Origin of the sequence: Arthrobacter sp. AK01 (assembly GCF_021109375.1) — a bacterium.
Lineage (GTDB): Bacteria > Actinomycetota > Actinomycetes > Actinomycetales > Micrococcaceae > Arthrobacter.
Window position 1 is genome coordinate 1 of sequence record NZ_JAJOHP010000032.1, and the last position, 57,671, is coordinate 57,671.

Below are 57,671 nucleotides of genomic sequence, written 5' to 3' on the forward strand. Positions count from 1 at the left end.
ATCCTGCGGCGGTTGCACACGGTTCCCCCGCGGATGGCGCGCTCGTGCGCTAATCATCCCCGCTATTCCCCCTCTGGCCCCCCCAAACCCCACTACGGCCCTAAAAACGGGGCGTTTGCTGCGACTTACTTGGGTGCGGTTAGCGCTGGAGCAACCGCACGTGGTCCGGGTTGAGGTCCGCCACCTTGCTGACCCCGAGGAGCGCCATGGTCCGGGTCATGTCCTTCTCAAGGATCTGGATGGTCCGGTCCACGCCTTCACGTCCGCCGGCCATGAGGCCATAGAGGTAAGCGCGGCCGATCAGGGCAAAGTCGGCGCCCAAGGCCAGGGCTGCCACGATGTCCGCGCCGCTCATGATGCCCGTGTCCAGCATGACCGCGGCCTTGCTGTTGTCCGCCTTCAGTGCCGTCGTGACCTCCGGAAGCAGGTGGAACGGGATGGGTGCGCGGTCCAGCTGGCGGCCGCCGTGGTTGGAGAGGATGATGCCGTCCGCACCGTGGTCAACAACGCGCCGGGCGTCTTCCACGGTCTGGATGCCCTTGACCACTAGCTTGCCCTTCCAGGTTTCCCGCAGCCAGTCCAGGTCTTCGTAGGTCAGCGTGGGGTCGAACATCGAGTTGATGAGGTCAGCCACGGTGCCCGTGTAGCGCGAGAGGGAAGCGAACGTCAGGGGTTCGTGGGTGAGGAAGTTGAACCACCAGGCCGGGCGATAGGAGGCATCGAGCACGGTCTTCAGGGTCAGTGCCGGCGGGATGGTCATGCCATTGCGTACATCGCGCAGGCGGGCGCCGGCTACGGCTGTGTCCACGGTGACCATAAGGGTGTCGTTGCCGGCCTTGGCAGCCCGCTCGATCAGCTCCAGCGAGCGGTCGCGGTCCGTCCACAGGTAGAGCTGGAACCAGTTGCGCCCGTTCGGGGCAGCAGTGGCCACGTCCTCGATGGATGCAGTGCCCATGGTGGACAGGGTGTACGGAATGCCTGCCGCCTCAGCTGCCTGGGAGCCGGCGTACTCGCCCTCGGACTGCATCATCCGGGTGAATCCTGTGGGTGCAATGCCGAACGGCAGTCGTGATTCCTTGCCCAGGATGTCCGTGCGGAGATCGATCGTGGAGACATCGCGCAGAATGCCGGGACGGAACTCGATGTCCTGGAAGGCCTGGCGTGCGCGGCGCAGCGTGATCTCTTCTTCGGCGGCACCGTCCGTGTAGTCGAAGGGAGCCTGCGGGGTCCGGCGCTTGGCGATCTCGCGCAGTTCCCAGATGGTGCTGGCGCGCTTGAGCCGTGCGGTCTTGCTGAATTCCGGCTTCTTGAACTGCATCAGTGGCGCCAGGTCGGAGACTTTGGGGACGCGGCGTTTCAGCGCGGGCGGCTGCACGACGGCGGGGCGCGGCTGGGCGGGGCGTGTAACGTTTTCGTCGCTGCCGGCATTGGCAGGGGCGGCGGTGATCTTGGGATCGAGGGTCTCGGTCATACGGTTCTCCCTTGAATTCTGTGGTCTTACCACTGTGGTCTAACCACACTGTAATCCATGTGGTTGGACCACATCAACTAGTATTCCGTTATGCGTACCCACGAGTTGGTCCTGCAATGGATCGAGAAGCAGTTGTCCGACGGAGACCTTGCCCTTGGCGGCCGGCTGCCGGGTGAACGCGCCATGGCCGAACAATTGCAGGTGTCACGGACTTCCGTGCGCGAGGCGGTCCGGATTCTGGAAGCGATGGGCGTGGTCCGCGCCGGCGTGGGTTCGGGCAAGGACGCCGGGACAGTGGTCATCGCCGAGCCGGGCTCCGCGCTGGGTTCAACCCTTCGGCTGCACGTGGCCACCCGGCACCTTCCGGTGGCGGACATTGTGGAGACCCGCGTCCTGCTTGAATCCTGGGCGGCGGAGCGGGCTAAGGTGGGCGTGCCGGAGCTGGAGGAAGCTGCTGCGCTCCTGGATCAGATGGATGCGGCGCCTGACATCGACACTTTCCTGGCCCTTGATGCCCGCTTCCATGTGGCACTGGCGCAGGCTGCCGGCAACTCGGTGGTCAGCGCCATGATGGCCTCGCTGAGGGGTGCGATCGAGAACTACGCCGGTGAGCTCACCGGAAACCTGCCCGATTGGGACACTACGTCAACCCGGCTGCGCGCCGAACATCGCGCCATCCTCACTGCTGTGAACAATAACGACGGCGGCAAGGCCGCTGAGCTGGTGGCCGCGCACATCCAAGGCTTCTATAAAGAGGCCGGCGTGGGGGCAAACCCCTCCCCGAAGTGACACTTAATGCCAATGTTCTCGCCGAACATTGGCATTAAGTGTCAACTGGCGGGAGTGAGTGCGGGGGCTGCCGTGCTCTTGCGGATCTCCACCCTGGGGGCGAATTCGTCCTGCGCCTGGGTGGTGGCTTCGCCGGCCTGCTGGATCTGCTCCCGCATCCTCCGCCAAGCCAGGCTTCCGAGCTCGTTGATGGGCACGGCCGCGGTGGTCAGCGGGGGAGTTGTGTATTTGGCGAACGGGATGTCGTCGAAGCCCGTCACGGAGATGTCTTCCGGGACGCGTATTCCGCGCTCATGCAGGCCGCTGAGCAACCCCATGGCAACGAGGTCGTTGAAGGCCAGGATTCCGGTGGCGCCGCTGGCAATGATGGCCTCGGTGGACTCATGGCCGGAGTCGAAGTTGGAGCCGCCATGGAGCATCTGCAGTTCGATCTCCGGGTGTTCGGCGCGGAACTGGTCCAGCCCGACCAGGCGTTGGCGGTTGGATGCACTGTGCTCGGGTCCGGAGAGGAATGCCAGCCGGCGGTGGCCCAACGTCACCAAGTGCTGCGCCAACTCCTGGATGCCCTGCCCGTAGTCGACGCTCAGGCTGGGCGTGTTGGTGGCAATGGTGGTGCGATTGATGAGCACCAGCGGGTGCAGGGTGGGCGCAAGTTCTTCCAACTCGGCATCAGCCATGCGGGGGGCGCAGAGCACCACGCCGTCACAGCGGCGCCTGGCCTCGCCTGCAAGGATGGCTTCCTCGCTGGTGACCTCGGAGGAGTCGGCGATCAGGACGCGGTACCCGTCCTGGGCTGCCGCGATGCTGAGTCCGCGGAGGATGGCCTGGAAGGTGGGGTTGGCAAGATCCGGTACGACGATGCCGATGGTGTCTGTCTTGCCCAGGGCGAGGCTGCGCCCCACGGGGTTGGGCTGGTACTTCAATTCTGCAGCGGCTGCCCGGACGCGCGCAGCGATGCCAGGGTCCACGGCGGCATTACCGTTCATGACGCGCGACACGGTGGCGTGCGAGACGCCCGCCTTCTCCGCGACATCGGCAATGCCAACGCGCCTGTTGGTGTTCCTGCGTGCCATGTGGCCCCTTCCCATTGGTCGCCTCCCGCATGCTCCGTCGTTGGAGCAATGGTTGACGTGACCGCCAGAGTCTTGATACAAAGCTTATAACGCTCTGAGAAAACGCTTTCTCATGATTCTTCCCACTTGAAGCCGGGCCGTCAAGCGGTTCACTCCTGCCTTTCGAAAGGGGCATCCACATGGTCAACGTCGACTCAGCCGAGACCCAGACCGCATCTGCCGCAACGACAACCCAGGCCGGTGGCCGCAAGCGGACCCGCATTGCCCTCATCGGCACGGGCGGCCGCTCGGAGATGTACATCCGGGCCATCTATGGGCAGCACGCGGACGTCGCAGAACTCATTGCGCTTTCCGACGTCAACCAGGGCCGGGTGGACTTCTACCAGGACCTCATCAAGGAACTCGGCGGAGCAGAGCCGGTGGCTTCCTTCGAGCCCGGCGAGCTCACAAGTTTCATCCAGTCCAACGGCATCGAGCGCGTTATCGTCACGACGCCCGACTACACCCACGCGGACTACATCGTTGAGGCACTCGAGGCGGGTGCCGACGTCGTGGTTGAAAAGCCGCTGACGATTGACGTTGACGGCTGCCGCCGAATCACCGACGCCGTGGCGAAGACCGGCCGCAACGTAGTGGTGACGTTCAACTACCGCTACTCGCCACGCAACAGCGCGCTCAAGGAAGTCATCCAGAACGGCGTGATCGGAAAAGTCACGTCCATCGACTTCAGCTGGGTGCTGGACACTGTGCACGGCGCCGACTACTTCCGCCGCTGGCACCGCGAAAAGAAGAACTCCGGTGGCCTGCTCATCCACAAGGCTTCCCACCACTTCGACCTGGTGAACTGGTGGATCAACGATGTTCCGGAGCGCGTGTTTGCCTCCGGTGGCCTGCGCTTCTACGGCGACAAGAACGCCGCCGAGCGCGGCCTGGGAGCCCGCCCCGAGCGCGGCACCGTTGACGGCCTGGAGCACGATCCCTTCCGCCTGGACATGCGCGACGACGAGCGCTTGAAGGCCCTGTACTACGACAACGAAAAGTTTGACGGCTACATCCGTGACCAAGACGTGTTCACCGAGGGCATCACCATCGAGGACAACCTGGCCCTCGTGGTGGATTACCAGGGCGGGCCGACGCTGAGCTACTCGCTGAACGCCCACAGCCCGTGGGAAGGCTACCGTGTCACCGTCAACGGCACCGAAGGCCGTGCGGAACTCGAAGTGGTGGAGCGCGCCGCCGTCGAGTCCAGCACGGACAAGAAGACCGTGGTGGACCCGAGCGCTACTCCCATCGAGGAGGAAGACGCGGTACGCCGCAACGGTGAACGCCTGGTGGTCCAGCGCCACTGGGAAGCTGCCTACGAAGTCCCGATCATCAACGGCGAAGGCGGCCACGGGGGCGGCGACAACCTGCTGCTCTCGGACCTCTTCAACGGTCCCGGCGCTGACCCGCTGGGCCGCCCGTCCGGCTACATCGACGGACTCCGGTCCGTATCGGTGGGCATCGCCGGCAACCAATCCCTTGAGACCGACCTTCCCGTCCGCATCAGCGAACTTGGCCTCGGCGTTGATCTCAGCCGCAGCCAGGCCTGACCGGTTCACTACCCAAGCAAGGAAACGACCATGAGCAGGATATTCGTCACCGGCGGTTCCGGCCGGCTCGGACGCAGTGTGGTGGCCGGTCTCGCCGATGCGGGCCACAAGGTCATCTCGGTGGACCGGGACGCCATCCCCGCGGAGCAGCTGCCCGCCGGAGCCGAGCAGTACACCGCGGATCTTTTGGCACCGGGGGAAGCGGAGCGGCTCATCCGCGAAACAGCGCCCGACGCCGTGATCCACCTCGCTGCTATTGCCGTACCTTTCAGCGCACCCGAGGACGTCATTTTCAGCACGAACACCCGGCTCGCCTACGCGGTGGTCAGTGCGGCGACCGACGCGGGCGTCCCGAAGATCGTGACGGCGTCCAGCCCCACCGCCCTGGGCTATGGCTCACCGGCCGGGTGGCTGCCGCCGTCGTTCCCGCTGGACGAGCGGACGCCGCCCAAGCCGTGGAACGCGTATGCGTTGTCCAAACTGATCGCCGAGCAGACCGTGCAGATGTTCGCGGCCGCGCAGGGGGACAAGATCCGGTACGCGGCTTTCCGCCCCTGCTACGTGATCTCCCCGGAAGAATGGGAAGGCGCGTTGACGCAGCAGGGACACACGGTCCGCGAGCGGTTGCAGGACCCAGCGCTTTCAGCACCGGCACTGTTCAACTACGTGGATGCCCGGGACGTGGCCGACTTCCTGGACGTGCTCCTGGACAAGATGGACTCAATTCCCAACGGCCAGGTCTTCTTCGTTGGCGCCAGGGATGCCCTGGCTACAGCGCCCCTGGCGGAATTGTTCCCGCGCTTCCTTCCCGGCAGCGGCCCACTCACTGAACAGCTGACCGGAACCAGCCCGGCATTCTCCATCGACAAAGCCCGCGAACTCCTCGGCTGGGCGCCCAAGCGCACCTGGCGCACCGAGCTTAGGCCGGCTTTCGAGGGCGAAGACAGAGCAGCAACCGAACAAGCAGAACTCAACGACGAGAACCACGCCGGCCTGGTCCCGGCGGGAGCAACCAAGGAGACCCCATGAACTTCGACGGCGTATTGTTCTTCCCCGTCACGCCCTTTGCCGAGGACGGCTCGGTAGATGTAGCCCTGCTGAAGGAGCACATCACCTCCCGTCTTCCGTTCGGCCCCGGCGGTGTCTTCCCCGCCTGCGGCACCGGCGAATTCCACGCACTCTCGCTCGATGAGATCCGCACTGTGGTGACTGCCGCCGTCGAGGCCGTTGCAGGAGCTGTTCCCGTGGTCTCCGGTGCCGGTGGACCCCTGGGCCACGCCATCGCCGCAGCCAAGGTGGCTGAGGAAGCAGGCGCAGACGCCCTCCTGGTGCTCCCGCCGTACCTGGTCACCGGGCCCACGGACGGCGTGGTGGCCTACGTCGAAGCCATCGCCGCCGCGAGCAGCCTGCCGGTGATCGTGTACCACCGCGGTACGGCCAAGTTCACCGCAGAGGCGATCACGCGCCTCACTGCCAACCCGAAGGTTGTTGGCTTCAAGGACGGAATCGGCGACGTCGGACTGGCCCAGGAAATCGTCTCCGCGATCAACGCCAGCGGCCGCACCGACTTCGCCCTGTTCAACGGCCTGCTGACCGCTGAGCTGACGCAGGGTGCCTACCGTGGCCTCGGCATCCCCTTGTACTCCTCCGCGGCGTTCGCCATGGCCCCGGAAATCGCTAAGGCCTATTACGACGCCTACGTCTCCGGTGACGAAGAGCGCCGCCACGCCCTGCTGGAAGGTTTCTACGCGCCGCTGGTCCGGCTCCGCGACCAGACTCCGGGCTTTGGCGTTTCCCTCATCAAGGCAGGCCTGCGCCTCGCCGGGCTGCCCGTTGGCCCGGTCCGTCCGCCGCTGGTTGACCCCAGCGAAGAACAACTGCTGGAGCTCAAGTCCATCCTGGCCAAGGGCCACGAGCTGGCCGGCAGCTGATGCCGGCCCGCATTACGGGCCTCGCCACCCGGCTGATCACGGTCCCGCTGCTGCGCAGCTGGGGTGCTGAGGCGCCCGAGAACCATGTGATCGTCACCGAACTGACCACGGACGACGGCGGTACGGGCCACGGTTTCTCGTGGACACCTACCATTGGTCCCCAGGCGGTGAAGGCTCTGCTGGATCACGACATCGCACCGTTCATCGTGGGTTTGGAAGCCAACCCGGAGATCGTGTGGGACCAACTGTGGAAGCGGCTGCACGAAGCAGGCGGGGGAGGCCTCACCACCATCGCGATGGCAGGTGTGGACCTTGCCCTGTGGGACCTGAAGGCACAGCAGGCGGGCACATCCGTCACCGGGCTTTTGGGCCAGCGCCAGGAATCCGTGGAGGTCTACGGTTCCGGCGTGAACCTGCACTACACCTTGGATCAGCTGGTGGAGCAAGCCCAGCGGTGGGTTGCCGCGGGGCACAACGCCGTAAAGATCAAGGTGGGCAAGCCCGAACTCCGCGAAGACGCCGAACGCGTCGCCGCCGTGCGGGCTGTGATCGGCCCTGACCGGCTGCTCATGATCGACGCCAACCAGCGTTGGGACCTCGCCCACACCTTCCGTGCCTTGGATGTTTTGGGGGAGCACGGACTGGAGTGGCTGGAAGAACCGATCCGCGCCGACGACCTCTGGGCCTACCGCCGCTTGCGCAAGCACTCGCCCGTGCCCATTGCCCTGGGCGAGAACGTCCACACGATCTACCGTTTCCGCGATTTCATCGAAGCTGAAGCCGTGGACATCATCCAGCCCAACATCGTCCGGGTGGGCGGTATTACGCCCTTCCGCAGGATCGTTGAGCTTGCCCGTGCCAACAGCATCCGGGTGGCGCCGCACCTGCTCCCGGAGCTGTCCGGGCAGCTGGCACTCACCTTGGCCGAGGCCGTGAGCGTGGAGGACGTTGAGGACGCCTCATTCGGTCAGCTTGGCATCCTGTCCGGGCCTTCCCCGGTTCGCATCCGCAACAGCCGGCTCACGTCTTCAGGCCTTCACGGGCTCGGCTTCGACTTCGGCGGGAAGCCGCACACACCTGAGGTGGCTGCCCCTGACAGCTCCGCCCCCGAGAGTAAAGGAAACCGCATTGAGTACAGCAACTCTTGACCTGACCGCCATCACGGCGGCAGCTACCGAGGCCGCAAAAGTGACCGCAGCAGCCTCTGACGCCGAGCGTGCAGCCTGGCTGACCGCCGTCGCTGACGCCTTGGACGCCAACGTCACCGAACTGGTGGCCATCGCCGATTCCGAGACGAGCCTGGGTTCTGTCCGGCTCACGGGCGAGGTAGCCAGGACCAGTGGCCAGTTGCGACTGTTCGCGCACGTGATGACCGAGGGCTCGTACCTGGAAGCCGTCATTGACCACGCCGACCCTACGGCCACTCCGCCCAAGCCCGACTTGCGCCGCATCCTGCGTCCGATTGGCCCGGTGGCCGTGTTCTCGGCGTCGAACTTCCCGTTCGCGTTCTCCGTGGCCGGCGGCGATACTGCTTCCGCGTTGGCTGTTGGCTGTCCGGTGATCGTCAAGGCGCACTCGGGACATCTCCGCCTCTCCGAGCGGACCGCCGAGATTGTCAGCGACGCCCTGGCCAAGGCCGGAGCTCCCGCCGGGGTTTTTGCCTTGGTCAGCGGGCGCGAGGCCGGCACAGCGTTGGTCCAGGACCCCGCCATCAAGGCCGTCGGCTTCACTGGTTCCATCCCCGGCGGCCGCGCGTTGTTCGACCTCGCGTCGTCCCGCCCGGAGCCCATCCCCTTCTACGGCGAGCTGGGCAGCCTGAACCCTGTAGTCATCACGGCGGACGCGCTGGCCGAGCGAGGCCAACAGCTGGCTGCTGGCCTGGCAGGCTCCTTCACGATGGGTGCGGGCCAGTTCTGCACCAAGCCCGGCTTGGTCTTCATCCCGGCCGGCACGGACTTTGCGTCACACCTGGCTGAGGCAAGCAAGGACAAGCCGACAGCCGCCATGCTCACCGAGCGCATCGCCGAGGCGTACCCGGACGGGCTCCGGAACGTCGCAGACCAGCCGGGTGTTGCCGTCGTCAGTGGCACCGTCCAGCAGGACAGCCTGGCCGACGGCGCCGCACCCGTGGTGTTCTCCACCAGTGCGGCCAACGTGCTGGAGCGCCCCGATGAGCTGTTGGAGGAGTGCTTCGGCCCCACCACGCTGCTCATCGAGTACGCCAACCAGGAGGAACTGTCCGCGGCACTGGCGAAGGTTCCGGGTAGCCTCACGGGCACCGTTCACGCCGAACCGGGTGAAGACGTCTCCGCACTCGTGGAGCAGCTCAGCGGTTTGGCTGGCAGGGTCCTGTTCGACGGCTGGCCCACGGGTGTTGCCGTGAACTGGGCCCAGCAGCACGGCGGCCCGTACCCGGCCACTACCTCGCTGTTCACCTCAGTTGGCGCCACTGCGGTCCGCCGCTTCCAGCGTCCAGTGGCCTACCAGGACGCCCCCGAGTCTGTCCTGCACCCGGCGCTGCACGACGCCAACCCGCTGGGAATCCCGCGGCGAGTGGACGGCGTGCTGACACTCAGCTAACCCACCCAACTGCGACCTACTTGGGTAAGCGCACACGATAAAGGGGCGGGGGGGCCGGGGTGGTGTGCCCCCCCCCGGTTGGGGGGGGGGGGGGGGGGGTTGGGGGGGGGGGGGGGGGGGGGGGGGGGGGGGGGGGGGGGGGGGGGGGGGACCGTGTTGGGGCCCCCCCCGCCCCTTTTCGTGGTTGGGTGCGGGAGTGTTGGGTGCAGGAGTCAGGGGCGGAGCGTCAGCGGACGACGGCGGCCGTCCACTTCGGTGGTCGGCCAGCGATCGTCCGTGGTCAGGACCCGCAGGCCGGAATCCGTGAGCAGCACCGTGTCCTCGATCTTCACGGCAGGACCGGACGGGTTCCACGTGAAGGGCTGGTTGAGGACGATGGTGTCCGTCACGTCTGCGGTGACCCGGGGATCGCGGCCTGCATATCCTGCTGGGCCGCCCTGGTGGTGCAGCGTCCACTGATCGTCGCCGAATCCATGCCGGGCATAGGCCTGCTGGATCTGGGTGAAGACCTCGTTGAGCCTGGCGCCGGGGACCGTGGCCCGGAAGATGTCGGCCTCTACAGCTGCGATGCGGGCCTCGGCGTCCAGCTCCCGGGGAGTCCCGGCGTCGAACGCCACCCAACGGGTCACGTTGGCCACCAAACCGTTCCTGCGTGCACAAACTACTGCCATGGCGCGCCTGCCGATGGGGGAGTGCGTGGCCAGCGGGTGCCGGAAGTCGCTGCGGGACGTGCCGTTGCAGAGCAGGACCAGCGGCTCGGCACCTGCTGCAACGATCCTGGCGGCCAGCTCTGAAACCAGCTGGAACTCAGTGGTTTCCGGTGTCGCAGTTGTGAGGACATCGGTCATGGCTGCCGCGGCGTCGGCGGACAGCGAGGCGTACCGGGCTGCCTCGGCGGGCAGGAGTTGCTGGCGGGCCGCCCGGAGTTCCGAGGTGACTGCAGCCTCCACCAGTGGGTCTCCGTCGATCGCCAGGCCCGCGGCCGCAGCATGCAGCTGGCCGTGCCATGGGACCGTGTCCAGGCTGACGCCTTCCGGCAATTCCTCGGCGGCGATCCTCCCGGCCTCGTTGTTGAACGTGACCAGATGGTCGCCGGAGCGGTCCACCAGGAGGGCCGCGATGGGGTCGCCGGCCAGGCTGATGTGGACGCGGCTGCCGTCCAGGTACCAGGTGAGCGCCGTGTTGGAAGTGAGCAGGAGCGAGTCGCGTCCTGCGGCGTCCAGGATGTCCAGCACGCGGCGGCGTTTCACGGCGCGGTCGGCTGCGTTGCCGGGAGCCGTGAGTGCAGCCAGGGCTGGAGTGGATTGAGTGGGCGTGGTCATGCCGATTCCCCCAAGGTAGTGATGAGCAGTTCAATGTCTTGTGTTGCCAGGAAGCCATCCGTGACGAGCACGGTGACCGACCTGTGGACAGGGCGTTCGGGCTCGGCGGATACCGGGGCATCCCAGGCCAGCGATAGCCCGACGCCGGGGTAACCCGAGTGCCGGACGAACCAAGGGTCCGGGGCCTGAGGCGAAGCAAGGAATACGAGCGTTGCCGGGTGGCCCAGCCCGGGGTAGCCCGTGACGTGCGCCGCGTCGGACGTTCCGGCGTCGAACGTTCCCGACCACGCCAGCCATGGCGCCACGGTGCCGTGCACAGCGTCCTCGCCACGCGCGTCCGGAGTCCAGATGGTGGCGTCGCCAACGTTGGGCAGCCGCCAGAAGAAGCCGCCGTAACCGCCCTGCGGCCGCCCGTTGGAACCAGGGCTGCCCAGCAGTACGGTACGACCGGTGGCGGACTCCAGCGTGAAGTCCAGGGTCAGTTTCCACGCTGAATTCCCGACGGCGGCCCAGCGCCACTCGCGCTGCTCGCGCAGCACCGGTGTGCCGTCGGGCCCCAGCCAGCTCAGGTGTTCGCGCCGATGCCCATCACTGTGCTCCGCGGATTCGGTGACGATGCGGCCGTGGTCCTTGCGCCAGACGTACGCCCCTGCGTCGCGGGTGTAAGTCCGGCCGCCCCAGAAGTTGATGCCATCCACATCCTGGAGTGCCACACCTACACCCAGGTGCCACACGTGGTCTTCGGGGACGTGATCGGTGACCACCGTTCCGCCAAGGGTCCGCACGGGGTGGAGATAGGGGCGCGGGGAGGAGGTCCCACGGATGTGGGTGCCGTCCTGGAGGGTCGCGACCGGGGTGCCGTTGATGGTGAGGGAGGTCCCGGCCAAGTCAGTCCACGGTGCTCCGAGCTCCGCGAAAGTGGCTTGGCCCAAGGCTGCCCGGCGGATCAAGGATTCGATGCCGTGCACCACGGGGTGGGCGTCGTCGTCCTGGCCCTCCCAGCTGATGAAGTCCGGATGGATCGGCAAGGGTGAGTCTGCCGTGCGGATGGCCTCCAGCACGGAGATGTAGGCGCCGGCGCCACTGAGCGGGCTGAGTAGATCCTTCTCACTGCGGGCGGCCAGCAGGTTCTCCAGCAGATCCTTCCGCCCAAAACTCTGCGTCCGGACACCCTCGGGCGTGGTGATCTCCACTCGGTCCTCCGTGTATGAGAGGGCGAGCTGTCCCAACGTCCCGTAGATGGTGACCGCCGGTGCGGACTGCACGGGTGCGCAGAGCGTCAGGGCGCAGGTCAGGACTGTGCCGTCCGTGGTCCGTACCCTCACCACTGAGGTGTCGTCACTCTCGGTGTCGTTGGCCCGGTAGAGATCGGTGTCTACGGATTCGACATCCGCTACTGTCCTGGCACCAGCCAGCCGCAGCCCGGTAGCAACGGCGTGCGCCAGGGCGTTGGTGGCCACCCCGTCCACCACGTCGGTTCCGTTCAGGCTGCGCTTCCCGGCCCACCGGGAGCGCTTGAAATACCCCTTGGTGCGCAGCCACATGCCAGTGGCACTGATGCCCCGGACCTCACCAATGCCGCCGGATGCCACGAGTGCTTCGATCGCGGGCAGAGCCTCGGAACCCAGGCTCTGGAACCCCACTTGAACCAGTCGTCCGGCGCTCGCCGCCGCTGCCATGACTTCCTCGTATTGCTCCATGGACGCTACTGGTGGCTTTTCCAGATACACATTGGCGCCGGCTTTGAGGGCAGCGAGGGCCAAAGGCGCGTGGGTCTGGATGGGCGTGGAGACGATCACCACGTCCGGCGCGGTTCCAGCAGCGAGGAGCTCATCAAGGGACGTGAAGACGTCAACCCCGTGGCTGAGTTTCCCCTCCGCCGGGGGTAGGGGATCGGCCACGGCAACCAGTTCGACGCGGCCGGCAGCGCTCAGGCGATCAAGCTTGTCCAAGTGCCGTTCGCCGAATCCGTGCACGCCCACCAGTGCGATGCGGGGGAGCCGGGCTTGGGCATCCGCAGTTGAGGTGGTCAAAGGCTGGGTCATGAGTCCGTCCTAGCGGGATCAGGTGCGGTGGAACTGGCGGGGTGTGTGGGCTGCAGGGCTGCGGTGAGGAAGGCCGCGGCCTCGTCCTGCATGGCCGGGGTGAAAACGTGGGGTTCCTGCCAGAAGCTGCCCGTGTAGCGGGTGGGCATGCGTGACGACAAACGGGCATGGGCGTCGCGCATGCCCTGTTCGGGGAAGAGGTGGTCGGCCAGTCCGTATTGGACCAGGACGTGGGCGTTGGAGCGCACAGCCAGGTCCGGCCAGTCTCCAAGCCTGGCCAGGCCAGGGGAATGCAGCAGCCAGGAGTGTGCGTCGAGGTAGGAAGGCAGGAGCGACTCAAAAGTGGTCATCATGCAGGTCACCACGTAGCAACGGATCCGGGGAGTGAGGGCGGCCAGCACCAAAGCCCGGCCACCTCCGCCGGAGAAGCCCAGGCAACCGAGCCGATCCCGGTCCACTCCCGGCAGCGATGCCAGGATACCCAGTGCCGCGAGGTCGTCATGCGCCACGGTTCCGGCAACACTGCTTCCGAGCAGCGTGGCAGCTTTCGCCACTGTTTCCTCGTGGGCAGCCGCCGCTGAGTCGTACTGTTCCGCCGCGGAGGGTTCGACGCCGGCCTCCCGCCAGAGTGCCTGCTGGCCGTCGACCGCTTTGGCAGTCCGCCAAGGCAGGGGATCCAGCTCAAAACGACGGCTGCCCCACATGAAAGCGTCGTGCGCCAGAACGGCAAAGCCCTGTTGTGCCAACCACGTGGCGGGTGCCCGCCCGCCGTAAAGCTTTCGACTCAATCCGCGAGGCAGGCGGCCGAAGCCGCCAGCAGTGGAGGTACCGCCGTCGTGGTCTTCGGCGCCTGCAGGAAGGGACACGAGCCGCTCGGCGCCGTAAGCCTTGATGCCACCATGGCAGTGCAGGGCGAGCAGGCCGGGCAGTGGTCCCGTGGCGCCGGCCGGCCGCACGAACCATGCGGAGGTTCTTGGCCCGAAGCCCAACTGCCAGGAAAGGGACGAGGTGATGACGCCGTCGTGCTCCGCTTCCGAGTGCACCGTGTACCCAAGGTCCGGTGTTACGGCAGGAACCCCAAGTGTGTCGGCCAGTTGCCCCGCTTCAGGCGAGCCGGCCACGTGCTGATGGCGCGCCGCATACCCGGGCCAATCTTCGTAGCCGGCCAGCGCGCTGGGGCGGTTGGGCGATTCTGCCATGTCAGCGGTGGTCATGGCAGGCGGAGTCGGTGGGAAACAATTATGTCCAGCCTTGTCGGTGCGGGGTGGTGTGCGGAAGTGCACGCCGTGCTTCTTCAGCGTGGGGAAATCGATGGGGGCGGCTTCGCAAGAAAACGCTTTCTCAAAAATTAGCAAAAGGCTGTACATGGGTCAAGAAAACGTTTACTTTGGTACGGAGCCGCTGAAAGCCGGGACCCGAATCCTGGCTTCCCATGGGGGAGCGCCGGAAGTATGGCGGCGCCCCCGCAAGGCAAGTACCACCCAGACTCGAACTCCGTGGATGGCCACGATGACCAAAGGAGACCACATGGCCGCTGTAACAAACACGGGGACGCCGCAAGGCGTTCGCGCTCCGGCGAGGGGGAAACAATGAGCGCCATTGGCGAACTCTCCACGATGACCCGTCGCAAGGGCCCCATGACCAAAGAAGAGAAGAAGGCGAACGGCCGCGACAATAAGGCCGCCTACGTGTTCCTTCTTCCCTGGCTGCTCGGCCTGGCTGCGATCACCGTGGGCCCCATGCTGATGTCCTTGTACCTGTCCTTCACGGACTACAATCTCCTGCAGCCACCGGAATGGGTCGGCCTGGACAACTTTGTCCGGATGTTCGGCGATGCCCGCCTGCACAACTCGCTGCGCGTCACCTTCACCTACGTCCTGGTGGGTGTTCCGCTTCAGTTGGCTGTTGCGCTGGTGATTGCCTTGGTCCTGGACAAGGGTCTTCGCGGCCTTCCGTTCTACCGCTCCATCTTCTACTTGCCCTCCCTGTTGGGCGGTTCCGTTGCTGTTGCCATCCTCTGGAAGCAGATCTTCGGCACCACCGGCCTGGTGAACCAGGTCCTTGCGATGGTGGGCATTGAAGGGCCGGGGTGGATCTCTGACCCCAACACCGCACTGGGCTCCATCATCCTGCTGCACGTCTGGACCTTTGGTAGCCCCATGATCATCTTCCTGGCCGGCCTGCGCCAGATCCCGGTGATGTACTACGAGGCAGCCAAGGTGGACGGCGCAACCACGCTGCAGCAGTTCTGGCGGATCACGCTCCCCATGCTGAGCCCCATCATCTTCTTCAACCTGGTGCTGCAGATCATCGGTTCATTCCAGTCGTTCACGCAGGCGTTCATCGTCTCCGGAGGCAACGGCGGCCCGTCCGACTCCACCATGTTCTTCACCCTGTACCTGTACCAAAAGGGCTTCGGCCAGTTCGATATGGGTTACGCCTCAGCGATGGCCTGGTTCCTGCTGGTCATCATCGGTGCCTTCACTGCCATCAACTTCATCGCTTCAAAGTATTGGGTGTTCTACGATGACTAAACTCCAGACCCTCCCCGCCGCTTCCTCCTCTGACGCCACGTCCGGTAAGAGCCCGCGCCGCCGTGAATCCCGGGGAAACCTGGCCTATAGCCGCAGCGCCCGCATCAAGGGCCTGATCAAGCACGCCATCCTGATCCTTGTTGGCGGCGTCATGATCTACCCGCTGTTGTGGATGGTGGTTTCCTCCCTGCGCCCCAATGACCTCATCTTCCGCGAGCCGGGTCTCTGGCTGGAGAACCTGGAGATGAGCAACTACACCGACGGCTGGTCCGCGCTGACGCACCCGTTCGGGCATTACATGATCAACTCCGCGATCGTGGTCCTGGGCTCGATCGTTGGCAACCTAGTCTCCTGCTCCATGGCCGCCTACGCCTTCGCCCGCCTGCAGTTCAGTGGCAAGAAGATCTTCTTCGGCATCATGCTGTTGACCATCATGCTGCCCTTCCACGTGGTGATCGTGCCCCAGTACATCCTGTTCTCGCAGATCGGCTGGGTGAATACGTTCTGGCCGCTGATTGTGCCCAAGCTCCTGGCCACGGATGCGTTCTTCGTGTTCCTCATGGTCCAGTTCATCCGCGGCATCCCGAAGGACCTCGATGAGGCAGCGCGCATTGACGGCGCCGGCCACCCCCGGATCTTCCTTCGCGTCATCCTGCCCCTGATGGTCCCGGCCCTGGCCACCACCACCATTTTCACGTTCATCTGGACCTGGAACGACTTCTTCGGCGCCCTCATCTACCTGACGGACCCGGATATGTTCACCGTGCCGGTGGCTTTGCGGGCCTTCGTTGACTCGCAGTCCGCCACCAGCTGGGGATCACTCTTCGCAATGTCCATCGTGTCCTTGCTCCCCGTATTCCTGGTCTTCCTGTTCGGCCAGCGCTTCCTTATCAAGGGCATCGCCACCACAGGCATCAAGTAGACCGATCGTTCCACCAGAAGGGGGCGCATGCCGCCCCCTTTTGGTGAGTGCCGCCGTCGGACGCCACCAACAAGTAGTACAAGTCAACGTCTTGTCATACAAGACTGTGACTTGTACCATAATCAACAGTAAGAAAACGCTTTCTCATATCGCATCAGGATCAATGAAGATCGGAGACAACAGTGCCGGTAAATTCAAAGGGTGAAGCAATCGCCCCCGCAACCCGTGCTGAAGCACCCAAGGCCAAGCGCAGGCTCCGCGCCTCTGCCCTCATCGCAGCAACAGCCGCCGCGGTACTCGCCCTCACCGCCTGTGGCGGGGGATCCGAGGCGAAAAGCGCTGACGGAAAAGTCGAGCTTCGCTTTTCGTGGTGGGGCGGCGACAAGCGTGCGCAGCTGACACAGGAAGCCATCGCGGCGTTCGAGGCCGAGAACCCCAACATCAAGGTCAAGGCTGAATACGGCGACTGGAGCGGTTACTGGGACAAGCTGGCCACGCAGGTTGCGGCCAACGATGCTCCTGACATCATCCAGATGGACGAAAAGTACATCACCGAATACTCCACCCGCGGTGCCCTGCTTGACCTTTCCAAGTACGACATTGACACGTCCAAACTCGACGAAGCCGCACTCAACGCCGGTAAGGGCGAGAAGGGCCTTACGGGTATTGCCGCGGGCATCAATGCCGCCACCATCCTGGCCAACCCGGCGGTCTTCGAGGCTGCAGGCGTAGCGCTTCCGGATGACAAAACCTGGACCTGGGAAGACTTCGAGCGCATTGCAGCCGAGGTGACAGCCAAGTCTCCCAAGGGGACCTACGGTGCTGCGGCCTACGGGACGGACGAAGCCTCCCTCGGGGTGTGGCTGCGCCAGAACGGTAAGTCGCTCTACACCCAGGACGGAAAGCTCGGCTTCGAGCCCTCGGACATCAAGGGCTACTGGGAATTCCTGAAGCAGATGAGCGAGAACAAGGCAGTGCCCACGGCATCGGAGATTGTCGAAGCCGAAGCCGCACCGCTGGACCAGAGCGGCCTGGCGACCGGTAAGAACGGCATGGCATTCTGGTGGTCCAACCAGCTTCCCGCCCTCGAGAAGGCTTCCGGCGGCGAACTGCAGATCCTTCGGTTCCCGTCCAAGACCGGCAAGGCTGAGGACGCCGGCCTTTGGTACAAGGCGTCGCAGTTCTGGTCGGCATCATCGCGGACCAAGCACCCTGAAGAAACAGCGAAGTTCATCAACTTCCTGACCAACAACGCCAAGGCCGGAGAGATCCTGCTGGCCGACCGCGGCGTCTACCCCAACTCCGAGGTCCGCGACGCAATCGCCCCGAAGCTCGCGAAGGCGGACGTCAAGGTGGTCGACTTCATCGGCGCCATCAAGGAAGAGCTCGGCGAAGCCCCGGCCGCTCCGCCGAAGGGTGCAGGTGCCATCCAGGAAATCATCAAGCGCTACACGTCGGAGGTCATGTTCAACAGGCTCTCGCCGGAAGAAGCCGGGAAGAAAGCCGTGGATGAGATGAAATCCGCCATCAGCTAGCTTTTCTGCAACGGGAACCGCGTCCCGGGCGATCATTCGTGATCAGCCCGGGGCGCGGTTCTTGCGTGTTGTGTCAGTCTTCCGCGATGACGGCCACGGCTCCGGCGGGTACAACGCCACCGAAGCGACCACCGCCGAGGAGTTCCTCGCCGTCGGACTTCACGGTGGCGTCCTCCCGGCTGTGGTTAATGGCGAACAGGAAGCTGCGGCCGTCTGCGGCGCGCCTGCGGGAAAGTTCGACGCCGGCAGCCGCCTCGGCCACGGCCGTCACCCCGGCTTCCTCCACCAGTCGCGCGGTCAAGGAGTCGATGCTTCCGGCGTCGGGAAGCGTTGCGAGATACCAGGCGGAACCGGTTCCGACAACGCGGCGCGTCAGTGCCGGGACGCCGTCGAGCGGGTAGTCGGTGAAGGTGGCAACAACCTCCGTCGAGGCGTCCGCGTGCACGTGTTCGCTCCATACGGAGCCCGTGGATCCGTCGCTCAACGTGACGGAGGTTCCGGGGAAAAGCGGGTGGAATTCCTCGCTGCGAATGCCCAGGAGTTCGCGGAAGGCGCCGGGGTATCCGCCCAAGCGGACGTGGTCCCGTTCGTCGACGATCCCGCTGAAGTAGCTGACCAGCACCGTGGCCCCACCCTCGGCGGCGGCGGCTATTGAAGCAGCCGCAGCGTCCGTCACAGCGTAGAGGGTGCAGGCCAGGATGAGGTCGTAACCGGCGAGGTTGGCGGAGGGGTGGACGAAGTCCGCGGTGATCCCGCGCAGATACAAAGCCCGGTGGAAGGCGCGCATCGTGTCGAGGTATTTCAGCGAATTGTTCGGGTGCGAATCCAGTTCCGACGCCCACCAGGCCTCGTAGTCGAAGATGATCGCCACCCGTGATTCCACCTGGGAGCCCCTGACGGGTTGCAGCTTGGCCAAAGCGTCTCCGAGGTCCACCACATTGCGCCACACCTGCGTGTCGCGGCCGCCGTGCGGAACCATGGCTGAGTGGAATTTCTCCGAGCCGGCCTTGCTCTGCCGCCACTGGAAGAACATCACGGCATCGGCTCCGCGGGCCACGTGCGTCAGCGAGTTGCGGAGCATTTCGCCGGGCATCTTGGGCTGGTTGTGCGGCTGCCAGTTGACCGCGGACGTCGAGTGTTCCATGAGGATCCAGGGCTGGCCGCCCGCTACGCCGCGGGTGAGATCGGCGCTGAAGGCCAACTCGATTTCGCGCTCCGGGTCCGCCGCCACCAGGTAATGGTCGTTGGCAATGACGTCCATGTCCTTGGACCAGTCGAAGTAGTCCAGGGTCTTGGTGGCGCTGGAGACCATGAAGTTGGTGGTGGCCGGAATTTGCGGGGTGACCTCGCGGATCACGGCCAGCAGCTCACGGTAGTAATCGATGAACACCCAGGAGTTGAACCGTGCGAAGTCCAACTGCTGGCCTGGGTTGAGGGTGGTGGGGGCCGCGCCGGGTGGGATGATTTCCTCGAATGAGGCGTAGTGCTGGGACCAGAAGGCCGTTCCCCAGGCTTCGTTGAGGGCCTCGATGGAACCGTATCGGCGTTCCAGCCAGGCGCGGAATGCGGCGGCGTCTTCTTCGCCGTGGAACTCGCCAACGTGGCAGCCGAGTTCGTTGTCAACGTGCCAGAGCGCCAGGGCCGGGTGGTCTTTGTACCGTTCGGCGATCATGCGTGTCATGGCGGTGGCGTAGCGGCGGTAGACAGAGGATGACGGCGTGTAGTGGCGCCGCGAGCCACGCTCCAGCGTGACTCCTTCCGCGGTGACGGGGAGGATTTCGGGGTACTTGCGGGCCAGCCATGCCGGCGGTGACGCGGTGGCCGTCGCCAGCGCCACCTTGATGCCGGCGCCATGGAGGTTGTCCATCACGTCATCCAGCCAGCCAAAGTCGTAGGTGCCTTCGGCGGGTTCCAGGAGTCCCCAGGAGAAGATACCGACGCTGAGGAAGTTTACGCCGGCTTCCTTCATGAGCTCGATGTCCTCGAGCCGGATGTCTTCTGGCCACTGCTCCGGGTTGTAGTCGCCCCCGTAGGCGAGGCCGTCGACGCTGTGCCAGACAGATCGACTGCGGGGGATTTCGGGGGAGGTCAAGGGGGACTCCTTCGTCAAGTTGGCCGGGCTGGTGCGGGTGGTGCAGGAGGTATGAGTGCAGCGTATCCGGGAAAACGTACTCTTTGGAAAACGCTTGCCCAGATCCCGGTTTAGGGATATTGTATCGATTCAGAACGAGTGTAAGCGAGATCACTGCCACGTTGTAGATAACTCGACAAACTTGCACCAACTGAGCAAGGAGGCTCTCATGATTGATAGAAGGAAGTTCCTGGGCACGGTGGCTTTGGGCACTGCATCTGCTGCATTCCTGGCCGCGTGTGGCCAGTCCTCGACCGCTGGGCAGGCTGGTTCGGCGGAGAATCCCGTGACCATTACGTACACGTGGTGGGGCAACGACGACCGCGCTGAGCGTACCCGCAAGGCTATTGCGTTGTTCGAGTCGAAGAACCCGGATGTCAAGGTCAACGGCAACTTCTCCGACTTCGCGGGGTATTGGCAGAAGCGCGCCACCGAGGCTGCCGGTGGTGGCTTGCCGGACGTGATGCAGTGGGATTTGTCCTACCTGCGTGACTACGGCCAGCGGAACCAGCTCCTTGACCTGGGCACGGTGAAGGTCAACACGGACGCTTTCGAGAAGTCTTTGTTGCCGTCGGGCCAGATCCGTGGCAAGACGTACGGCATCCCGACCAGCACGAATGCTTTTGCTGTTTATTATGATCCTGCCAAGCTTGCTTCCTTGGGGATCGCGGAGCCGGATGGGTCCTGGACCTACAAGGAGTTCAACGCGTTCCTGGCCGAGGTTGGCGCCAAGGGCAACGGGACGTTGTTCGGCGGCACCGACTACACCGGCATCTGGTGGAACTTCAACATCTGGCTGCGGCAGAACAACATCAAGGCCTTCACGGACGAAGGCAAGCTTGGGTTCTCCAAGGATGATCTGAAGAAGTGGTTCAACCTGACCGCGGATCTGCGCGGCACCGGGGCCATTGTAGGAGAGGACAAGGCCACGCAGTTGCTGCCCAAGTCCCCGTTCGGCTCCAACGTGACCGCCACGGAAGTGACATGGGATAACTTCATGGCCGGTTACCTCGCGGACTCCGGTGCGAAGGAACTCAAGCTGGTACCTGTTCCCTCGGATGATCCGGAGAACCTGGGCCTGTTCCTGAAGCCGTCCATGCTGATGGTGGCCAGCGCGAAGACCAAGTACAAGGACGCTGCTGCCCGGTTCATTGACTTCATGGTCAACGATCCCGAGGTGGGCCAGATCTTCAAGACCTCCCGCGGTGTTCCGGCGTCGAAGACCCAGCGCGACGGGACCACGTTCGAAGGCACCGACAAACTTGTGGTCGATTACGAGAAGTCCATCGAGAAGTACCTCAAGGACGCCCCGGAGCCGCCCATTGTTGGGTTCGGCACGCTGGAGTCCACGTTCAAGCGGGTCGCCCAGGACCTGAACTACGGCAAGCTCACAGTGGACGGCGCAGCGGATGCGTGGTTCAAGGAAGCCGAAGACCTCATCAAGCAGAACGCCTAAGCAGACCTTCTGTGTCTGAACCGGCCTTCCCAACTGACGGACTGATCTTGTGACTCAAAGCCCAACCCTGAGCAGGCGCACCGCGTCCGTTCCCTCGCAGCCGCGTAAATCGCGGCGGCGCGGGGCGGACGCCCGCGCCGGCTACACGTTCCTGTTGCCCTGGCTGCTGGGATTCATCGCCCTGACCGTGGGCCCGATGATTTCCTCGCTGTACCTGTCCTTCACCAACTACAACCTCTTCGATGCCCCCAAGTGGATCGGCCTGGACAATTACACCTCGCTGTTCCAGGACGAACGGTTCCTGCAGTCCGTGGGCGTGACCATGCAGTATGTGGTCTTCGGTACCCCGCTCAAACTCGCGGCGGCGTTGGCGATCGCGATGCTGCTCAACAGCAAACGCAAGGGCCAGGGTTTCTACCGCTCCGCGTTCTACGCACCGTCCCTGATCGGAGCGTCGGTCTCCATCGCGATCGTGTGGAAGGCCATGTTCGGCGATTCCGGTCCCGTGGACCAGGGCTTGTCCTTCTTCGGGATCAACCTTGGCGGCTGGGTGGGCAACCCGGACATGACGATGGGCATGATGATCCTGCTGACCGTGTGGCAGTTCGGCGCCCCGATGGTGATTTTCCTGGCCGGCCTGAAGCAGATCCCCGCCGACCTGTACGAGGCAGCGTCGATGGACGGCGCCGGTCCGGTCCGGAAGTTCATCAACATCACCTGGCCCATGCTTTCCCCGGTGATTTTCTTCAACCTGCTGATGGAAACCATCCATGCGTTCCAGATTTTCGCCTCGGCCTACATCATCTCCAACGGTGAGGGCGGCCCGGCAGGCTCCACCCTCTTCTACACCCTCTACCTGTACTTGCGCGGTTTCTCCGATTTCCGGATGGGTTACGCCTCGGCCATGGCCTGGCTCCTGGTGATCGTGGTCGGCATCATCACGCTGATCTTCTTCAAGACATCCAAGTCCTGGGTCCACTACAGCGGTGATTCGAAATGACAACCATGGCAACACCCACCCAAAACCAACCCACAACGCCCGCGACTCCGGCGCCGGTCTACAACCCGAAGTCCGAGTCCGGCACGGTCAAACGCATCAAGAGCACCATCTTCCACATCATTGCCCTGGCCCTGGTGGCGATGGTCCTCTACCCGGCCCTATGGATGATCGCCTCATCCTTCAAGCCGAACTCCGAGATCGGCGGCGCCAACAATGCGTTGTGGTCGGATAACTTCAGCTTCGATAACTTCGCCACCGCCATGGAAGGCATCGGCGGGGTCTCCACCCTGACGTTCTTCACCAACTCGTTGATCCTGGCCGTCGGCGCCGTGGTGGGAACGGTCCTCTCGGCGTCCATCTCGGCCTACGCGTTCGCGAGGATCAACTTTCCCGGCCGTGGACTGTTCTTCGGCATGATGATCGCCACCTTGCTCCTGCCCTTCCACGTGGTGATCATCCCGCAGTACATCGTGTTCCAACAGCTCGGCCTCGTGGACACCTACGTGCCGTTGCTGATCGGCAAGTTCCTCGCCGCGGACGCGTTCTTCGTGTTCCTCATGGTCCAGTTCATGCGTGGCCTCCCGGCCGAACTGGACGAGGCAGCCCGCATCGACGGCGCAGGGCACGTGAGGATCTTCGGGTCCATCATGCTCCCGCTCATGAAACCGGCCCTGATTTCCACCTCGATCTTCTCCTTCATTTGGAGCTGGAACGATTTCCTGGGCCCGCTGCTCTACCTCAACACTCCGGAAAAATACCCGCTGCCCCTGGCCTTGCGGCTCTTCGTGGACCAGACCCAATCCTCGGACTACGGCGCCATGATCGCCATGTCCGTACTGGCGCTCCTGCCCGTCCTGGTCTTCTTCCTCGTCTTCCAGCGCTACATCGTCGAAGGCGTTTCAACACAGGGCCTCAAAGGCTGACGGACACGGAAACGAGTACTGAAAGATGAGCACCATGAACGCCACCGGCAAGTCGTCGGGGAAGCCCGGCATCCCGGTCAACCGCTTTGCCCTCTTCGCCGAGACCATCCTTGCGGGGGTCATCGTGCTCCTCTTGTCCGTCCCCTTGGTGACGGCGCCGGCTGCCTATGCGGCCGGCGTCGCGCACCTGGAGAGGCACCTCAGCGGCAGGGACGATTCCCTCCGCAGCTTGTGGGGGAACTTCCGCCGCGCGCTTCCAGGCAGTTGGAAGATGGGAATCACGACGGCGGCAGCCGCCGTCGTGATTGTCTTGAACCTGTTGCTCGCTCTGGTGGGTCAACTGCCCGGCCGGGCAGCCATCCTGCCCGCCACCCTGATTCTCGCCGCGGCAGGGGCGGTCCTCTTCCTGCGGATCGCCGCCAACTGGAGCGGCGGGGTGAACTGGGACGGCGATGCAGGCCAGCAGCCTGTTGAGGTACCGGGCCAGCAACGCTGGGCTGCCGCCTACGCCAGCGCCAAAGCTGATTCGCTGCGCGACTGGAGTGGTTCGCTCCTCCTGCTCGCGGCCGTCTTCATGACCGTTGTCTTCGTCTGGATGCTGCAGGCCCTGTTCGTGATCGTGCCCGGGACCCTGGTCCTGGCCGCGGCAGCCATCAAGATCCGCTCCCATCGCTGAGTTTTTGTACAGCTAATGCCCTTTAGGAGCCTCCTTAAGGGCATTAGCTGTACAAAAACTCCATAAGAATCCGCCCCCAACCCGCTGAATCGAGCAGACCGCCCCGTGTCGCCGCGCCCGTTCCCACTGCGCCCCAAATCCACCAAAGCTCCAGCAGCGCGTGCCCGCTCCATGGAGTCCTGGCACTACCCGCTGCGGCACCACAATTACCGGGTCTTCGTCGCGCTGTCCCTGGTGGGGAGCGGTGGCGTGTGGATGCAGCGGTTGGCGCAGGATTGGCTGGTGCTGCAGTTGACAGGAAGCCCGGCCGCAGTGGGCCTCGCCGTCGCGCTCCAGTTCCTTCCCATGCTGGTAGTGGGCCCCATCAGTGGCGTTCTGGTGGACCTTTTCCCAAAACGCCGCATCCTCCTGGTATGCCAGTCCGTCGCCGCATTGCTGGCCGCCGGCCTGGCTGTATGGAACGCGATGGGCGGCAGCGACGTTTGGGTGGTTTACGCCTCCTGCATCGCGTTGGGGATCACCAGTGCCATTGATGGACCGGCACGCCAGGTGTTCGTCAATGAGGTGGTGGGCGATGCCGGGCTGCCAGCAGCAATTGGCCTGAACAGCGCCGTTGGCCAACTGGGTGCCATGGCCGGACCTGCCCTGGCCGGCGTCGTCATTGCCCAGGCTGGACCAGCGGCGGCGTTCGCTGCCAACGCCTGTCTTGGGGTGGCGGTCCTGGTGATGATTGCATCCATCAGGCCCGACGAGCTGCACCATTCTCCCGAATCTCCTGATCCCACGGCGCGCAAAGGTCAGATCCTGGCCGGGTTCCGCTTTGTCCGGGCACGACCTCCCCTCCTGCTGACGATGCTCCTGGCGGGCTTGCTGGGCGCATTTGGAATGAACGGCCCCGTGGTCCTCGCCGCTTTTGCGGACGGTGTGTGGCATAGCGGTCCTGCCGGTTTCGGTCTCTTCAATACGGTCAGTGCGTTGGGCGCCCTGGCTGGTGCGCTGGTGGCTACACGGATCAAGCGGTTTGGCCGTAAGGGGATCGTTGCCAGTGCTGGACTCTTCGGGCTGACGCAGTTGCTCGCTGCCCTGATGCCCACGCAGGAGTGGTTCGTGGTGATGTTGATTGTGGTTGGCTTCATGACGCTGGTGTTCCTCACCAGTGCAGCCACCGCAGTGCAGCTTGAAGCGGGTGCAAGCGTACGCGGCCGGGTTCTTGCCCTCTACTTTCCGCTGCTTTTGGGCGGTCACGCTTTGGGTGGGCTGCTTGCCGGCTGGCTGACGGAGGACTTCGGCGTACGAGCCGGGCTGGTGGTCACAGGGGCGTTGGGCATGGCGTCTGCAGTGGTGATTGGGCTCCTGCTGTGGAGGTATTCAGCCCGGCGCACCCGCACGGCAGTCTGAGCGCTTTTGTTAAAAGTGATAGCTCAAACAAACAAAAACTCCCTTGACGAGTGATGTAGCGCACACCTAGGCTGAGAAAGCGTTTTCTCCCCGTAGCGCACGACTCAGATAAGGACGTTTGATGTCTCCTCGAGCACGCAGAAAATTAGCCGCGAAAGTAGCAGCGGCCGCAGCCGCCGTCGCCATCACGTTGACCGGTTGTGGAGGCGGCTCCCAGCAAGCCTCCTCCGATGGAACCGTCACCCTTCGCTTCAGCTGGTGGGGTTCGGATGTTCGCCACAAGATGACCCAAAAACTCATTGACGCTTTCGAAGCGGAAAATCCCACCATCAAGGTCAAAGGTGAGTACGGCGACTGGTCCGGCTATTGGGACAAGCTGGCCACCCAGGTCGCATCGCAGGACGCCCCGGACATCATCCAAATGGACGCCGCTTACCTGGGTGAGTACGCCGAACGCGGGGCACTCCTCGAACTGAAGGATGTGGACCTCGGCAAGTTCGACCCTGCCGTGGCAGATGCCGGGAAGGTTGAAGGCAAGCAGTACGCCGTCACTGCAGGCGTGAACGCCCAGGTAGTCTTGGCGAACCCTTCGCTCCTCACAGCCAGCGGTGTCACCTTGCCCGATGACAAGACGTGGACCTGGGATGAGTACAACAAGACGGCTGCCTCCATCACCGAAGGCAGCAAGAGCGGTGTTTATGGCTCGGGTGCCGTCAGCGGCGACGCTCCCATGAACCTATGGTTCCGCCAGCACGGCAAATCGCTGTTTACCTCCGACGGCAAGTTCGGCTTTGACGAGGGCGACCTCACGGGCTGGTACGAATACCAGGCCGAACTCCGCGATTCCAAGGCGGTGCCTCCCGCTTCAGTGATGACCGAGGACGCCACAGCGTCGGTGGATCAGCAGGGCCTGGCCACCAACAGGTTTGGACTTGCCTGGTACTGGTCCAACCAGCTGAGCGCCCTCACCAAAGCCTCGGGCCAGCCGCTTGAGATCCACCGCCCGCCGAGCACGGACGGCAATGCCGCCAGCGCAAAGCAGTTCTACAAGTCATCCCAGTTCTGGTCCGCGAGTTCCCGGACCAAGCACCCGGCTGAGGTGCAGAAGTTCATCGACTTCCTCGCCAACAATGTGGAGGCCGGCGAAATTGCCTTGGCAGACCGGGGTATTCCGGGCAACTCGGAGGTCCGTGCCGCTGTCCTTCCCAAGCTGACGCCGGAGGACGCCGCCACTGCCAAGTTCATCGACGAAATCTCCTCCGAACTGGGAGACTCAGTGCCCGTGCCGCCGGCAGGTTCCAGTTCCGCCGTCGAGGCCTTTGGCCGTTACGGCGTGGAAGTGCACTTCAACCGGATGTCACCCGCAGAAGCTGCCAAGAAGGCCATGGACGAAGCGAAGAGCGCGCTGGGCTAGTCCCTGATCGGGCACGCGGGGTGGCACGTGATGACAGTTCCGAGAAGGAACATTGGCATTAAGTGTCACCTCGCGGCGTGAAATGCCACGTTCCCGGGGTGACGTCGATGGTCTGCTCCGGGAGGACCACCTGGGCAGTAACGCCAGCGGGGATGGTGCACTCCAACTCCATGCCAGCGGCCGTTCGACGCCAGGAGACAGCAATGAATCCGCGCTGGGTGGGCACGCTTCCCCCGGCAGCTTCCAGTCGGCATACCGGCGGCTGAATCACGACGGCGGACGCCCCCGGTGCGGTGACGCGGACACCGAGGAGGTACTCAAGGATCTCCCGGACCACGGAGGCTGACCACGCGTGGGATTGGCTGTAATCCGTGCCCTCATCAAGCTCCCAGGCCTCCCAGGTAAAGGACCCTCCGGCTTCGAGCAAGCGCGCCCACCCGGGTTGGCTGGGGTCAGTGAGGAGATCCAAGACATCGTCCACCCGCCCTTGGGAGAGCAGCGCACGCAGCAGCCGGTGCACGGTCATGGGACCCTGCCGCATCCCCATCCCGGCGATGCGTTCGGCATCCTTCGCCACGTGTTCAGCGGGAGTGATCCCCAGCGACAACGGGAAAGAGGTCGCGTGCTGGGAAGCATTCAAGCTGGGGCGGCCGTCGGCGTACAAGCCGTCCACCATCACGCCGTCCACCCTGAGCTGCGAGTTGATCCGTCCAGCCAGCGATGCCGCCGCTTCCCTGTACCGGGCGGCCCCGGGCGCAAGGCCAGCGGACGCGCAGAGCCGGCTGACGGCGTCGAGCACTGACCACGACTGGGCGTTCACTGTGGTGCGCGCCGCGCAGTCCATGTCGTAGCCGAAGCGGCCCGGCGCCGGCCAATCCACGATGCCGTGGAGGTAGGGACCACCGCCGCCACCCAGATCGGTGACCAGCCCGTCGGTGGGGCCATCCGACGGGATGTGCCGGAGCACGTACTCCGCCGTGTCCTGAAGACAGGGGAGGAGCTCCCGGACCAGCGCACCATCCCCGCTGAGCCGGTGGTAGTCCTCCACCCATTCGGGCATCATGAGCGAGAAATCCGGGATGTCGCGCTTCCCGTCGCCGTTGGGGTAGACCGCGTTGTAACGCCCACGCTCAGCAGGATCCTGCCAGTAGCGCTTGGCAGATCCCGCGAATTCGCGCAACGCTTTGGCCGTGAAGTGACGCTCACCAAACAGGGCCATGGTGGCGTACGAGATGTTCACGGCGTCGCCCAGGAACTGGCCCTTCTCGCGGGTGGGCGTGTCCACGAACTGCTCCTGCACGCCGAACAACGCTGAGTTCCGGAGGAGGGCGAAGACCCTGTTCAGGGTGTCGTCGGAGCTGTGGAAGGTGCCTTCGGACGGGTGTTCGGCATGGATCACTGTTGCGCCGACCGCGCCGAGGTCTGCGAGCTCCATGCCAGGCATTTCGAGGTAGCGGAAGCCCAGGTGCACGGCCGCCTCGTAGCGTTGCGGACCGTCTCCCTGAGTAAAGGGGAACGACATGTCCGTGTTCTGGCTGGGTGTCTTTCCAGTGTCCACGCGACGGTCGGCCCGGAGGTTGTAGCCTGCCCGGAGCATCACGGTCCGCCCCTGCTCCCCACGGAGAAAGTCCACCACGGGGCGCCCTGGAATCACTGCGCCGAAGTCCGCCACAGGGGTTCCGTCGTCGGCCGTGAAAATGTCGACGGCGGCCGTGTAGTGACGTGCGACGCCCGCATCGTTGGGTCGCAGGTGTGGGAAGTCGGGGACCGGGTGGGTTCCGAGGGAGATGGCCGGGTGCCATTGCTGTGGTTCCAGCCAGGCCGTCGCATCGAAATGCTCGATAGGATCGCCCTCGTCGTTTCGGTATCCGCTCTGCCGATACGGACCTTCGGCCACCAGCCACCCGGGCCCTGATCCGAACACGTCCCGGGTGCCGTCGTCGTACTCCACTGTCATCTGGGCCAGCAGGCCGGGGCGGCTGGCGGCGCGGCCCTGGCCGGGACCATACCAATGGGCGACGGCGGTCAAGGTGGCGGTACCGCTCGACGGCAGTGTGCCAGTGACGTCGGCGGCGTTGTAGAACTGCTCGCCCGGGTACCCGAAATTGGTGGTCTCCAGGCACGGGCTGCCGTTGATGGTGAACGCGGCGTGGTGGCTCGCGGCAGCGTAGAGACGGGCACGGACCACGGGACGCTTGAGGTTGAAGGTGGCTTTTACGAGAGTCCACTCGTCGGGCTGGCGGAGGGGAGTGGTGGTGGTCCAGCCGTTGAGGGCGCCGGGTGTGGTGAAGTCAGTTTCCAGGAGGGTAGCCCCGCCACCCTGGACTCGAACCGACAAGTACTCCGCCTGGCTGCGTGGCCCTTGATGGAATGCGATGCCCGTGGAGGTGTTGCCGGGGACTACGGCGTCCAGGGCGAGGTCACCGTCGATGCTGACAGTGATGCGCTGCCCGTCGTCGGTGACCACCAGGTCCTGCCAGCCGTCCTCGGGCAGAGCGCCGGCGCGCGAAGAAGCTGTTGCTTCAAAGGCCGGCGTTTCGGCCAATGGTTGAGTGATCGGGGCCGACATTGCGCCGATCTCCCAATCGGGGGCGGGACGCAGGAGGGCAGAGCGGTTCGGCTTGATCTCCAGCAACAGACCTGAACCAGGGCCTTCACTGCGAAGGAGGATTCCCGCGGTACCCAGCCGCAGGCGGAAACGGGCACTAATAGTGGTGGTGCCGTTGGGTAGGGCTGGCCACGGAAGATAAGGCGAGCCGCTCACCCGCAGCAGTCCATTCACCTGTTCCAGTGGTGCACGTCCGCCGGGTTCGCGGTGAATCCACTCCGCAGCCCAGCTGTTGGCGGTGGACTTGAAGAGACCCGTGCTGAAAGCGGCAGGAGCGCAGGGTTCACCCACAGCGCCGGTGGAGTCGGTAAGCTGCACCGTCCATTGGTAGTCGCTGTCCGGGGTCAGCTCCGGGCCTGTGTAGGGAAGGTGGTGCTGCTGGTCCGTGACAACCGTGCCCGAATCCCACACTTCTGTTCCCGCGCGGTCCATCACCCGGAGGCGGTAGGCGGCCTGGAATGATTGCCCCGCGCTCGCGGAGTGGCCTGCATCAAGCAACCAACCGAACCTTGGCACGGCCGGTGCCATCAAACACTGTGTCAGGCCCTCGACCGTGAGGTTCGTGGCGGCCAGTGGTGATCGTGTGGCACCGGAGCTCATCGGCTGGCCACCAACCCTTCGATTTCCCCCATATCCAGTGTTCCGTCGCTGATCCACACCGTGAAGGAGCGGGTGAGGGACTCGCCCGCGGCAAGCATCTTGGCCGTATCCCAGGCCAGTGCCGAACCGACGGCCGGGTAGCCGCTGCACCTGACGAACCATGGGTCGGGGGACTCGGCCGGTGCGCCAAACACCAATGTTGCAGGGCCGCCGTCGAACTCTCCAGTCCATGCCAGCCACGGGGTCACTGAGCCGTGCACGGCGGGTTCGCCCTCGGCTGTGGAGGAAAAGATGCGCGTCGACGCATTGACAGGAAGCCTCCAGAAGAAGCCGCCGTAGCCGCTTCCGGCCGCACCGTGGGACCCTGGGCTCCCCAGCGCGGCATCCACGACGGCGGTGAGCTCCGTTGTGATGTCCATTCGCCACGTGCTCGGGTTGATGAGAGTACGGCGGAAAGTGCGGCACTCCTCCAGGAGCAACCCGCCATCGGCTCCGAGCCAGTGCAGGTCCGCCCTGGTGTGTTCCGACCCGCGAGTGATTCCCGCGATCCCGATCCTGCCGTGGTCGTTCAAGTCCAGGTATTTTCCCGCGGTCCGTCGATAGCTACGGCCGCCCCAAAAGTTGCTGCCGTTGACATCCTGCAGCGCGAATCCCGCGCCGAGATGCCAGACATGGTCCGACGCCAGGTGATCCGTCACTACAACGCCGCCCGGAGTGGCCACCGGATGAAGGTAAGGCCTCGGCGACAACGCAGTATCAAGGCCGCTTCCACTGCGGAGGACTGCAACTGGACCATCGCTTCCGGCACCGCCCGGAGTGAAGAGAGCCTCGGTGCCAGCGGAGGTTGGCCGTGCCCAAGGGAGGCCGAGCTCGGAGAACGTGACATGGGCGAGCGTGGCCCGTTTCAGGATGTCTTCGATGTGCGGGATCACGGCATGGGCTTGATCGCCCGTTCCAACCCACGTCACGTATTCCGTGGGAATCAAAGCCGGTGCCTCGGCAGTCCGGATGGCTTCCACGACGCGCATGAAGGCGCCGCTGTGATCCAACGGGCTGAGCAGGGGCACGCCGTCGGTGAGGTGCTGGAGCAGGTTCTCGGTGAGATCGTCCCGCCCGAAGACATGGGTGGTGTCACCAGCTTCCGTGCTGACTGTGACGCGGTCTTCGGTGTAGTGGAATACGGCCGTTCCCTCGGTCCCGTGCAGCGTGACGTACGGTTCCACCGATTCAGTGGCGCAGAGAGTGAGGGCGCAGGTAATGGGCAGTCCGTCCACGGTCTTCATGCGGATCACTGAGGTGTCGTCCGCTTCAATGTCGTTGGCGCGATAGAGATCCGTGTCCACGAAGGCGAGGTCCTCCGCTTGGCGGGCTCCGGCAATGCGCAACGCAGTCGCGATCGCATGGGCCAAGGGATTGGTTGCAACTCCATCCACCACGTCCACGCCATCGAGGCTGCGCTTGCCCGCCCAGCGTGAGCGCTTGTAGTAAGCCCGGTCGCGCACCCAACGGCCGGTGGCAGAGATGCCCTTGAGGGTGCCGATGCCGGGAAGCTCTTCCGTGGCGCCGCCGTTTGCCAGCTCCGCCAACGCTGCAAGTGCCTGGGAACCGAGGCTCTGGAATCCAATCTGGACACTGCGACCGGCTGCGTTTGCCGCGTCCTGGAGGCGGAGGAAGTCATTCATGGAGGCCACTGGAGGCTTCTCCAGATAGAGGTCGGCCTGGGAAGCGAGCACGGAAAGGGCCAAAGGGGCGTGGGTCTGGATGGGGGTCGCCACGATGATGATGTCCGGGCGGTGGTCACCTGCCAACAAGGAGTCCAGGTTTTCGTGGACAGCGGTATTTTCGGGCAGGGCTCCTGCGGACGGGGGATTGGGGTCGGCCACGGCGACGAGTTCCACCGCTCCCTGTGCGCTGAGCCGTTCCAGATTGTGGAGGTGATGCGTTCCGAAGCCGTGGACACCTACCAAGGCAATCCGGGCCGGTCCGGTCCGAGGTGCTGGGGCTGATCCCTTGGCCTGGGTTGCTCCGGTCGCCGCCTTTTCTCCGAGTGCAGGCGAATCCCCGCGGGGGTTCGGGCTGGTGATGGACTCGATGGAAGGGGTGTCCATGGCTCTCCTCTGCTGGCGCTGCAACGAAGGCTGTGACGCCGTCGTCAAGGTATTCACGAAAGTGGTCCGGCGGGTTCAGGCTATACCCAGCAAGCGCTTTCCCAGTTCCGGCTCCGCCCAGTGTAGCGCGGGATCCCAGCAAATGTAACGATTCAAGAATCATCTTGACTCCACCCTTACCCAGCGTCTAAGTTGACGGGAAAGCGTTTACTTAGTGACATGGCCCACGTGGGCCAACCCCGACTGACCGGCTCCAGCGGCTGTGGTGAGACTCCTTGACGACTGCCACTCACGGTCACGCGGGCCTGTTCTGCAACGATGGAGAAAGGGGGAGCGCCATGGCCTCTGGTGGATTTGGTTTCCGTGCCTACACGCTCTTCGACACGCTCGTGTGGATTGCTTGCCTGAACGTGTTGTGGATTGCCTTCACTGTCCTCGGTGGGGTTGTCCTGGGTGTCGGGCCCAGCACCGCTGCGGCCCACGTCCTGGTCCGCGACAAGGTGCGGGGAAATGCTGCGCCCTTGATGCGGCGCTTCGCAAGGGAGTATTTCAAGAACTTCGCCAAGGGCAACGCCTTGGGGTTGCCCCTCATTGCTGTGGGTGTCGCCCTGAGCCTGAACTGGGCCTACTTCTCGGCGGGCTGGGACTTTGGCTCGCAGATCGCTTCCGCCGGAATCCTGATGGCGGCCCTCTTTGCCGCCGGCACGGTCTGCTACCTGTTCCCGATGTTCGCCCGCTATGAGCTTTCCCTTCCCCAGTACTTCCTGATGTCCTCACGCTTTGCGGTGCGGCACCTGGCGGGAACTGTGATTCTCCTGTTCGTCACGGCGGCCGCCCTGTTCGTGTGCCGGTCGATTCCGGGGCTGATTCCTTTCTTCGGTATTGGTGCGTGGCTTTATGTCACGGGATGGCTTTGCGACCGTTTCTTTACGGCCAACGATGAGGCGATGGCAGCCGCCGTCGGCGATGCGGCCGCCCGCGGCGCAGCATCGGGTCCCGCGTCCGCGGCCAGCCCACCGCCGGCCGCAGCTGCCGCCAGCGCGCAGTCCGGCGCCGGCCCTGTTTCCACCACGACCCACAGTACGGAGGCCAGCCTTGTCTGAGCTCAACCGCGCCAGTCCCGCTTTGAGCGGGCCGCCGATCCTTCACCGCTCCCTCGATGTTCAAGGAAGCAGTGAACTCGTTTCCAGCGCCTCCGGCGTGAGTACTAATGAAACGTATCAAGATGCAAGTGGCCAGCACATGTGGAGCATTAAAAGGTTCCCGGGTGTGCCGTCAAACCAAGAGTCGAAAGACACCAACCCCGATGAAGTGGAGCAGGTAAGAAAATGATCCGTAGAAAACACACGCTGGCCGCCGCCGTCGTCGTTTCCGCATCCCTGGCGCTGACCGCCTGTGGTGGCGAAGCGCCGGCATCGGACCTCTCATCCGTCAAGATCATGGCGCCGTTCCTGGAGGCGCAGCCGCCAACAGCCGACGGCGCCGTGCAGAAGAAGCTCGAAGAGCTGACGGGCAAGGACGTCAACATCACGTGGACGCCCAACGCGTCGTACGAAGACAAAATGAACATCACGCTGGCATCATCGGAGATCCCACACGTCCTGGTGGTCCAGGGAAAGACGCCCGGCTTCGTCAAGAACGCTGAGGCCGGCGCCTTCTGGGACCTGACGGACAAGCTGAAGGACTACCCCAACCTCACCACCACCTTCCCCGAGGTCCAGCAAAACGCCAGCGTCAACGGCAAGGTCTACGGTGTGTACCGCGGCCGCAACCCCATCCGCGCTGCGGTCATGTTCCGTCAGGATTGGCTGGACAAGCTGGGGCTGAAAGCGCCCGAGACCACCGAAGATCTCTACAACGTGGCCAAGGCCTTCACCGAGCAGGACCCGGATGGCAACGGCCAGAACGACACCTACGGCATCACCATCCCCAAATGGGGCGCGCTGGGAACCAACAGCCCGTACGACCTGATCGAGACCTGGTACGGCGCCGGCAACCGCTGGACCGAGCGTGACGGCAAGCTGGTCCCGAGCTTCGAAACCGAAGAATTCCTGGAGGCCAACCGGTTCGTCAAGAAGATGGTGGACGAGAAACTCATCAACCCCGATTTCGCCACGTTTGACGGCACCAAGTGGAACGAGCCGTTCTTCAACGGCAAGGGCGGCATCATCGTTGACGTCGACTCCCGCGTGAGCGTACTGATCAACCTGTTCAAGCAAGCCAACCCGAATGACTTCGAGAACAAGGTGGGCTTTGTGGGCAGCCTGAAGGGGCCGGACGGTGAGCTGCACGCCCACCCCACCGACGGCTACTCCGGCTTCCTCGCCATTCCCAAAGCCAGCGTCAAGACCGAGGCAGACCTGAAGAACGTCCTCACCTTCCTGGACAAGCTGAACAGCAAGGAAGTTGCCGTGCTCATGAACAACGGCATCGAGGGCGTGAACTTCACGGTGGAGGAAGGCCTCGCCGCCACCATCAAGCCCGAGACCCCGGAAGGCAAGGTGGTCAACACGGACATCAAGAGCTTCGCCCAGCTGGGAACCAACGTCACCGGCAACAACTTCTACCCCGTCAAGCAGGCCTCCGAGTATGAGCAGAAAGTCTTTGACGACCGCGTCGCCGTCATGGCCGAGGACCTCAAGAGCGCCGTGTACAACCCGGCAGCTGCGTTCGTTTCGCCCACCTATGTTGCCAAGGGTGCCCAGCTGGACAACATCGTGGCCGATGCCCGCATCAAGTACCTGGCAGGGCAGATCGACGAGCAGGGCTTGAAGGACGCCATCAAGCTGTGGAACACCAGCGGCGGTGACAAGGTCAAGGAAGAAATCAACAAGCTCTGGCAGGACAACAAGAAGTGACAGCCCCCGTTGTAGAAGCCAAAGCCTCGGAGCGGGCGGCCACCACGCCGCCCGCCCCGGCGCGGCGGCGCGGGTTCGCCGTCCACTTCGCGCATTACAAGTGGCTGTATCTGCTGTTGCTGCCCGGAGTCCTGTACTTCGCGATCTTCCGGTACGGACCCATGTACGGCGTGTCCATCGCCTTCAAGGACTACGTTCCGTTCCTGGGCGTCAATGGCAGCCCCTGGGTGGGCGTCACCAACTTCACGGATTTCTTCGCAAACCCGGACTTTCCCCGGTTGCTGGGCAACACGCTGATCCTGGCCTTCCTGAACCTGGGGATCGCATTCCCCTTGACCATTATTTTGGCGCTGCTGCTCAACGAGGTCCGCCTGTCGGTGCTCAAGCGCACCGTCCAGACACTGGTGTACATTCCGCACTTCCTGTCCTGGACCATCGTGGCCTCGCTGAGCTTCCTGCTCTTCGCGTTGGATATTGGGCCGTTGTTCCAGTTCGTCAACGGACTCTTCGGCACCAATGTGGACATCCTGTCCGATCCCAACTGGTTCCGGCCTCTGATCGTGCTCCAGGAAATCTGGAAGAACACCGGCTGGGGAACCATCATCTTCCTCGCCGCGCTGGCCACCGTGGACCAGGACCAGTATGAGGCGGCAATTATCGACGGCGCCGGCAGGTTCCGTCGCGTCTGGCACATCACCCTGCCGGGCATCCGGTCCACCATCATCGTGATGCTCATCCTGGCCATCGGACAGATGCTCAATACCGGCTTCGAGCAGATCTACCTCATGACCAACGCACTCAACCGCAGCGTGGCCGACGTCTTCGATACCTACGTGTACTTCGTGGGCATCACCCAAGGCGCCTACAGCTACAGCACCGCCGTCGGGCTGTTCAAGTCCCTGGTGGGCATCGTGCTGATCTTCGGCACCAACTGGCTGTCCAAGCGGTTCAACCAGAGCGGATTGTTCTAATGAAGATTCACAACACCCGCGGCGGACGGGTTTTTGATGCCGCAAACTACGTCTTCCTGAGCCTGATCGGCATCATCACCCTGCTGCCGTTCATTTATGTGATCGCCGGGTCCTTCGCCAACGAAGCCGAGATCACCCGGCGGGCGTTCTTCGTCTGGCCCGAGCAATTCACCCTGGGCGCCTACGAGTACATCTTCTCCACGCCGGCTTTCACCCGGGCACTGATCACCACTGTGCTGGTCACGCTGGTGGGCACCCTGATCCAGCTCATCCTGACCGTGACCATGGCCTACCCGTTGGCGAAGAAGAACCTGCGGGGCCGGAAGCTGATCATGTCCCTGGTGGTCTTCGCCATGGTGTTCTCCGGCGGCATGATTCCCACATTCCTGCTGGTCAAGGACCTGGGCCTGCTGAACTCGTATTGGGCCCTTATCCTGCCGGCGGCCATCAACCCGTTCAGCCTGATCATCATCAAGAACTTCTTCCAGGAGCTCCCGGCCGAGTTGGAAGAGTCGGCCAAGATGGACGGTGCCACGGAAATCGGGATCCTCTGGCGGATCCTTTTGCCGTTGTCCAAGCCGGTACTGGCCACGTTCGCGCTGTTCTACGCGGTGGGGATCTGGAACGACTTCATGTCGCCCCTGCTCTACCTGAGCGATAACAACATGTGGACCCTGCAGATGTACCTGCGCCAGGTCACGGCCGCTTCGGATCTCCTGGGTACCGGCAACGTGGACCCCTCCTATATCCCGCCGGAACAGGGCATCAAATTTGCTGTGATCGTGGTGGCAACCCTGCCAATCCTGGTCTTCTACCCCTTCCTGCAGAAGCACTTCGCCAAGGGAATGCTGATCGGTTCCGTGAAGGGCTAGGCACCGCTTCCCGATGAAAGGACAACCATGAAAATCCTCCTTGCGGGCGACTCCACTGTTGCCGCCTGTCCCAGCTACGAGTATCCGATGAGCGGCTGGGGCGCCCATCTTGCGCCCGAGACCTACTGGTGGGCTGCCGTCCACAACTTTGCCAAAGGCGGCGCCACCACGGAGTCGTTCCGCGAGGAGGGTCTTTGGTACCAGCTCATCAACCAGACGGTTCAGGGGGACCTGGTCCTCATCCAGTTTGGGCATAACGATCAGAAACGCGAGCACCTCGCGGCGCGCACGGGCTACACGGACAACCTCCGGCGGATGGTTGCCGAGGTTCGCGCCAAAGGCGGCATTCCCGTCCTGTGTACCTCGGTTGAGCGCAGGCACTTTGCGGACGGGCAGCTTGAGGTCACGCTGGGGGACTACCCTGTGGTGGTCCGGGAGCTTGGCTTGGAGCTCGGCCTGGACGTCATCGACCTCAACCAGTGGACGCGCTCCCTCTATCAGGAGCTGGGGGAGGAGGGTTCCAAAGAGCTCTTCTTCCACTTCGCTCCGGACGAGCACGCACACTGGGCCGGTGGCCTTGAGGACAACACCCATTTCCACGAGAAAGGTGCCCGGCGGATCGCGGCGTTCGTGGCGGAGCACTTGGAATCCCTCGGATACGGGCTGGTGGCTACGGTCAGCGCGGGAGTGCGCGATTGATCTACTCCAACGCCTTGCGGGGTCCTTCGGATGTGGCTGGTTGGGTGGCCGAAGGGCCCGTTCACTTCGGAACGTACAACCATGGAACGGCCGACGGCGGCGGGCTGGGGCTCGCGGATGACGGAACCAAAGCGCTGGTGTTGTCGGGTTCCCTCGACGCGGAAGAGCACGGCGACCAGGCCCATTGGACCCTCTGGTGCCCGGAGGAACTTCCCGATCATGTGCGGATCACCTGGGAGTTCCTGCCGCTGGAGGAGCCCGGCCTGGCCATGGCGTTCTTCGCAGCCCGCGGTCACGGAGGCGAGGACCTGTTCTCGGCGTCCCTGGCTCCCCGCACCGGTTTCTATCCCCAGTACCATTCGGGGGATATCGACGCCCTGCACATCTCCTACTTCCGGCACAAGCACCCTTCCGAGCGCGCGTTCCGAACCTGCAATCTCCGCAAGAGCGCAGGCTTCGAGCTGGTGGCGCAGGGAGCTGACCCGCTTCCACCCGTCGGGGATGCCGACGATTTCTATCGCATCGAAGTGATCAAGGACGGCCCTCGGGTGGCCTTCGCCATCAATGACTTGCGGCTCTTCGAATGGACCGATCCCGCAGCAGAACCACTCGGCGGCGGCTACTTCGGAATCCGCCAAATGGCTCCACTGAAAGCCGCGTACCGCAACCTGTCCATCAGCAACCTGTGACCACGTGGGCCCTGTGACGGGGCACACGAAATCATGACGTAGGATGTCCCCATGCCCCTCTTTGACCTTCCCCTTGAGCAGCTCCGCGACTACACCTCAAGCGCGGTCCCACCAGCAGATCTGGACGCCTTTTGGGACCGCACCATCTCCGAGGCCAGGGCCCTTCCGCTGGACGCCGTGTTCGAACCCGTGGATAACTACCTCTCAGTGATCGACACCTTCGACGTCTCCTTCTCCGGCTTCGGCGGAGACCGCATCAAGGGCTGGCTTCACGTGCCAGCACACCTGGAGGCAGGCCAGCGGCTTCCCGTGGTGGTCGAGTACATTGGCTACTCGGGCGGCCGGGGCCTGGTGAACCAGAACACCCGATGGGCCCAGGCGGGCTACGCGCACTTCATCATGGACACCCGGGGCCAGGGCTATGGCGGCGTCTCGGGGGATACGCCGGATCCGCATGCGTCAGCAGGTGGCGTCAACTATGCAGGGCTCATGACCCGGGGTGCCGACCACCAGGACAACTACTACTTCCGGCGCGTCTACGTGGACGCGTTCCGTGCGGTGGAAGCGGCACAGAGCCATCCCGCCGTCGACCCTGCCAAGGTGGTGCTGGCCGGCGTGAGCCAGGGCGGCGGCATCACAGTTGCTGCCGCCGGGCTGACGGCCGGAAGGCTCGACGGCGTCATCGCCGCGCTGCCCGACGTCCCGTTCCTGCAGGACTTCCCGCGCGCCATCGACATCACCCCGCGCGGTCCGTATCCGGAGATCGCCGGGTTCCTGGGGCGGCATCGCGACAAGTACCAGCCCATGCTGGCGGTGCTGAACTACTTCGACGGCGTGCACCTCGGCCGCGCGGCAACGGTACCCGCGCTGTTCTCCGCTGCCCAGATGGACGACATCTGCCCTCCGTCCACCGTGTTCGCGAGCTACAACAACTACGGCATTGGCTCCCGCGAAAAGGGCAGCGCGCCCGAGAAGGACATTGAGGTGTACCGCTTCAACAACCACGAAGGCGGCCAGGAGCACCACTGGATCCGGCAGTTGCAGTTCCTGCGCAAACTGTTGTCATCTTGATGGACAGGATTTGCCCGCTGTGAAGAACCGCGGTTATGGTGTGGCTATGACAAACCGTTGGTATGCGTATTTTTCGTTGGCTCTGGAGGGGCCCGCGTCTAGCTGACACGCATCCAACTTTCCTTCAGAGCCAACAGGGCAGAGATTATTCTCTGCCCTTCGCCATATCCGGCGGGTTCTGAAAAGGGGCCCGCTCCGCATCCCGGAACAGGACCCAGAAATGACCAGCATCGCCGCAGAACCCACCGAATCGCTCGACTCCGCTGATTCCGGGCAAGCAGCCCAGCCCAGCACCTCCAACCTCCGGGTTGCCCGTTTCGAGCCGCTTCCGGCACCCCAGGACCTCATCGCAGAGTTGCCGCTGGACGCCCGCTCAGCGGCCGTCGTCGACCGCGGCCGTGACCAGGTCCGCGCCATCATGGACGGCGTGGACGACCGCCTTCTGGTGATCGTTGGCCCGTGCTCCATCCACGATCCCAAAGCCGGCCTGGAATACGCCCGCCGACTGGTCAGCCAGGCGGAGAAGCACAAGGAAGACTTGCTGATCGTCATGCGGACCTACTTCGAGAAGCCGCGCACCACTGTCGGCTGGAAGGGCCTGATCAACGATCCCCACCTGGACGGCAGCCACGACATTGCCGCTGGTCTTCGCGCCGCACGGGGTTTCCTGAAGCAGGTCACCGCGCTGGGCCTGCCCACGGCCACCGAGTTCCTTGAGCCGATCAGCCCTCAGTACATGGCTGACCTGGTCTCCTGGGGTGCCATCGGCGCGCGCACCACCGAAAGCCAGATCCACCGCCAGCTCGCCTCCGGACTGTCCATGCCCATCGGTTTCAAGAACGGCACCGACGGAGACCTGCAGGTGGCCATCGACGCTTGTGGCGCGTCCGCCGCTGAGCAGGCCTTCCTGGGAATCGACGACGACGGCCGCGCGGCCCTCGTGGCGACGTCCGGCAACCCGGACACCCACGTGATCCTGCGTGGCGGACGCAAGGGGCCCAACTACTCCATGGAAGACGTCGCGGCTGCATCGTCCAAGCTCGCTGCCAAGGGGCTGAACCCGCGCTTGATCGTGGACGCCAGCCACGCCAACAGCGGCAAGAGCCACCACCGCCAAGCCGAGGTTGCGCTGGAAATCGGTGCGCAGCTCGAGACGGGGGAGACCTCGCCGATTGCCGGCGTCATGCTGGAAAGTTTCCTGGTGGGAGGAGCGCAGAACCTGGACACCGCCAAGCAATTGGCAGGCGAACAGGAACTCGTTTACGGCCAGAGCGTCACCGACGCCTGCATGGAGTGGGACGTCACGGCGTCGGTCTTGGAACAGCTCGCAGCGTCGGCACGGAAGCGTCGTGCAGCGACGGAGGAGTAGGGTCCCACTTTCCGAAAGTACTTTCACATTGGCCCCATCAGCCTCTAGAGTATCTAGCACATGGTTGTTTGATGGCTCAGCATCGGCACACCGTTCTACGGGGGGTGTCCTTACCGGCTGAGAGCAAAGGAATATGGGAAATGTCCGCAGAGACTAACTTCTCGAATGCGCGTTTCATGACGGTGGCTGAAGTGGCCGACGTCCTGCGTGTTTCCAAAATGACTGTGTATCGCCTGGTCCACTCAGGGGAAATGCCCGCCGTAAGGTTCGGCCGTTCCTTCCGGGTTCCTGAAGAGGCTGTTGCCCAGTACCTCAAGGGTGCTGTGGTTGACGGACAATCCGAGACCGCCTGAGGCTGCCGGGGTCCGTCCAGCGGACCGTGGTCATGGGGTACCCCTTTGAAGCGGTACTCTGTTAAGGAACGTTTTACGTCAATGTAAGAATCTGTCAGTTGTACTGTCTGCTTCCGCGGATCTGTTCCAACAGACAGGAACTTCTAGTTTGTAAGGAACTTTCGTGGGTTCAGTTATTAAGAAGCGCCGCAAGCGTATGGCCAAGAAGAAGCACCGCAAGCTGCTTCGCAAGACCCGCCACCAGCGCCGCAATAAGAAGTAGAGATACTTCATCAAGCGTGAATGCCCGTTGCCTTTCGAGGTGGCGGGCATTTTTGCATCCCGGACCCCGCCCCCAACCACCGATCCCCTCTCACCGTCGGCACGGTTTTTGCTGGCGCTCTCTCACCGTTCGGGCCTTTTGGCGGAAGCCTCTCTCACCGTCCCGGCGCGAAACCCGACTCCACAGCCGGGTCAATCCAGCCGTTCCGTAGGGCCCTCTTGATGTGCAGTATCGCCTTGGCGAATCCGTCTGCCAGATCGTCTTTTCCGAAGACAAGAACGGTCCAGCCCGCCGCCGCGAAAGCTTTGTCGCGGCGCCGATCGCTGAAGAACTGTTCCTCCTCAAGGTGATGTTCGCCGTCGTACTGAATGGCCAGGCGCCGCACGCGGAAGCCGAGGTCCGCGGATGGAGAGTACGGGTCGTCCGCCCGTAGCCGTATCTGGAGCTCAGGTTCTGCGAGGCCTGCGTCGAGCATGGCCAGACGAAGCATCGACTCCGGCGCCGAGTCAGCACCGACCCTCATCAGTTCAAGTGCTTCGCGTGCCCGGACCACACCTTGCAGGTTCTTGTGCCGGTCAAGCATTTTCCGAAGTGCCGCGATGGAACTGAACGGAGTTTCGCGTCCTTCAAACTCCTGCCGAGGGGTGCGAATGATTTGGTCGCCTACACAGACCAGCTCTTTCAACGGTAGTCGGCGTGCCAGGTCCAGCCATGTCCTGGAGCGGGTGCTCATCCACATGCCGTGGTTGAACTCGATTTCGGATTCGTCCACGATCACCGTGTGTCCGATGATGCCTCGTCGCCGCGCTGAGGGGAGTTTCGTTGGCTTACTGAGGTGCAGTTCATGTGAATCGGCCAGCCACGGCGGGAGGAAAAGGCCGTGTATCCTGGCGGCGGTCACATGGGAGATCCATGCGCCAGGACTCGCCGCTGAGAGGGATCGCGCAGCTTCCGTCAGGTCAAAGTCCCAATTGGTGGGACGGTAGATTCCTTGGCTGACACTTTCGAATGAGTTTCGATTTCGGAGCTGCGCATGCTCCAAGCCCGCAGCCTTGGCCTCGTCAATGGTGAAGGGGGCAGAAGCCAGCAAGGCAGGAACGGGCGACGGTTTTTGCATACGGGCATTGTTGCCCAAGAAGCCCAGCACGTGCAGAAGTTATCCACAGGCGCTGTGGCTGAACTCATGCGGTGAGAGGGGGTTGGCCGGGAGGGGCTGTTTGGTGAGAGGGGGTCAGATGCGGGGGCCGCGGAACCTTGAGAATCCTCGCCACAGACCGTAGATCGCTCCGCCGACGGTGGCGGCCTTTAGGCCCAGCGTTGCTGCGCGGCGACCGGAACGGAAGTCGTACACGGGCCAGTTGTTCTCGCGGGCGTGCCTGCGGAGCTTGGCATCCGGGTTGATCACTACGGGGTGCCCCACCATGGTCAGCAGCGGAATGTCGTTGGCTGAATCGCTGTAGGCCCAGCAGTGCTCCAGGTCCAGGCCCTCCCGGTCGGCGACGAGTTGAACGGCGACGGCTTTTGCGGGCCCGTGCAGGATGTCACCCACAAGTTTCCCTGTGTACATTCCGTCTTCGACTTCGCCCACTGTGCCAAGGGCGCCCGTCAGGCCGAGCCGTGTGGAAATGACCGTGGCAACCTCGATGGGTGTTGCCGTCACAAGCCACACCTTCCGGCCGACCCTGAGGTGTTGTTCCGCCAAGGCCTTGGTTCCGGGCCAGATCCGCGACTCGATCATTTCGTCGTAGACCTCTTCGCCCAATGCCTTGATGTCATCCACGGTGATGCCGGCGGCGAGGGTAAGGGCGGAGTCGCGCACTGCGTGGACGTCTTCCATGTTTTCGCCGCGCATGACGAATTTGAACTGCTTCCAGGCGAAACCAGCAGCTTGGGGGAGCGTAAATGCCTTGCGCTCATACATTTTGCGGGCCACGTGGAAGAGGCTCGCGCCCTTCATCAACGTGTTGTCGACATCGAAGAATGCGGCTTCGCCAGTACGCTTCTGCACTTTGGCATCCGCGAACACAGCGGCGTTCTTCTCCTCGGGCATGCTTTGAGTCTAGTCAATCGCCGGCGCCTCGCGCTGACGGCGCCCGGGAGGGGATCCGGGCGGTTACCGTTATCCCATGGCTATTCCCGACGTCGTCCTCCTCACCAAAGCTGACTGCCACCTCTGCACGGAGGCGCGTGCCGCCGTCGAACGTGTAACGAAAAGCCTGGGTGTGCAGTGGACGGAGCAAAGGATCGACGACGATCCCCAACTGCAGGAACGGTTTGCCGAAGAGATTCCCGTAGTGCTGGTGGATGGCGTCCAACGGGATTTTTGGAAGATCGACGAGCAGCGGTTGAGCCGAACCCTGAAGAAAGTCCTGGAGGGCTGAGGGTGCGGTTACCCGTAAGTAACGGCTTTTGTTGAGTCCGGCCGGGGGTCATAGAGTGGAACAACAAAGCGACGCAATGGAGAATACCGTGACTGCGCTGGAACCGTCACCGGAAGCAACAACCGGGGACAACGAACCTGCCGCCAAGCAGATCCCGCCCGCGGCTGTGGCCCGGATGACCCTCTATTTGCGCGCGCTCAACTCTCTTCTGGCCGAGGGCGTGGAACGGGTTTCTTCCGAAGCGCTGGCTGAGGCCTCGGGCGTCAGCTCATCCACTCTCCGCAAGGACCTCTCCTACGTGGGCTCCTATGGAACCCGGGGTGTTGGTTACGAGGTCCAGTACCTGAGTCGCCACATAGCGGCCGCGCTTGGCCTGACGCACGACTGGAAGGTCGCGATCGTCGGCGCCGGTAACCTCGGCAAGGCACTGGCACGGTACGGCGGCTTCGAATCCCGGGGCTTTGACGTCGTAGCCATCTTCGACGCCGATCCCATGGTGATTGGTAATGAAGTGGGCTGGCTGCGGGTCAGCGACTCAGCCGAACTCGAACGGGTCCTGGAGCGTACCCACACGAATATGGTGGTGCTGGCGCTGCCTGCCACGGTGGCCCAGGCTGTGTGCGACCGCGTGATTGCCGCCGGAATTCGGAGCATCCTCAGCTTCGCTCCAGTCCTGCTGCAGGTTCCACCGCATGTGAACCTCCGCAAGGTGGACATGGCCACCGAGCTCCAGATTCTGGCCTACCACGCACAACGGGCGCAGACACCGGGCCAGGCTGTTTAGCCTTCGCCGGGTCCGCGCCCGCGTTTAGTGCTTGGAGTCCCGCGTCTTTAGCGGCCGTAAGGGTTCTGGTATGCGTTGCCGAACGGCTGGGCCTTACGGAAGTAAGGAGCCGACGCCGGCAGGTAGAGCAGGACGATTGCGGCGATTCCCAGGAGTGCGGAGAGCGTCGCGAGGCTCAACGGGAAGAGGGCGAAAATGGAGAGCGCGGCGAGGATCGTTCCAAGGATCCGGGCCCAGTTCCGGCCCTTGCGGACGTTGATGGCCACGAGTGCGTAGAGGCCCGCACCGATGATCCCCACTACCACCATGACTCCGATAATGAAGCCCTGGACGTCTTCGAACCTGACGTCCGCAGCACCGCCGGCAGCCATCTGGTCTTCCACCATGCTGCGCATCGTGGGATCGCTCAGGGCCGCCATGCCAATGAGGATGGAGATGAGCCAAATCGCTCCGGCTCCGACGATCAGCCAGAAAGCGATGTTGACCATCTGCGGCACAGTGGTGGGGCCGGGCTGCTGGCTTGGCCAGTTGGTGTCCTGGCCGTACTGCGGTGCGGCGGGCGCCTGGCCGTACTGCGGGGCGGCGGGTGACTGCTGGCCGTACTGCGGCGCGGCGGGTGACTGCTGGCCGTACTGCGGCGCGACGGGTGACTGTTGGCCGTACTGCGGCGCAGCGGGCTGGCCGCCTGGCTGCTCTGGCTGGTTGGCATCGCCTGGGTTTGACGGCGGGTACGGAGGGTTGCTCATGGCATTCCTTTGCTTGTTCGACTGCTGGTGCGGCCGCCGGGATCAGCAAAATGACCCTGCCCCCAGCGTGGTTCTGCTTCCACCGTACCTCCCGGGTCTGACGCTGCAGTCGATCACACGCAGGTATTTGAGGCTCACAGCAAAAATCATCATGTTGGCTTACGCCTTCATGATGAAGGCCGCGGGAATCCACCAGGGATTCGCCGCGGCCTTCTGCTCACATGCCCGCCGTTCAGGGAACGACGGCGGCAGTTCAGCCAGCGCTAAGCGTGACCTTTTACTGCCTTGAACCAGAGCTGGGAATTCGGGAGCCACATGAGGACAACGGCTACTGCGCTGACGAGGAAGCCGAACCAGTTTCCGCCCAGTCCCATGCCCGATCCACTGCCGTTTGCCGCTCCAAAGATGGCGAGCAGCAGGGAGACAGCGGCCACTATGGTCAATGCCAGACGTGCCCACTCCTTGCCCTCCTTCATCTTCATGGCCAGGACCACCTGGGCTGCGGCCACGGCCAAAGCGAGCAGGAGCAGGACCAGTGCCAGGGCTGCGATGGCCGGAGCGAACGCGAAGGCGGCGATGACGGCGAAGAATCCAATAAGCCCGAACAGCAGGCCCAGGAGTCCGGAGATCACCCAGATGAAGTAGGAGACCTTCAGTTCCGTTGGAAGGCCCTGGGTTTTGAACATTCCCGAGAATCCGCCCTGGGGCATGACGTCGTTGAAGTTGCGGGGCCCGTCGGTGGGCATTTCGAAGTGGAAACCGGGCTGCCCTGGGGCAGGCTGGCCGGGGCCGGGCGGCGGTGGCGCGGGCTGCTGATACTGGCCCGGTTGCGACGGCGGCTGGTAACCCTGGGGTGGCTGGTAGCCCTGCGGAGGCTGGTAACCCGCAGGAGGAACATTGCCGGGCTGCGGAGGCTGGGAGCCGGGCTGCTGTGGCTGTGGTGCTTCGTCTGGGGTACTCATGGCATCACTGTAGACCGCAGGTTGAAGGTTGCATAGGAACTTCGCAGCCAACTCGCAGGTTAATACAGGCTGTTTGCCGAACAATTGCGGGGTGACTTCCGTGTATTGCAAAACGGCGCCGCCCACAGCCGGAAACTGTGGACGGCGCCGTTTGGCTGCCTTCGGGCGAAGGCTGGGACTATGCAGCAGCAGGAGCGATGAAAGCGAGTTCCAGGTTGATGACTACCTTGTCGCTGACCAGCACGCCGCCGGCTTCGAGGACGGCGTTCCAGGTGAGGCCGAAGTCCTTGCGGCTGATGGTGGTTTCACCGGAAACGCCGGCGCGGGTGTTGCCGAACGGATCCACGGCAACGCCGTTGAATTCGGTCTCGATGGAAACTTCCTTCGTCACGCCCTTGATTGTGAGATCGCCCACGAGGTCGAAGCTGTTGCCGTTGGCCTTGACGTGGCGGGACACGAAGGTGATCTCCGGGAACTTCTCCACGTCGAAGAAGTCTTCGCCCTTGACGTGGCCGTCACGGTTGACGTCGCCGGAGTCGAAGCTGGCGGTCTGGATGGTGGCGCTGACCTTGGAGTCGGTGAGGGCTTCGCCAACCTCGAGGGTGGCCGAAGCGTCCTTGAACTGGCCGCGGACCTTGCTGATACCTGCGTGGCGGACGGTGAAGCCGATCTCGCTGTGGGAAGCGTCGAGGGTCCAGGTGCCGGTGGTGACGGTGGCGGGGAGAGTCATCATGGTGTTGCTCCTATGTCTAGTGGAAGGTACTGCGTGCTTGCCTGGTTGACGCCGATTGCTTGAAGCGTCAACCGAGCTTCGTGTCTAGTATAAACATGCATATGCATCTTTTATTCCAACTCCGGGGAACATTTCGGAAAAACTTTGAGTTCTACTAGCGGTAGAAGATTTCGGATCGCCCCGCTTCTTTGAGAAACTGGTAAACATGCCCCAAGCAACTGTCCATCTGCTTCGCCATGGCGAGGTCCATAATCCCGACGGCGTCCTGTACGGACGGCTGCCGGAATTCCACCTCTCCGAACGCGGCCGGGAGATGGCCCGCATGCTGGCCGATCACTTCGCGGCCCGCGCCAGCCAGGGCGCCAAGATCGTGCACCTGGTCGCGTCGCCTCTGACACGGGCCCAGGAAACGGCGATGCCCACAGCCGAGGCGCTGAACCTGGAGATCACCACCGAGCCGCGCATCATCGAGGCCGAGAACCATTTCCAAGGACTCCACCCCACCAAAAGTGAGTTCCTGAAGCCCAAGCACTGGTTCTACTTCCGGAATCCACTGCGGCCTTCCTGGGGAGAGCCCTACAAGGAACAGGCTGCCCGCGTGCTCGCCGCAGTTGAGGACGCCCGCGTCAAGGCAATCGAGCTGGGCGGCGACGGCGCCGAAGCCATCCTGGTCAGCCACCAACTGCCCATCTGGTCCACCCGGTTGACGGCGGAGGGACGCCGCTTGGCGCATGACCCCCGCAAGCGCGAGTGCACCCTGACGTCCCTTACTTCCCTCACGTTGGACGATGACGGCAAGATCATCCGCGTTGAGTACAGTGAGCCTGCTGCTGTCCTGCTCCCCGGCGCGGCGAGCACACCGGGAGCATAAGCATGGATAACAATCTCTCACGACGCGGCGTGCTGACCGCCGGCGGCGTCCTCCTCGCAGGACTGACCATGGGCCTGTCCGCCTGCGCCCAGGAAGACTCGCTGGCAAAGCAAGCCAAGGCAGGCGACAACAAGAATTATGTGGCCGGCGATGGTTCGGTGACGGAGTTCGCCAAGGCTGACCGTGCAGCGCCCGTGGCATTGAAAGGCACCCTCTTTAACGGCGAAACAGTGAAGCCCGAGGACCTCCAGGGCAAAGTCACCGTCCTGAATTTCTGGTTCGCCGCCTGTGCCCCTTGCCGCATCGAAGCGCCCCAGCTTGAAGCCCTGCACCAGGACTTCAAGGACCAGGGCGTCCAGTTCTTCGGCGTCAACCTGCGGGATGAACAAGCCACAGCCGATGCCTTCGACAAGACCTTCAACATCACCTACCCAAGTTTCAACGACAAGGACGGGGCTGTGCTCCTGTCCGTGTCCGGCATCGTGCCCCCGGGCGCCGTGCCCACAACCCTGGTCCTGGACAAGGAAGGCAAGGTTGCCTCCCGCGTGCTCGGCGAGATCGAGAAGAGCACCCTGAAAGCCCTCATCACCTCCGCAGTGGCCGAGTAGCACCCATGAACAGTCCCTTCGCCGAGACGATCCTCAACGGATCACTGCTGCTGGCCGTGCCAGTGGCATTGCTGGCCGGGCTGGTCTCGTTCCTTTCGCCCTGCGTGCTGCCGCTCGTCCCGGGTTACCTTGGCTACGTCACGGGGCTGACCGGCGTCGACCTTGAAAAGCAGCGGCGGGGCCGCATGCTGGCCGGCATCGGGTTGTTCGTCCTTGGATTCTCGGTGATTTTTGTTCTCCTGGGCGGGGCTTTCGGCCAGCTTGGGACGCTCCTGACCGGTCCGCAGAATGCCTGGATCACGCAACTGCTCGGCATCCTGGTGATCATCATGGGCGTGGTCTTCATGGGCGGCTTCGGCTGGTTGCAGCGCGACGCGAAGATCCATGCAAAACCCCCGGCGGGACTATGGGGTGCGCCGCTGCTTGGACTCACTTTCGGATTGGGCTGGGCGCCTTGTATTGGTCCGACGTACTCCGCGGTACAGTTGCTGAGCCTGTCCGGTGGTTCCTCTGCTGCCAAGGGCGCACTCCTGGCGTTCGTCTATAGCCTTGGCCTCGGCATTCCGTTCCTCCTGATCGCGCTGGCCGTCCGCCGGGGCATGGGAGTCATGTCCTTCTTCCGCAAGCACCGGCTGGCCATCCAGCGGATCGGCGGAGGCATCCTGATTTTGCTCGGCATCCTGATGGCCACCGGTGTGTGGGGAACCTGGGTGACCGAGTTGCAGTACTGGTTCCAAAACGATGTGAAGTTGCCGATCTGATGAGCGAGTCCGTGAAAGCCAAGAAGAAGTCACCGTCCGCTGAGAGCACGCCCGGAAACACAGCGGAAGGAAAACTCCAGCAGGCCAAGTCCGAGGCCGCGCTTCCCGCGCTCGGTGTCATGGGCATGCTGCGGTGGGCCTGGACCCAGCTGACCAGCATGCGCACGGCGCTGTTCCTCCTTCTCCTGCTCGCCGTTGGCGCCGTACCGGGTTCCCTGTTCCCGCAACGGCCCGCGAATCCGTCAGTGGTCACGCAGTACATCAAGGACAACCCGTCTTACGGCGAGCTGCTCGATGCCTTGCAGCTGTACGACGTGTATTCGTCGGCCTGGTTCTCGGCCATCTACATCCTGCTGTTTGTCTCGCTGATTGGCTGCGTCACTCCGCGCGCGATCGCCCATTACAAGGCCATGAAGTCCCAGCCGCCGCGCACCCCCAAGCGCCTTTCGCGCCTGCCGGAGTACGGCACGCTGGAGCTGCCCGCCGACGCCGGGGTCCCGGCGTCGAAGGCCATTAACGATGCCGCCGGGCTGCTCAAGAAGCGCGGCTACCGTGTTGAGGTCAGGGACGTCGACGGCGCCCTGCCGTCCTTGGGTGCCGAGCGCGGCTTCCTGAAGGAAGTGGGCAACCTGGTGTTCCACACCTCCCTGATCGGCGTGCTGGTGTCAGTGGCCATCGGCGGTCTCTTCGGGTACAGCGGCCAGCGCATCCTGGTGGAGGGCGACACGTTCGTCAACACGTTGGTGGGCTACGACCAATTCACGCCTGGCACCAACTTCCAGAGCAGTTCGCTCCAGCCCTACTCGATGCAGTTGGATAAGTTCGAGGCCAGGTTCGACCGCGAATCGCCGGGCAAGGCGGGCCAGCCGATCGACTACACGGCCGAAGTCACTACCAAGGAAAACCCGGATGCGCCGGCCAAGAAGGAGACCCTGAAGGTCAACGATCCCGTTTCACTTGGCGGTACCAGCCTTTACCTCACCGGTAACGGCTACGCTCCCATGGTGACCGTCCGCGACGGCGAGGGGAACGTCTCCTTCCAGGGGCCCGTCACGGCCAAGGTCCAAGGTGACAACTACTACTCTTCGGTGGTCATCAAGGTCCCGGACGCCAAACCGGAGCAGCTCGGCTTTGTCGGCTTCTTCCTTCCCACGGCGTTCGTCACCGAGGACGGCATTTCCTTCAGTGGCGCCCCGGAACTCATCAACCCCCAGCTAAGCCTGAACTCGTTCTACGGTGACCTTGGCCTTGACAAGGGCGTGCCCCAGAACGTGTTTGAACTGGACGTCAAGGACCTCAAGCAGCTCAACGGCCGCGACCTAGCGGCCGGCGGTATCACCCTGACTCCGGGTGCAACGGCCAACCTGCCCGAAGGCAAGGGCAGCATCACGTTTGATGGCGTCAAGAAGTACATCGGCGTGGACATCCACCACAACCCCGGCCAGCTGTACGCGTTGATCTTCGGTTTCCTCGCGGTTGCCGGCCTGGTCATGTCGCTCTACATCAACCGCCGACGTGTCTGGGTCCGCACCGGAACCCATGCGGACGGCCGCACCATGGTGGAATACGGTCTGCTGGCCCGCGGTGAAGACCACCGTCTGGCCGGCGAAGCCGCGGCACTTCGCGAGATCTTTGCCCGGGAATGGAACGTCCCGGAGACGCAGGACACCGCAACAACTACAGCAGGATCTTCCTCAACCTCGAAGGACCAGTAATGCCCGTCATCAACGAAACCCTGGGCCAGTACAGCGAGCTGTTCATGCTGTTGGCCGCCGGCACGTACACCGTGGCCTTCATCGCGTTTGCCTGGGACCTGGCGAAAAGCAGCAAAATGCTCCGGGCAGTGGACCTGAAGGCCGCAGCCAGCTCCGCCAGCGAGAAGGTTGCCGTCTCCGCAGGTCGCATTGGCGGAGGCTTGGGCGGTCCCGACGCCGGTGGGCCGGCTGGCCGTGCAGAGCGTCCGACGTCGGGCCTCACCGTTGAGGGCGGCACCGCCGCCGGCGACATGAAGTACGCCGGCGAACGGCGCGCCCCGGCCCGCGTTGCCGTTGCACTGACGGTCCTGGGCGTCCTGATCCACGGCGCGGGTGTGGTCACCCGTGCTTTCGGCGCAGGTCGCGTGCCGTGGGGCAACATGTACGAGTTCCTCACCACCGGTGCCTTCGTTGCTGTAGCCGTGTTCCTGATCGTCCTCATCCGCCGTGACCTGCGCTTCCTGGGCACGTTCGTGATCGGGCTGGCCATCATCATGCTCGTGGCGGCCTCGGCTGCTTTCTGGACTCCCGTGGGCCACCTGGTGCCGGCCCTGCAGAGCTACTGGCTGATCATCCACGTTTCCATCGCAGTACTTTCTTCCGCCCTGTTCACCTTGACGTTCGCCATGTCCGCACTGCAGCTGGTCCAGTCGCACCGGCAGAAGAACCTGGCCGCGGGCCGTGCGGACAAGCTCGGCTTCATGCGCATCGTTCCGAACGCGCTGAGCCTGGAAAACCTGTCCTACCGGATCAACGCCATCGCCTTCATCGGCTGGACCTTCACCCTCATGTTCGGCGCCATCTGGGCCGAGAAGGCCTGGGGTCGGTTCTGGGGCTGGGACCCCAAGGAAGTATGGACGTTCGTGATCTGGGTGGTCTACGCGGGCTACCTGCACGCGCGGGCAACCCGTGGGTGGACTGGAACCCGTGCGGCGTGGTTGTCGATTGTTGGCTACGCCTGCGTCATCATCAACTTCACGCTGGTGAACACGGTCTTCAACGGCCTGCATTCCTACTCCGGGCTCTAAACCGAGGGTTGGGTCCCACTCCGGGCCTGAGCAGGGGCGTTGTCCCCGGTGCGGGCCCGGGTCTCGGAAAACAACAAAACGGTGCACTAAACAAGCCTGTTGCCTGCCCAAGGCAGGTGCTACCTTGTTCAGAACCCGCTTGTGATGCAGCCCGCTAGCGACGCGCAGTGTTCTTTCGAGGTACCTATGAGCTATGTTCTCGCCATTGACGTCGGGACAAGTTTTACCGCAGCAGCCCTGGTTAAGCCTGATCAGAGTCCAACGCCTACACCGGAAATCCTCCCGTTGGGATTGCATGGCAGCGCCGTGCCCTCTGTGTTGTTCTACGCCGACGACGGCCGTGTGCTGGTAGGTGAAGCGGCCGAACGCCGGGGCCTGGACGATCCCCAGCACATGGTGCGTGAGTTCAAACGCCGGATCGGAGATTCCGTCCCCCTGGCTGTCGGCGAGCGGTGGCTTGCTGCGGAGGACGTGTACGCCACCATGGCCCGCTGGGTGCTGGACAGGGCGCAGGAGCGTGAGGGGGCGGCGCCGTCGTCGATCATCATGACGCACCCCGCGGCCTGGGGCCAGCACCGTACCTCGTCGGTCCTCGCAGCGCTCAACGTGGCCGGCCTGCAGGACATCACCCTGATCAGCGAGCCGGAAGCAGCAGCCCTGCACTACGCCTCCCAAACCCGGGTGGAAGACGGCAGCATCATCGCGGTGTACGACCTCGGTGGCGGTACTTTCGACACCGCCATCCTCCGCAAAGCCGGAGCCGGAAACTTTGAGCTACTAGGCCGTCCGGACGGCATTGAAACACTTGGCGGCGCCGATTTCGACGCCGCCGTGCTGCGTCACGTGATGGGTCACGTCAGCGCCGCAGCGGACGTGGACCCGACGGCGCCGGACACGATGGCGGCCCTTTCCCGCTTGAAGCGGGAATGCAGGGAAGCCAAGGAAGCGCTGTCCATGGACACTGAATCCAGCGTGGCCGTATCCCTGCCCGGCACCCAGCAGTCCGTCCGGCTGGTCCGGGCCGAATTCGAAGCGATGATCGAGGAACCTGTCCGGGACACCGTGGAGTCATTGGAACGCAGCCTGCGGGCCATCAAAGTCGACGCGCAGGACTTGAGGGCTGTTCTGCTGATCGGGGGCTCCTCGCGTATTCCGCTCGTGGCCGAGATGATTTCGGTGGAACTTGGCCGGCCAATCGCCGTCGACGCCGATCCCAAGTCCTCCATCTGCCTTGGTGCAGCGGTGGCTGGCCTGGGTTCAACCGGAGCGGACGCCGCGGAGGCGGCGGCCTCGGCGTCCGTCAGCATAGCGGATGGCATGTCTCTGGAAAGGCCGCATGTCGCTACCCGGGCTCCGGCCCTGGGCGCCCTCAAAACTGTCCCCGCGAAGCCTGGCCGGCACGCCCCACGGCCCCGTGTCCGAATGGCGGCAGCAGCGGCAGTCGCCGCAACCGTTCTGACCATCGCCACGGCAACGGCGGCACAGAGCCCTGGAGGCAGTGGACTGCTGGCAACCATGTTCGGCAACCAGGCCGCCGATGTCATGCGCGACGGCGGTACCCAGGCGTCCACGGGCCAAGGCAGCGGCGCTGGTGGCGGGAAAGCCGGAGAGGCGCCGGCGGTGGGCAACCCGGCGGCGGGACTTGAAGCCAGCGCCAGGGCCGGGGTCACGAGGGCCGGGAGCGCGACAGGTAAGAGTCCGGCCCGGTCAGGAACCGCAAATGCGGGCACTGGTTCGGGCACCGCCGCGGGATCGGCTGCCGGCCCGGCCTCCGGCACCTCAACGGGCAGCACTGCCACTCCCGCCGTGCCAGGCGGAACTCCTACGACCCCCGGCACTGCGACCACCACACCCACGCCGGCTCCCACAGGTGGCGCCGCCACCGGGCCTACCCCGCCTCCGACGACAACACCACCCACAACCCCGCCACCGGTCATCGAACCGACAACACCGCCTACCACTCCGTCGGATCCGGTGACACCCCCTCCCTCGCCCGAACCAACAGCGCCGCAGCCTGAGCCGACGGTCACGCAGGACCCTCCGCCGCCCGCTCCCGAGCCAACAGTGCCGCAGTCGGAGCCCACAACCCCGCCTGCCACGCTTGACCCCGCACCCCTGCCCACGGAAACTGGCCCGATTCCGGATCCAGCGCTACTCTCGGCGGTCTAGCCCATGACGGGACATGACCATAAGCCCGGGCACCTTCGGCCCGGGTCAATCGATCACCCGCTCACGGAACCTGCTTCCCACCCTGAGGCAGATTCCCCCGGTATTCCGGAACTGACAGGCGATTCCGCGGCTGTCCGCGAGCTGCTCCTTGCCCTGTCTGTGGGGTTCACCCTTCCTGCGCCGTTGCCGAGCGGCCTTGAAAGCCATGCGGGGCTGGATTCGATCATCGCTTCAGCCAGGGACGCCGGCCTTCTGATGTCCGACGGATCCGTGGTGGGCACTGCCCGGTATGCCTTACTGAAGGGTGCCCCTACTGCCCGCATTGGCGCGCTGCAGCGGGAACTCGTGGGCAAGATCCTGGCGGAGGGCCGGGTTTTGGGGGACTTGGCCCGCGACCTCGCCAGGAGCGGTTTGCAGGATTCCCGTGTTGCCGCAGAACTGGAGGAGTCAGCAAACAGGGTCCTGGATACGGATCCGCGGCTGGCCGCGGATCTTTACGCCGAGGCGCTTATGGCCGGGAACAACGAACTCGCCAACGCAGCACGGAGGGCCCAGGCGGCCGCCGCAATAGGAGACTTGGATGCAGCGGGCAGGATCGTGGACCGTCTCCTCGCTTTGCCCGAGCCTCCTGACCTCCGCTTGGGTGTGGACGTGGCTGCTGCGGTATGGGCTCAACGGGGCATGCTTGCCCGCGGTGCTGATACTTACAACTGGCTGGGGCCGGACAGGATGGACGGGTCTGCGCCACTCGCGGCGGTAGCCATGATCGGCTCGGGCGATGCAGTGAGGGTCGAGGAACTCCTGGCCGCAGCGCCCCCGTCCGGTTCGCCGACTCTCCTGGCGGTGGCTTTGTCGCTCACCCAGGAGGGACTGGGGCGAACTCTCGGACCGGCACCTCACATGGCGCTGCCGGAACTCATCAGGGCATCGGACATGATGAACGCATCCGGCGCGGCGATTCCAGTGCCGGAGACCCCCGCCGCCCTGGCTGCGCTATGTGCCCTTCATAGCGGGGAGCCGGCAGTGGCTGACCACGTACTCACGGCGGCGTTGGCCGCGGGGCAGGGTGGGGATGCTGCCAGACCAAGGTTGTTCCTGCTGCGGGCATGGACCGCCATGCAGCAGGACAACGCTGACGAAGCCCGGTTGGCCATCAATGAAGCTGTCAAGGCGAACCATTGGCCACTGGCGCCGCGGGACGAACTCCTGCTGTCGGCACTGGAAGTGGGGCTGGCACGCCGGGGCAGCGAAGTACATGAGCTGGTTTTGGCGTGGGACAGGGCACGCGAAGCCATGATGCATGTGTCCGTGGATCTGTTCAGTCTTTTGCCGTGGGGCGAGTTGATGATTTGCGCCGCACGGCTGCGGGAGACGCGTCGGGTGTCGCACTACTTGGACGGTGCCTGGGAGCTGTTGGGCAGGCTGGGAAGCCCGTCGCTGTGGGCCGTGCCCCTGCACTGGGCTGCGGTACAGGCTGCTTTGCTGAGCGAGAGCCCCGCAGAGCTCGCCCCACATGCGGCCGCGCTGGTGCGCGCCTCCGAACACAGCCATGTTGCTGCGGTCCTCGCCGCGGGCGGAAAGGCCTGGGTTTCGGTTCTGGCCAGTCGGTTTGAAGCGTCCGACGTCGAAACTGCTGCCCGTGGCTTGGCCGCCGTCGGGATGCCCTGGGAAGGAGCCCGCCTGGCGGGCCATGCTGCGGCGCATGCGGAGGAACGACGCGACATGGTGAGGCTTCTTGCGTGTGCCAGGGATCTTCATCCCCACAGTGCCACGTCCGGCGGGACACCGGAGCGCCTGGCGGATCCGCACCATGATGTTGCGGGCCCTCCTGTTCCGGAAAGCGTCGGCCAAGGCGCAACGGACCCATCCGGGCTGAGCGCCAGGGAACGTGAAGTGGGCCGCCTCCTCCTGGAAGGGAAGACCTACCGCGAAATTGGCGATGCGATCTACATATCGCCACGCACCGCAGAACACCATGTGGCCCGGATGCGCCGGCGATTGGGGGCTGACAGCCGCTCGGAGCTCCTTGTCCGCCTGCGCCTGGCGTTGGGGGAGGGGCACCCGCCTCCCTAGGCGGTATCCCCTCCGCCCCCTGACGGAAAAACCCGCGATCCCCTAACGGTGGGGCAAGCGGCAGGGGGACCACCCCCGATGCCCGGCCCCCCCCCCCGGCCAAAAGTTGAATGGGAGCCCGGCAAAGGCGCCGGGCCAATTACCACCCACCGCAGAATTTGAGGGAGCACTCCAATGCCTACACTCGCACAACAGCTCGTGCAGTTCCTGATGAGCCTGTTCAACGATCCCGACGCAGCCGAAGATTTTGTCCGCGATCCCGAAGCTGCCCTCGCCGCAGCGGGCCTCCGCGACGTCTCCTCGGCCGACGTCGATGCTGTTCGCCCCGTGGTCCTGGACTACGCACCGATCAACGCCCGTTCGTCGTTCGATCGTGAATACAACACCGGCGGCAACCACGGATCCACCGGCGGCGGCGCCACCTGGGGTGGGCAGGACGACGACGATCGTCCCAACGGCGGCGGTGGGGGTGGCGGACGCCCCGATGACGACGACGACCACGGTCACGGCGGCGGCGGGAGTGGCGGACGCCCCGATCGCGACGATCACGATCACGACGACGATCACGGCCATGGCGGCGGCGGTGGCGGCGGCTGGGGTGGCCACGACGACGATCACGGCCATGGCGGCGGCGGTGGCGGCGGCTGGGATGGCGGCGATGACCACGCCCACGCCGTTCAGCAACTGGTCCACGTGGTGAACAACTACTCGTACACCACCAACATCGACGACCGTGACACGATCACCGATCAGTCGGTAAACCAGAATATCTGGGCAGACGGCGACGTCACGCAGCTCTTCAACCAGGACGCAGTGGTCGCCTCGGGCGACGGTGCCATTGCCGCTGGCGACGACGTGAAGGACTCCGGCAATACCACCACGACCGATGACCACTCAACAGATAACTCGGTGAACCTCAGTGAGTCGGGCGACGGGGACCTGGAGGTAGGCAACACGGACATCGAGGTCAAGGACTCCTTCAATGACAATTCCGACCACTCGGTGACCAAAGACTCCTACAACACCGATGTTGATGTCGATGTGGACATCGAGGACTCCTTCAACGAGGAGACGGACAACTCGACGCACACCACGACGATCTCCGATTCGTTCAACGACAACTCCGATAACTCCGACAACTCGGACAACTCCGACAACTCGGACAACTCCGTCAACGTGGCCGACTCGTTCAACGACAGCTCCACCGATGTGGACGTCGAAGATGTTCAGCTCATCAAGGACTCCGTCGTGGTCCAGGACAACGAGTTGGACCTGGAGTACTCGCCGGATAACTCCACCAACGTCGAAGTGGACGATGTGAACGTCATCAACGATTCGATCGTGGTGGCGGACAACGAATTCGAGTACGACAACTCCACCAACCTGGACGTCGAAGACGTGGACGTCGAGTACAACGACATCGATGACTCGATCGTGGTGGCAGACAACGACGTTGAAATCGACTAGCACCCAAGAGCTCCAAACGGAGCAGCGATAGCTGCGACGTGAAGTGCCCCCCAGCAGTGGCCCGGCCGGGGGGGGGGGGCGG

Annotated in this window: 49 protein-coding genes; 36 read left to right on the forward strand and 13 right to left on the reverse strand. The window is 64.0% G+C overall.

The genetic code is table 11. The features are described from left to right. Positions 1-139: 139 nt before the first annotated feature. Positions 140-1,471, reverse strand: a complete 1,332-nt coding sequence (locus LN996_RS12695; RefSeq protein WP_269215702.1) for an alpha-hydroxy acid oxidase — start codon at positions 1,469-1,471, stop codon at positions 140-142. Positions 1,472-1,561: 90 nt separating this feature from the next. Here LN996_RS12695 and LN996_RS12700 point away from each other — a divergent pair, with 90 nt between their 5' ends. After that, entirely contained in the window at positions 1,562-2,260 is a 699-nt protein-coding gene (locus LN996_RS12700) for a FadR/GntR family transcriptional regulator (RefSeq protein ID WP_231340739.1), read from the forward strand. Positions 2,261-2,301: 41 nt separating this feature from the next. On the opposite strand, the gene LN996_RS12705 is transcribed toward LN996_RS12700, so the two are convergent. After that, positions 2,302-3,333, reverse strand: coding sequence for a LacI family DNA-binding transcriptional regulator (locus LN996_RS12705; protein ID WP_231340740.1), 1,032 nt, complete (start codon positions 3,331-3,333; stop codon positions 2,302-2,304). A gap of 179 nt (positions 3,334-3,512) precedes the next feature. On the opposite strand from LN996_RS12705, the gene LN996_RS12710 reads away from it, so the two are divergent. Genes LN996_RS12710 through LN996_RS12730 form a run of 5 tightly spaced genes read left to right on the forward strand, consistent with a single transcriptional unit; the run spans position 3,513 to position 9,436 of the window. Beyond that, positions 3,513-4,925: a Gfo/Idh/MocA family protein gene (locus LN996_RS12710; RefSeq protein ID WP_231340741.1), complete on the forward strand. Its 1,413-nt coding sequence runs from the start codon at positions 3,513-3,515 to the stop codon at positions 4,923-4,925. A gap of 30 nt (positions 4,926-4,955) precedes the next feature. Then, on the forward strand, positions 4,956-5,954 hold the full coding sequence (locus LN996_RS12715; protein WP_231340742.1) for an NAD(P)-dependent oxidoreductase: 999 nt from the start codon (positions 4,956-4,958) through the stop codon (positions 5,952-5,954). Next, positions 5,951-6,856, forward strand: a complete 906-nt coding sequence (locus LN996_RS12720) for a 5-dehydro-4-deoxyglucarate dehydratase (RefSeq protein WP_231340743.1) — start codon at positions 5,951-5,953, stop codon at positions 6,854-6,856. Before LN996_RS12715 ends, LN996_RS12720 begins: the two co-directional genes overlap by 4 nt. Beyond that, positions 6,856-8,004, forward strand: coding sequence for a mandelate racemase/muconate lactonizing enzyme family protein (locus tag LN996_RS12725; protein WP_231340744.1), 1,149 nt, complete (start codon positions 6,856-6,858; stop codon positions 8,002-8,004). Before LN996_RS12720 ends, LN996_RS12725 begins: the two co-directional genes overlap by 1 nt. Further along, positions 7,985-9,436 (forward strand): aldehyde dehydrogenase (NADP(+)), encoded by a 1,452-nt coding sequence (locus LN996_RS12730; RefSeq protein ID WP_231340745.1) that lies wholly within the window; start codon positions 7,985-7,987, stop codon positions 9,434-9,436. Before LN996_RS12725 ends, LN996_RS12730 begins: the two co-directional genes overlap by 20 nt. Before the next feature lie 212 nt (positions 9,437-9,648). On the opposite strand, the gene LN996_RS12735 is transcribed toward LN996_RS12730, so the two are convergent. From LN996_RS12735 to LN996_RS12745, 3 genes are read right to left on the reverse strand one after another with little or no spacing between them, the layout of a single operon-like run. Continuing rightward, positions 9,649-10,758, reverse strand: a complete 1,110-nt coding sequence (locus tag LN996_RS12735) for a Xaa-Pro peptidase family protein (RefSeq protein ID WP_231340746.1) — start codon at positions 10,756-10,758, stop codon at positions 9,649-9,651. After that, complete coding sequence (locus tag LN996_RS12740) at positions 10,755-12,803, reverse strand: DUF6807 family protein (protein ID WP_231340747.1); 2,049 nt, start codon at positions 12,801-12,803, stop codon at positions 10,755-10,757. Before LN996_RS12740 ends, LN996_RS12735 begins: the two co-directional genes overlap by 4 nt. Next, positions 12,800-14,017 carry an acetylxylan esterase gene (locus LN996_RS12745; protein WP_231340748.1) on the reverse strand — a complete coding sequence of 406 codons (1,218 nt, stop codon included), beginning with the start codon at positions 14,015-14,017 and terminating at the stop codon, positions 12,800-12,802. The genes LN996_RS12740 and LN996_RS12745 overlap by 4 nt, the downstream gene beginning before the upstream one ends. Before the next feature lie 375 nt (positions 14,018-14,392). Here LN996_RS12745 and LN996_RS12750 point away from each other — a divergent pair, with 375 nt between their 5' ends. From LN996_RS12750 to LN996_RS12760, 3 genes are all read left to right on the forward strand, one after another. Then, positions 14,393-15,337 carry a carbohydrate ABC transporter permease gene (locus LN996_RS12750; protein ID WP_231340749.1) on the forward strand — a complete coding sequence of 315 codons (945 nt, stop codon included), beginning with the start codon at positions 14,393-14,395 and terminating at the stop codon, positions 15,335-15,337. Continuing rightward, positions 15,330-16,259 (forward strand): carbohydrate ABC transporter permease, encoded by a 930-nt coding sequence (locus LN996_RS12755; RefSeq protein WP_231340750.1) that lies wholly within the window; start codon positions 15,330-15,332, stop codon positions 16,257-16,259. The genes LN996_RS12750 and LN996_RS12755 overlap by 8 nt, the downstream gene beginning before the upstream one ends. Before the next feature lie 182 nt (positions 16,260-16,441). Continuing rightward, positions 16,442-17,794: an ABC transporter substrate-binding protein gene (locus LN996_RS12760; protein ID WP_231340751.1), complete on the forward strand. Its 1,353-nt coding sequence runs from the start codon at positions 16,442-16,444 to the stop codon at positions 17,792-17,794. Positions 17,795-17,867: 73 nt separating this feature from the next. Here the strand turns inward: LN996_RS12760 and LN996_RS12765 are convergent, their stop codons facing one another. Next, the gene (locus LN996_RS12765; RefSeq protein WP_231340752.1) at positions 17,868-19,886 is read right to left on the reverse strand and encodes a beta-galactosidase; all 2,019 of its coding nucleotides are present in this window, start codon (positions 19,884-19,886) and stop codon (positions 17,868-17,870) included. A gap of 208 nt (positions 19,887-20,094) precedes the next feature. Here LN996_RS12765 and LN996_RS12770 point away from each other — a divergent pair, with 208 nt between their 5' ends. The 6 genes from LN996_RS12770 to LN996_RS12795 all read left to right on the forward strand — a co-directional run bounded on the left by LN996_RS12770 (position 20,095) and on the right by LN996_RS12795 (position 26,792). Then, positions 20,095-21,381, forward strand: coding sequence for an ABC transporter substrate-binding protein (locus LN996_RS12770; RefSeq protein ID WP_231340753.1), 1,287 nt, complete (start codon positions 20,095-20,097; stop codon positions 21,379-21,381). A gap of 49 nt (positions 21,382-21,430) precedes the next feature. After that, positions 21,431-22,381, forward strand: coding sequence for a carbohydrate ABC transporter permease (locus LN996_RS12775; protein ID WP_231340754.1), 951 nt, complete (start codon positions 21,431-21,433; stop codon positions 22,379-22,381). Next, the gene (locus tag LN996_RS12780; protein ID WP_231340755.1) at positions 22,378-23,304 is read left to right on the forward strand and encodes a carbohydrate ABC transporter permease; all 927 of its coding nucleotides are present in this window, start codon (positions 22,378-22,380) and stop codon (positions 23,302-23,304) included. Before LN996_RS12775 ends, LN996_RS12780 begins: the two co-directional genes overlap by 4 nt. A 34-nt stretch (positions 23,305-23,338) precedes the next feature. After that, positions 23,339-23,980, forward strand: coding sequence for a Poxvirus protein I5 (locus tag LN996_RS12785; RefSeq protein WP_231340782.1), 642 nt, complete (start codon positions 23,339-23,341; stop codon positions 23,978-23,980). A gap of 105 nt (positions 23,981-24,085) precedes the next feature. After that, complete coding sequence (locus LN996_RS12790; protein ID WP_231340756.1) at positions 24,086-25,378, forward strand: MFS transporter; 1,293 nt, start codon at positions 24,086-24,088, stop codon at positions 25,376-25,378. A 121-nt stretch (positions 25,379-25,499) separates the two neighbouring features. Then, a complete protein-coding gene (locus tag LN996_RS12795) occupies positions 25,500-26,792 on the forward strand; it encodes an ABC transporter substrate-binding protein (RefSeq protein WP_231340757.1) in 1,293 nt (430 codons plus the stop codon). Positions 26,793-26,850: 58 nt separating this feature from the next. Here the strand turns inward: LN996_RS12795 and LN996_RS12800 are convergent, their stop codons facing one another. Together LN996_RS12800 and LN996_RS12805 are read right to left on the reverse strand one after the other, a co-directional pair. After that, positions 26,851-30,000 (reverse strand): family 78 glycoside hydrolase catalytic domain, encoded by a 3,150-nt coding sequence (locus LN996_RS12800; RefSeq protein WP_231340758.1) that lies wholly within the window; start codon positions 29,998-30,000, stop codon positions 26,851-26,853. After that, complete coding sequence (locus tag LN996_RS12805; protein WP_231340759.1) at positions 29,997-32,108, reverse strand: DUF6807 family protein; 2,112 nt, start codon at positions 32,106-32,108, stop codon at positions 29,997-29,999. The genes LN996_RS12800 and LN996_RS12805 overlap by 4 nt, the downstream gene beginning before the upstream one ends. Before the next feature lie 338 nt (positions 32,109-32,446). On the opposite strand from LN996_RS12805, the gene LN996_RS12810 reads away from it, so the two are divergent. The 11 genes from LN996_RS12810 to LN996_RS12860 all read left to right on the forward strand — a co-directional run bounded on the left by LN996_RS12810 (position 32,447) and on the right by LN996_RS12860 (position 41,252). Further along, entirely contained in the window at positions 32,447-33,211 is a 765-nt protein-coding gene (locus LN996_RS12810) for a YesL family protein (RefSeq protein WP_231340760.1), read from the forward strand. After that, complete coding sequence (locus tag LN996_RS12815; RefSeq protein WP_231340761.1) at positions 33,204-33,440, forward strand: hypothetical protein; 237 nt, start codon at positions 33,204-33,206, stop codon at positions 33,438-33,440. The genes LN996_RS12810 and LN996_RS12815 overlap by 8 nt, the downstream gene beginning before the upstream one ends. Further along, positions 33,437-34,966 (forward strand): extracellular solute-binding protein, encoded by a 1,530-nt coding sequence (locus LN996_RS12820; RefSeq protein ID WP_231340762.1) that lies wholly within the window; start codon positions 33,437-33,439, stop codon positions 34,964-34,966. The genes LN996_RS12815 and LN996_RS12820 overlap by 4 nt, the downstream gene beginning before the upstream one ends. After that, positions 34,963-35,937: a sugar ABC transporter permease gene (locus tag LN996_RS12825; RefSeq protein ID WP_231340763.1), complete on the forward strand. Its 975-nt coding sequence runs from the start codon at positions 34,963-34,965 to the stop codon at positions 35,935-35,937. The genes LN996_RS12820 and LN996_RS12825 overlap by 4 nt, the downstream gene beginning before the upstream one ends. Next, positions 35,937-36,809 carry a carbohydrate ABC transporter permease gene (locus LN996_RS12830; protein ID WP_231340764.1) on the forward strand — a complete coding sequence of 291 codons (873 nt, stop codon included), beginning with the start codon at positions 35,937-35,939 and terminating at the stop codon, positions 36,807-36,809. The genes LN996_RS12825 and LN996_RS12830 overlap by 1 nt, the downstream gene beginning before the upstream one ends. Before the next feature lie 27 nt (positions 36,810-36,836). Further along, complete coding sequence (locus LN996_RS12835) at positions 36,837-37,508, forward strand: rhamnogalacturonan acetylesterase (protein WP_231340765.1); 672 nt, start codon at positions 36,837-36,839, stop codon at positions 37,506-37,508. Continuing rightward, positions 37,505-38,197 (forward strand): DUF1961 family protein, encoded by a 693-nt coding sequence (locus LN996_RS12840; protein WP_231340766.1) that lies wholly within the window; start codon positions 37,505-37,507, stop codon positions 38,195-38,197. Before LN996_RS12835 ends, LN996_RS12840 begins: the two co-directional genes overlap by 4 nt. A gap of 51 nt (positions 38,198-38,248) precedes the next feature. Then, complete coding sequence (locus LN996_RS12845; RefSeq protein ID WP_231340767.1) at positions 38,249-39,268, forward strand: acetylxylan esterase; 1,020 nt, start codon at positions 38,249-38,251, stop codon at positions 39,266-39,268. A gap of 220 nt (positions 39,269-39,488) precedes the next feature. Further along, on the forward strand, positions 39,489-40,637 hold the full coding sequence (locus LN996_RS12850; RefSeq protein ID WP_231340768.1) for a 3-deoxy-7-phosphoheptulonate synthase: 1,149 nt from the start codon (positions 39,489-39,491) through the stop codon (positions 40,635-40,637). Positions 40,638-40,777: 140 nt separating this feature from the next. Beyond that, positions 40,778-40,990, forward strand: coding sequence for a helix-turn-helix domain-containing protein (locus tag LN996_RS12855; protein ID WP_017199160.1), 213 nt, complete (start codon positions 40,778-40,780; stop codon positions 40,988-40,990). A 163-nt stretch (positions 40,991-41,153) separates the two neighbouring features. Next, positions 41,154-41,252 (forward strand): 30S ribosomal protein bS22, encoded by a 99-nt coding sequence (locus LN996_RS12860; protein ID WP_003792170.1) that lies wholly within the window; start codon positions 41,154-41,156, stop codon positions 41,250-41,252. Positions 41,253-41,406: 154 nt separating this feature from the next. On the opposite strand, the gene LN996_RS12865 is transcribed toward LN996_RS12860, so the two are convergent. After that, positions 41,407-42,369 (reverse strand): DUF559 domain-containing protein, encoded by a 963-nt coding sequence (locus tag LN996_RS12865; protein WP_231340769.1) that lies wholly within the window; start codon positions 42,367-42,369, stop codon positions 41,407-41,409. A 114-nt stretch (positions 42,370-42,483) separates the two neighbouring features. Continuing rightward, positions 42,484-43,302 (reverse strand): HAD family phosphatase, encoded by an 819-nt coding sequence (locus LN996_RS12870; RefSeq protein ID WP_231340770.1) that lies wholly within the window; start codon positions 43,300-43,302, stop codon positions 42,484-42,486. Between the two features lie 76 nt (positions 43,303-43,378). On the opposite strand from LN996_RS12870, the gene LN996_RS12875 reads away from it, so the two are divergent. Both LN996_RS12875 and LN996_RS12880 read left to right on the forward strand, forming a co-directional pair. Continuing rightward, the gene (locus LN996_RS12875; RefSeq protein WP_159707209.1) at positions 43,379-43,633 is read left to right on the forward strand and encodes a glutaredoxin family protein; all 255 of its coding nucleotides are present in this window, start codon (positions 43,379-43,381) and stop codon (positions 43,631-43,633) included. A 76-nt stretch (positions 43,634-43,709) separates the two neighbouring features. Beyond that, positions 43,710-44,417 (forward strand): redox-sensing transcriptional repressor Rex, encoded by a 708-nt coding sequence (locus tag LN996_RS12880; protein WP_141281215.1) that lies wholly within the window; start codon positions 43,710-43,712, stop codon positions 44,415-44,417. A 47-nt stretch (positions 44,418-44,464) separates the two neighbouring features. On the opposite strand, the gene LN996_RS12885 is transcribed toward LN996_RS12880, so the two are convergent. From LN996_RS12885 to LN996_RS12895, 3 genes are all read right to left on the reverse strand, one after another. Beyond that, positions 44,465-45,163 (reverse strand): hypothetical protein, encoded by a 699-nt coding sequence (locus LN996_RS12885; protein ID WP_231340771.1) that lies wholly within the window; start codon positions 45,161-45,163, stop codon positions 44,465-44,467. 263 nt (positions 45,164-45,426) lie between these two features. Further along, entirely contained in the window at positions 45,427-46,125 is a 699-nt protein-coding gene (locus tag LN996_RS12890) for a hypothetical protein (RefSeq protein WP_231340772.1), read from the reverse strand. A 178-nt stretch (positions 46,126-46,303) separates the two neighbouring features. Then, positions 46,304-46,855 (reverse strand): YceI family protein, encoded by a 552-nt coding sequence (locus LN996_RS12895; protein WP_231340783.1) that lies wholly within the window; start codon positions 46,853-46,855, stop codon positions 46,304-46,306. A gap of 208 nt (positions 46,856-47,063) precedes the next feature. On the opposite strand from LN996_RS12895, the gene LN996_RS12900 reads away from it, so the two are divergent. The 8 genes from LN996_RS12900 (at position 47,064) to LN996_RS12935 (ending at position 57,589) form a co-directional block, all read left to right on the forward strand. Then, a complete protein-coding gene (locus LN996_RS12900) occupies positions 47,064-47,729 on the forward strand; it encodes a histidine phosphatase family protein (protein ID WP_231340773.1) in 666 nt (221 codons plus the stop codon). A gap of 2 nt (positions 47,730-47,731) precedes the next feature. After that, the gene (locus LN996_RS12905) at positions 47,732-48,337 is read left to right on the forward strand and encodes a TlpA disulfide reductase family protein (RefSeq protein ID WP_231340774.1); all 606 of its coding nucleotides are present in this window, start codon (positions 47,732-47,734) and stop codon (positions 48,335-48,337) included. Between the two features lie 5 nt (positions 48,338-48,342). Next, entirely contained in the window at positions 48,343-49,098 is a 756-nt protein-coding gene (locus LN996_RS12910) for a cytochrome c biogenesis CcdA family protein (protein ID WP_231340775.1), read from the forward strand. After that, positions 49,098-50,813, forward strand: a complete 1,716-nt coding sequence (locus LN996_RS12915) for a cytochrome c biogenesis protein ResB (RefSeq protein WP_231340776.1) — start codon at positions 49,098-49,100, stop codon at positions 50,811-50,813. Before LN996_RS12910 ends, LN996_RS12915 begins: the two co-directional genes overlap by 1 nt. Continuing rightward, positions 50,813-51,880: a c-type cytochrome biogenesis protein CcsB gene (gene ccsB, locus LN996_RS12920; RefSeq protein WP_231340777.1), complete on the forward strand. Its 1,068-nt coding sequence runs from the start codon at positions 50,813-50,815 to the stop codon at positions 51,878-51,880. Before LN996_RS12915 ends, ccsB begins: the two co-directional genes overlap by 1 nt. 186 nt (positions 51,881-52,066) lie before the next feature. Beyond that, entirely contained in the window at positions 52,067-54,049 is a 1,983-nt protein-coding gene (locus LN996_RS12925) for an Hsp70 family protein (RefSeq protein ID WP_231340778.1), read from the forward strand. A 3-nt stretch (positions 54,050-54,052) separates the two neighbouring features. Further along, positions 54,053-56,122 carry a LuxR C-terminal-related transcriptional regulator gene (locus LN996_RS12930; protein WP_231340779.1) on the forward strand — a complete coding sequence of 690 codons (2,070 nt, stop codon included), beginning with the start codon at positions 54,053-54,055 and terminating at the stop codon, positions 56,120-56,122. Positions 56,123-56,296: 174 nt separating this feature from the next. Beyond that, positions 56,297-57,589, forward strand: coding sequence for an IniB N-terminal domain-containing protein (locus LN996_RS12935; protein ID WP_231340780.1), 1,293 nt, complete (start codon positions 56,297-56,299; stop codon positions 57,587-57,589). Positions 57,590-57,671 lie beyond the last annotated feature (82 nt).

Coding starts and splice junctions, on each gene's coding strand:
- LN996_RS12695 (WP_269215702.1), bottom strand. CDS start 1,471: ATGACCGAGACCCTCGATCCCAAGATCACCGCCGCCCCTGCCAATGCC.
- LN996_RS12745 (WP_231340748.1), bottom strand. CDS start 14,017: ATGACCACCGCTGACATGGCAGAATCGCCCAACCGCCCCAGCGCGCTG.
- LN996_RS12930 (WP_231340779.1), top strand. CDS start 54,053: ATGACGGGACATGACCATAAGCCCGGGCACCTTCGGCCCGGGTCAATC.
- LN996_RS12870 (WP_231340770.1), bottom strand. CDS start 43,302: ATGCCCGAGGAGAAGAACGCCGCTGTGTTCGCGGATGCCAAAGTGCAG.
- LN996_RS12885 (WP_231340771.1), bottom strand. CDS start 45,163: ATGAGCAACCCTCCGTACCCGCCGTCAAACCCAGGCGATGCCAACCAG.
- LN996_RS12905 (WP_231340774.1), top strand. CDS start 47,732: ATGGATAACAATCTCTCACGACGCGGCGTGCTGACCGCCGGCGGCGTC.
- LN996_RS12800 (WP_231340758.1), bottom strand. CDS start 30,000: ATGAGCTCCGGTGCCACACGATCACCACTGGCCGCCACGAACCTCACG.
- LN996_RS12820 (WP_231340762.1), top strand. CDS start 33,437: ATGATCCGTAGAAAACACACGCTGGCCGCCGCCGTCGTCGTTTCCGCA.
- LN996_RS12700 (WP_231340739.1), top strand. CDS start 1,562: ATGCGTACCCACGAGTTGGTCCTGCAATGGATCGAGAAGCAGTTGTCC.
- LN996_RS12725 (WP_231340744.1), top strand. CDS start 6,856: ATGCCGGCCCGCATTACGGGCCTCGCCACCCGGCTGATCACGGTCCCG.
- LN996_RS12830 (WP_231340764.1), top strand. CDS start 35,937: ATGAAGATTCACAACACCCGCGGCGGACGGGTTTTTGATGCCGCAAAC.
- LN996_RS12805 (WP_231340759.1), bottom strand. CDS start 32,108: ATGGACACCCCTTCCATCGAGTCCATCACCAGCCCGAACCCCCGCGGG.
- LN996_RS12770 (WP_231340753.1), top strand. CDS start 20,095: ATGATTGATAGAAGGAAGTTCCTGGGCACGGTGGCTTTGGGCACTGCA.
- LN996_RS12755 (WP_231340750.1), top strand. CDS start 15,330: ATGACTAAACTCCAGACCCTCCCCGCCGCTTCCTCCTCTGACGCCACG.
- LN996_RS12810 (WP_231340760.1), top strand. CDS start 32,447: ATGGCCTCTGGTGGATTTGGTTTCCGTGCCTACACGCTCTTCGACACG.
- LN996_RS12795 (WP_231340757.1), top strand. CDS start 25,500: ATGTCTCCTCGAGCACGCAGAAAATTAGCCGCGAAAGTAGCAGCGGCC.
- LN996_RS12850 (WP_231340768.1), top strand. CDS start 39,489: ATGACCAGCATCGCCGCAGAACCCACCGAATCGCTCGACTCCGCTGAT.
- LN996_RS12875 (WP_159707209.1), top strand. CDS start 43,379: ATGGCTATTCCCGACGTCGTCCTCCTCACCAAAGCTGACTGCCACCTC.
- LN996_RS12880 (WP_141281215.1), top strand. CDS start 43,710: ATGGAGAATACCGTGACTGCGCTGGAACCGTCACCGGAAGCAACAACC.
- LN996_RS12915 (WP_231340776.1), top strand. CDS start 49,098: ATGAGCGAGTCCGTGAAAGCCAAGAAGAAGTCACCGTCCGCTGAGAGC.
- LN996_RS12735 (WP_231340746.1), bottom strand. CDS start 10,758: ATGACCACGCCCACTCAATCCACTCCAGCCCTGGCTGCACTCACGGCT.
- LN996_RS12910 (WP_231340775.1), top strand. CDS start 48,343: ATGAACAGTCCCTTCGCCGAGACGATCCTCAACGGATCACTGCTGCTG.
- LN996_RS12890 (WP_231340772.1), bottom strand. CDS start 46,125: ATGAGTACCCCAGACGAAGCACCACAGCCACAGCAGCCCGGCTCCCAG.
- LN996_RS12785 (WP_231340782.1), top strand. CDS start 23,339: ATGAACGCCACCGGCAAGTCGTCGGGGAAGCCCGGCATCCCGGTCAAC.
- LN996_RS12925 (WP_231340778.1), top strand. CDS start 52,067: ATGAGCTATGTTCTCGCCATTGACGTCGGGACAAGTTTTACCGCAGCA.
- LN996_RS12935 (WP_231340780.1), top strand. CDS start 56,297: ATGCCTACACTCGCACAACAGCTCGTGCAGTTCCTGATGAGCCTGTTC.
- ccsB (WP_231340777.1), top strand. CDS start 50,813: ATGCCCGTCATCAACGAAACCCTGGGCCAGTACAGCGAGCTGTTCATG.
- LN996_RS12865 (WP_231340769.1), bottom strand. CDS start 42,369: ATGCAAAAACCGTCGCCCGTTCCTGCCTTGCTGGCTTCTGCCCCCTTC.
- LN996_RS12895 (WP_231340783.1), bottom strand. CDS start 46,855: ATGACTCTCCCCGCCACCGTCACCACCGGCACCTGGACCCTCGACGCT.
- LN996_RS12710 (WP_231340741.1), top strand. CDS start 3,513: ATGGTCAACGTCGACTCAGCCGAGACCCAGACCGCATCTGCCGCAACG.
- LN996_RS12845 (WP_231340767.1), top strand. CDS start 38,249: ATGCCCCTCTTTGACCTTCCCCTTGAGCAGCTCCGCGACTACACCTCA.
- LN996_RS12900 (WP_231340773.1), top strand. CDS start 47,064: ATGCCCCAAGCAACTGTCCATCTGCTTCGCCATGGCGAGGTCCATAAT.
- LN996_RS12835 (WP_231340765.1), top strand. CDS start 36,837: ATGAAAATCCTCCTTGCGGGCGACTCCACTGTTGCCGCCTGTCCCAGC.
- LN996_RS12715 (WP_231340742.1), top strand. CDS start 4,956: ATGAGCAGGATATTCGTCACCGGCGGTTCCGGCCGGCTCGGACGCAGT.
- LN996_RS12720 (WP_231340743.1), top strand. CDS start 5,951: ATGAACTTCGACGGCGTATTGTTCTTCCCCGTCACGCCCTTTGCCGAG.
- LN996_RS12780 (WP_231340755.1), top strand. CDS start 22,378: ATGACAACCATGGCAACACCCACCCAAAACCAACCCACAACGCCCGCG.
- LN996_RS12740 (WP_231340747.1), bottom strand. CDS start 12,803: ATGACCCAGCCTTTGACCACCTCAACTGCGGATGCCCAAGCCCGGCTC.
- LN996_RS12705 (WP_231340740.1), bottom strand. CDS start 3,333: ATGGCACGCAGGAACACCAACAGGCGCGTTGGCATTGCCGATGTCGCG.
- LN996_RS12855 (WP_017199160.1), top strand. CDS start 40,778: ATGTCCGCAGAGACTAACTTCTCGAATGCGCGTTTCATGACGGTGGCT.
- LN996_RS12750 (WP_231340749.1), top strand. CDS start 14,393: ATGAGCGCCATTGGCGAACTCTCCACGATGACCCGTCGCAAGGGCCCC.